This is a genomic window from Mycobacterium sp. MS1601 (genome assembly GCF_001984215.1).
In the GTDB taxonomy this organism is placed as follows: domain Bacteria; phylum Actinomycetota; class Actinomycetes; order Mycobacteriales; family Mycobacteriaceae; genus Mycobacterium.
Genome location: NZ_CP019420.1, coordinates 3,013,709 through 3,070,023 on the forward strand (window position 1 = coordinate 3,013,709; position 56,315 = coordinate 3,070,023).

Consider the following 56,315-nt stretch of genomic DNA (forward strand, 5'->3'; position numbering starts at 1 on the left):
ATCTGCGCACTGTTCGGCTTCATCTGGGACGTCGGCCTGCACATCGGCAAGGGGCGAGACGATGGACCGCTGGCCAACCCCGCCCACTACTTCATCCTGGTGGGGCTGTTCATGCTGTTCATCGCCGGGGCGTTGGCCTGCACACTGCCCTACGACAAACCGGGGACGGCCGCGGTTCGTATCACCCGGCACTGGTACGCCCCAGTGGGTGGTGTGTTGATGACCGTCTGCGGGCTCTACGCGCTGATCGGCTTTCCGCTCGACGACGTCTGGCACCGCATCTTCGGCCAGGACGTCACGTTGTGGGGGCCCACCCACCTGATGCTGATCGGCGGGGCCGGACTGTCGCTGATCGCGGTGCTGTTCCTGGAATACGAGGGCCGAAAAGCCATGGGGCCGGACGCGCCGCGCGACGGCTACGCCATCAAGTCGCTGCGCTATCTGTCCTTCGGCGGGCTGGTGATCGGACTGTCGGTCTTCCAGATCGAATACGACTTCGGCGTCGAACAGTTCCGGCTTGTGTTGCAGCCCATGATGATCGCCGGTGCCGCGGCTCTGGCGCTGGTGGCCGCACGGCTGGTGCTGGGGCCGGGCGCAGCCATCGCCGCAGCGCTGCTGGCGATCGTGCTGCGCGGGGCCGTCGTCCTGGTGGTCGGCCCGGTGCTGGGCGCACCCATCAGTTGGTTCCCGCTTTACCTCGGGCCTGCGATCATGGTGGAACTGCTGGCCTTGACGCCATTGCTCAAGCGGCCCTTGTTGTTCGGCGCGGTGGGGGGAGCGTTGGTGGCCACCGCCGGGCTGTGGCTCGAGTCGTTCTGGATCGCCGCCGTCTATCACTATCCTTGGCCGACGAGTATGTGGGGCGAAGCGCTGCTGATGGCAGTGCCGGTCGCGGTGTTCCTGGGCCTGTGTGGGGCGATGGTGGGCATGGTGCTCACCGGACAGCGCCTACCGCGCCCCGCGGTGGGCGTCTCCATCGTGGTGCTGACGGTCCTGGTACTCGGCGGGGCGGTCACCTTGGGTCTACAGGCAAAGGTTCCCGAGAATGCCACGGCCACCATCGCTTTGACGGACGCACCGAATGTCGGTGATCAGCGGATGGTGACCGCCGATGTCCGCATCAACCCGCCCGACCTGGTGAGCGAGCACCCCGAATGGGTCTCGATCCTGGCCTGGCAGGGTGGGCTGGCCAACGAACGCGGCCTGATCATCGACCGCCTGGAGAAGGTGGGCACTGGACACTACCGCTCCACACGCGCCGTTCCGGTGTCCGGAACGTGGAAGACTCTGTTGCGTGTGCAAGACGGGTCGATGATGGCCGGAGTCCCGATCTACCTGCCCGCCGATCCGGGTATCGGTGCGGAGGGGTTGCCGGCCGAGGCCAGCGTGACAAGGGATTTCGTCCCCGAGATCACCATTCTGCAGCGGGAACGCAACTTCGACCATCCGAGCTGGTTGTTCACCGCGGCATCGTTGGTGGTGCTGGTGTGCACGCTGGCCCTCATCGCCGCACTGACCTGGGGCGGTGGTCGGATCAATCGGGCGGACCCGCAGTCGGTGACGCAGGACGATCCGGAGCCGAGGGTGCAGCCGACCCGCTGATGGGCGTCACCTACCTGGCCGACCACACACTGCTGTTGGCCCTACCTGCCCTGCTGCCCGCGGTGATCGTCGCGGGTGTGGTGGTCTTCATCGCCGTCCGAGATCGCAGGCAAGGGCCTGACGAGCACGCCGACAACACCGAAAGTGACTGATGTACCGACTCTGTGGTGTGTTCTTCGCCCTCCTCGCGCTCGCGGGATGTTCCTCGGCACCGACTGTTCCGCAGGCCCCGCAGTCCGTCTCGACCACAGCCGCTGCGGCCGAACTCGGCCCCGTCCTGGACATCACCATCGCCGGCGCAACCGTGACACCCACCAACGCCGAACTCGAGGCCCGGGTGGGAATGCCGATCACCCTGAACGTCACCAGCGACGTGGCCGATGAGCTGCATGTACACGCGGTTCCCGAGCGCACCTTTGCCGTGGAACCCGCTGCGGGCCAGAGTTTTCAGTTCACCGTCGACGTGCCGGGCCGCGTCGATGTCGAGCTGCACGAGGCGCACCGCACCGTGGTGAGCATCCAGGTCCGGCCATGACCGAGGCCACCGTGCTCGCCCATGGGCTCGGTGGCTCGACGGATCTGCCGATCCCGCCCACCTTCGCCCTGATCGGTGCGGCGTGGGCGCTGACACTGACCTTCGTTGTGGTGGCGTTCGCTTGGCGCACAGCACGTTTCGACACGGCTGCTGCCGGCCGGGAAATGCCGAGGCTGACGGCGCTGATCGACAGCGTGGTGCTCCGCCGGATCGCGGGCGGAGTGGCGCTGGTGTTGGCAGTCTGGGTTGTGGTGCTGGCGCTGACGTCCGAAGCCGACAATCCGCTGCCCGGGGTGTTCTATGTGCTGCTCTGGGTGGGTCTGCCGGTGCTCTCGGCCATGACCGGCCCGCTGTGGCGGGTGCTCTCGCCGGTGCGTACGCTCTGGCCGGCGGGACGCGCAGCACGCCGGTATCCCGAGAGCTGGGGCTATCTGCCTGCCGCCGCGGGGCTTTTCGCCTTCGTCTGGCTGGAGCTGGCCAGTCCGGATCCCGGCGCCTCGTCGGTGATCCTGCTGTGGTTGGGCTGTTACGCCGTGGTGATGGTGGTGGGCGGGGCCGTGTTCGGGCCCCGTTGGTTCGCCCGAGCCGATCCCTTCGATGTGTACAGCGTCACGGCGTCGCGGCTTTCGCCGTTTCGGCGGAGCTCCGACTCGATCGTGGTGTTCGGCAGCCCATTCCACCACCTGCCCTCGCTGCCGGTACGCCGCGGCACGGTCACTGTGCTGGCGGTGTTGCTGGGTTCCACTGCCTTCGACAGCTTTTCGGCCATGCCGGTGTGGCGGGCTTTCGTCGACGACCTGGGCGGCGGCGCCTGGGTCGGTACCGCCGTCGCCACCGTGGGCCTGGCGGTGTTCATCATCGTGGTGGGGGTGAGTTTCTGGGGCGCCGCGCGCGCCACGGGAGGGCTGGACGCCCCACGGCGACGCCTGCTACCAGGTCAGCTGGCGCACTCACTGATTCCCATTGTCATGGGATATGTACTGGCGCACTATCTTTCGTATCTGGTGGAGCGTGGACAGCAGACGCTGATCCTGCTGCTGAAACCCATGGGTCTGAGCTGGGACGTGGCGTACGTACTCTCCGAGCATCCCGGTGTGTTGGCCACCGTGAAGGTCGGCGCTGTGGTGCTGGGGCACATGGCCGGTGTGGTGGCCGCCCACGACGCAGCCTTGCGTCTGCTCCCGAAAGGACATCAGCTCACCGGGCAGTTGGCCATGATGCTGGTGATGGTGGCCTACACGTTCACCGGGTTGTACCTGCTGTTCGGCGGGTGAGCCCGGGGCCGGCCGCCAGCACCGTGAGCGCGTCGGCTCTTTGGGCGCAGAACTCGTGGGATCCCACCTGACTGCGGGTCATCACCCCCGGGGTACCGGCCAGCAGCCTCTGGGACAATCGCTCGGTGTCATCGACCGAACGTGCGGGGTTTCCGCTCGGGATGGCGTTGCTGGTGGCCGGTGCGCTCTTCATGGAGATCCTCGACGCCACCATCATCACCCCGGCCATCCCGCTGATCGCCGATTCTCTGGGCGTAGAACCGGTCGACGTCAACGTCGCGATCTCCGCCTATCTGGTGACGGTGGCGGTGCTGATTCCGGCCACTGGGTGGCTGACCGACAGATTCGGGATCCGGCGGGTGTTCCTCGGCGCCATCGTGGTGTTCACCGTCGCCTCGATCGGCTGCGCGTTCAGTGTCTCGTTGCCGATGCTGGTCGGGATGCGGGTGCTGCAGGGTGTCGGCGGCGCGATGATGGTGCCCGTCGGGCGGTTGGCGGTGCTGCGCTACAGCGACAAACTGGACCGGGTGCGGGCCATCGCGCTGCTCACCTGGCCGGCGTTGGCCGCGCCCGTGGTGGCCCCGGTTCTGGGGGGTGCCATCGCCACGCTGGGATCGTGGCGATGGATCTTCCTGGTCAACATTCCGATCGGCATCGTCGGATTCGTCCTGGCGCTGCGGTTGATACGTGGTGGCCCCGCCGAGACTTCCCGACCGCTGGACTGGCGCGGACTGCTGACCCTGAGCTCCGGTATCGCGGCGGCGCTGATCGCCTTGGAGAGCATCCGGGTGTCGGGCACGGACTGGCTGCTGGTGCTCGTCGGCGGGGTGGCGGCCGTGGTGCTGCTGGGGCTGGCGGCCGGGCATCTGCACCGGGCTGCGGAGCCGCTGGTGAGGTTCGGCGTGCTGAAGTTCCGCTCGCTGCGCATCACGGTCTCGGCGGGAGGGCTGTACCGGATGGTGATCACAGCGGTGCCTTTCCTGCTGCCGCTGCAGTTCCAACTGGTGTTCGGATGGTCGCCGTTCATGGCCGGTGCCATGGTGGCGGCGCTGTTCGCCGGCAACCTCACGATCAAACCGATCACCACCCCGCTGCTGCGCAGATTCGGCTTCAAGTGGGTGCTGCTGGTCAACGGAGTGCTGTCGGTCGGGTGGTTCGGGGTGCTGGCGACACTGTCGCCCACCATGCCGACGTGGATGATCGCGGTGATCCTCTATGTCAGCGGCGCGCTGCGCTCCATCGGCTTCACCGCCTACAACACGCTGGCATTCGCCGACGTCGAAGGCGACGATCTGACCCACGCCAACACCCTCAACGCCTCGGTGCAGGAGCTGGCCTCAGGCGTGGGCATCGCGCTGGCGGCCTTGCTGCTGAGCCAGCTGACCCCGGTTGTCGGCGGCGACCTCGGGGCGGCCTACCAGTGGACGTATCTGGTGCTGGCGGCGCTGCTGGCGCTCACCCTGATGGAGACCATCCGGTTGCCGCGCGCCGCCGGCGCCGAGGTCAGCGGCACCCGCATCAGACGCTGACCAGGTTGCTTCACCGCGCACTACGCTGGATCAGGTGCCTCGTACCTATGCCACCGCTGAACACGTGGAACTCGCCGCTCTACTGGAGTTCGTGACCCCACGGCATCGCATGGTGCTGACCACCTTCCGCGCCGACGGCAGCCCGCAGAGCTCGCCGGTGACGGGCGGGGTGTACGACGGCACGTTGGTGATCTCGACCTACCCGCAACGTGCCAAGGCGGCCAACATACGTCGCACCGGCACCGCCAGCGTCGTGGTGCTCTCCGACGAGTTCAACGGACCCTACGTGCAGATCGACGGTGACGCCGAGGTGGTGGATCTGCCCGACGCCGTGGAGGCCTTGGTGGACTACTACCGCGCCGTGGCCGGCGAGCATCCCGACTGGGAAGAATACCGTCAGGCCATGCGTGAGCAGGGCAAATGCCTGATCCGGGTGACGCCGAGGCGGTGGGGACCGGTAGCCACAGGCGGATTCCCGCCGGAAAAGGCGTAGTCAGCCGCGCAGTTCGTCGAGCCGCTCGCGCAGCTCGGTGATGCGCGCGTCGGCGTCGAGCCCTGCCACCTCGGCCTCGCTGTAGGCGCGTTCGGCGTCCTGCAGCGCACTCTCGGCTGCGCGCAACCGACGCTGAGCTTCGTCGTGGGCGGTCCGTGCGGCGGCGAGCTCGGTGTGTCTACGCCGCAACACCTCATCGGTGTCCTTCTTGGTCCGGCGGGCCTGCGCCATCTCTGTGCGGGCCTGCTCGCGTTCCTGGCCGCGCGCGTCCGTCGCGGGCTTGTCGGCCGGCCTCGTCGGCGGCTTCCCGGCTTTCTTGGGCGGCGGTGCTTTGGCGGTGGAGACACCAAAACCGAAGCCCGACCACTGCTCGGCTTTGACCAGCGTGCCCAGTCGGGCGGCGACCTCGGGGTCAGCGATGGCGGCCTGCAGTGTGGCCGTAACGTCATCGCGCAGTGCGGCGGGCGGGTTGTCGACATCTGCGGCGCGCAACGCTTCCGTGGTCAGTCCGGTGACCAGTTTGCGCTGCTGCGCCGACAGCGCCCGGATGCGTTCACCGTCCATCTGGGCGTGGGCGTCACGAAGCTGATCGGCCAGTTCTTGCAGCCGGTCACGCGCGTCGGGATCGTGATGCACCAGCGTGTTGACCACCCATGCCGCGGTGGTCGGTTTGCGCGCGGCCTTGAGCGCGGCGGCGGCGTCGGTATCGCCGCGGCTTTTCGCCTCGGCCGCCAATCTGGTGCGTAGTGCGGTGAACTCCTCGGGCCGGGCCCGGTACAGCTCGTCCAGCATGTCCACCATCATGGGCGCTGAGTTCGAAGGACGGGCTTAACCTGGCAGGTGATGGCGCTCGATTTCACCAAACTGAAGCTCAGGCAGCGCGACGGCGTGACGTGCGGACCCAGTACCGCGATCGTCGCCGCGGCGATGTTGGATGACTCCTACGCCGCCCACCTGGAGCAGGCGGGGTGGTTCGAGGCCGAGCAGCAGACGCTGCATCGTCAACTCAACACGGTGTGGCCGCGCGCGCTGGGCACCACCCCGTTCGCCATGGTTACCGCACTCAACCGGCACAGCGGCGACGTGCGTTACCGGTGGACGTCGCGTTTTGACGGCGTGCCCGCGGCGGTGCGGCAGGGTTGGCCGGTGCCGATGCTGCTCGGCAGGGGCATCCCGCGGCATTGGGTGCTGTTGGTCGGAGTCGAGGGCGGCCGCTACCGCATCTACGACCCGGGTCACGGTGATGTGCTGTTGGCGACGGCCGCGGAACTGCGTGGTGGGCTGGGTTTCCCGCAGGTGTTCGGCTATGTGGTGCCCGCAGTTTCTGCACCTGGGTCGTGATCGGGTGCGACTCGGCGACCCTGATGCAGAAGTCAGCTCTGGACCAGCGAGTTCGCGATGGTGTCGAAGGCCGCCAGCGTCGGGAAGAACTTGGTGGCGTCCTGCGGCAGCGGCCAACTCGACAGCTTGGCCGCCACCATGTTGACCGCACGGTTGATGTAGATCATCTGGCCGTGGATGCCCAGGCACAGCGCCACGTGGTTGCCGGGGTAGGGGAACCACACCTGGTTGCGGTACATCCCGCCGGGCATCCGGTTGTCGTCCGGGCTGGCGGCGAAGGCCTCGCGGGAATCGGGGCCGCCGGCCAGGGTGTCGGCGATCCACGCCGGTGGCACCACCTGCGCTCCGGTCAGTGACACCCCGTCGTTCAGGAACAGTGAGCCGAACCGCGCCAGATCGGCCAGGCAGGCGTTGATGCCGCCGTCGAACATGCCGGTGCCCACCGGGTCGACACCGATGGTGGCGTCGTGCTCGGCACCCAGGTTGGCCCACAGCAGCCGTGACATCAGCTCCGGCATGCGTTCCCCGGCGGCGGCCTCACACACCCAGCCCAGTACGTCGGTCTCACACGAGCGGTAGCGGAACGGCCCCCCGTGCGGAGCGTCGGCACGCAGCGTCGCCAGGTAGTCGTACATGGTGGACGGCAGGTCGGCCACGGTGCGCGGAGCCCAGCCAATGGCCTGTTCGAGCAGGCGCACCTCGGCCGTCGGATCCAGATAGTCCTCGGAAAACGAGATGCCGGAACGCATATCGAGCAGATTGCGCACGGTCGCTCCGTCGTACCCGGACGTCGACAGCGCGGGCACGAAAGCGGTGACCGGTGTGTCGACGTCGATTTCCAGCGCGCCCAGCACCGTGGACACCAGGGTCTTGCTCACCGACATCAACAGGTGCGGGCTGGCCGCCGTCATGCCGGCGTAGTACTGCTCGGTGAGCACCGTGCCGTTGTGTACGACGATCCAGCCGTCGGTGGCGGTGGCCGCCATGACGTCGCCGACGGTGGTCTGCCGGGCGTGGGTGGCGTCGAAGAACGGCAGTTCGGCAAGAGCTGATGGTGTCGCGGGCAGTTCGGCCACCGGGCCGGCGCCGCGGGAGATGGTGGCGACGGGCAGGAAGTCGGCGATGTGCTGAAAGGTCCAGTGCAGCTGCTCAGCTGATTGCCAGTTGTCCAGCGTCAGGTTCGACGGAACACGGCCAGACTTGCCGCCGATCACGTGGGTTCTCCTCTGTAGTTCTCGACGACATTAACCGACTCACTTGACGCTGGGTGGGGTGGGCGGAGCCGGTTCCGTCAGAGGAGTACCCGCATATTCGGTACGTATCGAGTCGATGAGGTGTCGGGCCCGGATGGTCAGCGCCGAGGTGCCCGCGGATTCGGTCTGCAGCCGGCCCTTGGTGACCAGTACCCCGAGATCGGCACCTTTCCAGCGGTAGTCGCCGGGGCCGTAGATCCGCAGGAAAAACGCCTCGGACTCGTTCTGCAGCTGGTGCCAGTCCAAGGCGGCGCGCCGGAACACCAGGGCGCCGCTGCCGTCGAGGGCGTACTGGCCGGTGCGCGGGGTGGCGGTGAGCTGCTGGACGATGTCGTCGGTCTCCTTGAGGATCATCTGGCTCCATACGTCCTCGGAGGCCAGTTCCTCCCAGCGCTCGTTGATCTCGTCGACGTCGAGATCGAAGTCCACACCCATGAACTCGAGGATGTGGAACAGGAACAGTGGCACGTCGGCGTAGGCGCCGGCGGTGACGTTGGTGATGGATGAGGCGCCGCTGATGCGCGGGTTGAGCTCGCCGAGGTAGACCTCGCCGGTGTCGGTGTCCACCAGGACGTCGACCTCGAAGAATCCGCGGTAGCCTTCCCTGGCCAGTCGGTCACCGAGTCGCCGCACCAATTGTCGTGCAGTGCTTCTACTTTCGCCGGTCAGTACCTCGGGGAACATCTCGTTGCCGCACCAGCCCCCGCGCGCCGGGGTCAGCTTGGGGTAGCCGATCAGTTCCGACATGAACGGGCCGACGATGGTGCCGCACCGCGTCAGGACGGCCTCCACCGCCACTGGGCGGTTGTTGATGCGGCGCATGACCTTGATGTCCTGGCCGACGATATCGGCGCTGTGCTTGCGCCAGTCGACTTCCGAGGAGATGAAGAAGGTGGTCTTGCCCGAGTCGCCGTAGGGGGTCTGGACCACGAGTTCGTCTCCCAAACCGGCCTTTTCGGCCGCCTCCTGCAGACCGGCCCAGTCGTCGACCTTGGTCAGCACGTTCGGGACGCTGGGGGCACCCGCCTCGTTGCCCAGTTGGGTGGTGACGATCTTGGAATCCAGGTGCTGGCGCAGGCTCGCTGGCGGCAGGATCAGGTCGTAGCCCAGTTCGCGGCAGATGTCCTCGGTTTCGGCGTCGAAGAACACCATCGCGACCTTGGGGCGCACACCGCGGGGGGTGTCGGCGTCGATGAACGCCCGGACCTCGGGATTGGTGAGCAGCCAGTTGTTGATCTCCTCGCCGCTCTCGAATTCCTTGTACGGCTTGTGTGCCGGAGTGAACACCCGGGGGTGCGCGCCGTCCCAGGCGTCGTAATAGGCGATGTAGGAGAAATTGCGCACCCAGCGGTCCAGGCCGAGCAGGTTGAACGGTGTGGCGCCCACAAAGTAGATGGGGATGTCGTTGGTGCGGAAGAAATGCCGCACCTCCGAGATGTTCTTCAGACGCCGCCGTGGGGTGCCCGAACCCGGCGCGAATGCGGCGTCGGTGGCGACGCTGACCTCGGATGCAGTGGCTTTGGTGGCACGGGTGGTGCGGACCGGGCGCTCGCTCATGCGCACAGTCTCCACCCGCGGCGCCGAATGCGCTTTCTGATCGGATGATTCGGTAGTTCCGGCTGCGGAGTGCCTAGGCGGGATGGGCGCGGCTGAGCAGCGCCGCGCAGGCGGTCACGGCGGTGTCGGTGATCGACCGGATCTCCTCGCCGCGCTCCATGGTGTCGGCGGTCAGCTCACGAAGTCCGCCGAAGAGGATCAGTGACAGCGGCCGCGTCACCGGCTCGAAGTCGGCGCGCAGAAAGCCGGGATTGGTGGTGAGCTCCATGAGCATGCTGGTGAGCCGTTCCATCGTGCGACGTTGCACGGGTCGGGCACGATCACCCAGGGCGGGGAACTCCCGGATCCAGGCCAGCCAGATCGCCGGCCGGGATTCGATGGTGTTGACGTAGGACTCGACGGCCTGTTCCACCTGCTGGTACCAGTGCCCTTCGGGATCGATGGTGGCCAGGATGTCGGTGATCATCCTGGCGTTCTCGATCTCGAGGAGTTCCAGCAGGCAGTCGTCCTTGTTGCCGAACTGGTCATAGAAGGTGCGTTTGGAGGTGCGGGCGTGCCGGACGATGTCTGCGACGGTGGTCTCGCGGTAGCCCCGTTGCTCGATGGAGGTGGCCAGGCCGTCGAGCAGACGGTCGCGGAACGGGTCGTTGCCGTCGGCGGGAGTGTTGATCGTGTCGACGGCGGCCACCTGTCCATACTCCCGCATTCCCGCTCCGGATTCGCCGATTGATGTTGCCTTTACTGGTACTACCCAGTACCGTCGGTAACACGACGCGGTACGCAGCGGTACCGCGGCAAGCGAGGGGAGTGACCCCGATGACGGTGCACACCGATCACACCACCGACGCCCGGCTGCCCGTTCCGCCGGTGGCGCGCGCACCCAAGGTGCTCCAAGGCATCGGGTACGCGTTGTTCCGCAGACAGACCATCGGCATGCTGACTGACCGGCACGGCAGCGTGTTCACCATTCGCATCCCGGTCTTCGGAAACATGGTGGTGGTCACCGATCCGGCACTGGCGAAGCAGGTGTTCACCGCCGGCACCGAGGACCTGGGCAACATCCAGCCCAACTTGAGCCGCATCTTCGGTCCCGGGTCGGTGTTCGCCCTGGAGGGTGCCGAACACCGTCGGCGCCGCAAGCTGCTCACCCCGCCGTTCCACGGCAAGGCGATGAAGAACTACGAGCAGATCGTCGAAGAGGAGACCCTGCGCGAAGCCGCCACCTGGCCTGACGGGCAGGAGTTCGAAACGCTGGAACCGATGATGCGCATCACGCTGAACATCATCCTGCGGGCGATCTTCGGCGCAGACGGTGCCAACCTGGAGGCGTTGCGCCGCATCATCCCGCCGTGGGTGACCCTCGGCTCCCGGTTGGCTGTGGTCCCGACGCCCACGAGGAACCTCGGCAAGTGGACACCCTGGGGCAGGCTGGCCGCCTACCGAAGTCAATACAACACCGTGGTGGACCAACTGATCGACCGGGCCCGACACGATCCTGGGCTCGACAGTCGCACCGATATCCTGGCGTTGCTGCTGCGCAGCACCTACGAAGACGGTACGCCCATGTCGCGCAGCGAGATCGGCGACGAACTGCTGACCTTGCTGGCAGCCGGCCACGAGACCACCGCCTCCACGCTGGCGTGGAGCTTCGAGCGGATCTCCCGTCATCCGGCGGTTCTGCGGCAGTTGGCCGCCGAGGCCCAAGGGGGTGGTAACGAGTACCGCCAGGCCGTCATCCTCGAGGTGCAGCGCAACCGCACCGTCATCGACTTCGCTGGCAGGCACGTCCTTTCCCCGGATTTTCAGCTCGGGGACTTCCATGTCCCACAGGGGTATTCGGTGTCCGTGGCGATCGGTCAGGTGCACGGCGACCACGGCGAGTTCCCCGATCCGGAGCGCTTCGACCCGGAGCGCTTCCTGGGCAAGCGGCCCAACACATTCGCGTGGGTGCCGTTCGGCGGCGGCACCCGCCGCTGCGTGGGGGCGGCCTTCGCCACCATGGAGATGGATGTCGTGCTCCGAACGGTGTTGCGCGAATTCACCATCGAGACCACCACGCAACCCGGCGAGAAGTGGCATTCCCGGGGAGTGGCCTTTACCCCGAAGAAGGGGGGCCGGGTCACTCTGCGGCGCGGGCGCTGACGCTCTACAGGCGTGTCGGGAAGGCCTGTCTGGCGGCCATGCTCAGACCGAGTGAAGCGGTGATCAGAGCCACCGCCACCCACGGCAACCACGACGGGCCGATCGTCGGCAGCAGAGCCGCGCCGAGCGCGGAGCCGCCGGCGATGCCGAAGTTGGCGGTCGAATTGACCCAGGCGCCCGCCATTTCCGGTGCCACCGCGTGCGTGCGTACCGAACACGCCTGATAGATCAGGGGAGCTCCGCCGAAGGCGCCGTTCCACACCGCCGCGGCGATCACCACAGGAATCAGGGCCGGGTATCCCGCACCGAACGCGATCAGTGCGATCACCACGCCCCCCAATGAGAGCAGGGTTGCGCGGCGTGGTGCGCGGTCCAGTGCCCGCCCGGTGAGCCAGAGTCCGACGAGTCCACAAGCGCCGCACGCCAACAGGATCGGGCCCACCAGTGTCGGTGACGCACCCGCCCCGAGCAGCAGCACGCTGATGAAGGTGTACACCGTGAACTGGCCCAGATAGGTCATCGTGTTGGCGGCCGCGACCGCGGTCAGGTCACGACGACTGCCGGTGCTGTCCGCCGGCCGCTCCGGAGTACCCGAGCCGACGGCGGGCAGCAGGCGGGCCACCAGCACGAGTGTCACCGCAGCCAGGACGGTCAACAGGCCGAACGACAGTCGCCAGCCCACCGCGGTGCCCAACGAAGTCGAAATGGGCACGCCCAGAACAAAACCCGCCGAGGCACCGCCGGTGGCGATGGACAGCGCCCGGCCCACGTGCGAGCGGTTCACCAGCCGTGGGACATAGCCGATGCACAACGAGAAGAACAGCGCGTGGGTGATGCCACCGATCACCCGACCCGCAGCCAGCACCGCGAACGTGGGCGCCAGGGCCACCACCAGATTGCTCAGCAGGTAGCAGAACAACGTGGACAGCAGCAGGGGCTTGCGGCGGAGGCCGGCGGTGAGTTGTGTCAGGGGGACGGCCAGGGTGGCGACCATGACGGCATACAGGCTGACCAGTAGTCCGGTGGTGGCATCGGAAGTGTCGAAGGTGGCACTGATGGCGGGCAGCAGGCCGATGGGCAGCATCTCGGTGGTGACGGCCAGGCAGGACGCCAGCGCCAGTGACAGCAGGCCGGGCAGCTGGGTGCGCAGGTCAGGGGCGTCGGTGTGGGAGTCCCCGAGAGCGGTCACCGCAGTGAATATACTCAGCTGCTGAGTTTAATCAACATGATTGAGTGGTCCATCGATGGAACAACGTCCAGTCGAACAGGTGCGCTGGTTGCGGGCCGCTCAGCTGCTGGCGCTGCTGCGCTCCGAACCGGGTATCACCCGGGCCGAGGCGGCCACCCGGCTGGGGATCGGCAGCGGTGGCGCCACCGATCTGGTGGCCCGCTTGCGCCGTGTGGAACTGCTCGACGAAACGCCCGCGCCCGCGCAGGGCCGCGGCCGTCCCACCACGGTGCTGACGCCGCACTCGGACGGTCCACTGGTACTGGCGGTCGAGGTGGGGCCGGCCCACTGGCGACTGGCCGTGGCAGGCCTGGATGCGCAGTACGACGTGGTGGATGAGGGCGAGCATGTCGGCAAGCAGTTGCCGCGGCTGCTGGTCGAACTGCGCGACGCCGTGGCCAGCGTGCACCGCCGATCGTCGAAGCGCATCGCCGCGGTGTCGGTGTCGATGGCCGGCACCGTCAGCGGCACCCGGCTGGTGCAGTTCACCACCAAGGGCTGGAACGACGTCGATTTGTCGGTGCTCACCGCAGACCTGTCGGTGCCCTTGCTGATCGGCAACGACGCCACCCTGGCCGGGCTGGCCGAGGCCTGCACCGGTGCCGCCCGCACGGCGCGCACGGCGCTGCACCTGATCGTGGCGGTGGGACTGGGCGGGACGCTGGTGCTCGACGGTGTGCCCGCCGCGGGGGCGCACGGAGCGGCCGGCGAATACGGGCACATCCCCTTCGGCGACCCGCGCCGAGTCTGCCCGTGCGGGGCCCGGGGGTGCTGGGACATGGATGTCGACGGCCGCGCACTGGCGCGTCATCTCCGCGAACCGGAACCCGACGACCCGGTGGCCTACGCCCGCCGACTACTGGACGTCGGGCCCACTACCACGACCAGGAAGGCGTTCACCCAGGTGGCCTCCGCGCTGGGTGCAGGCATCGCCGGCCTGGTCAATCTGCACGACCCGGAAGTGGTGACGCTCGGAGGGCTGGCTGTTGGCCTGCGGGCCGCCGCGCCCGAGCAGTTCAGGCAGGCCTACCTCGAGGGGCTGATGGCCTTCCGCAAAGCAGACCCACCGCAGGTGCGGGACGGCATCCACGGCGACGACGCCCCGTTGCGGGGCGCCGTCCTACGCGGACTGGACCACATCACCACCGAAGCCGCACTCGCGGAGTGGGCCCGGTAGTACGAGTCAGGCGTCCTGCGTCGCTCGCTTGGGCAACTTCCATCCCGCACGCGGGAAGTGGCAGGTGTAGCCGTTGGGATAGTGCACCAGGTAGTCCTGGTGCTCAGGCTCGGCCTCCCAGAAGTCGCCGGCCGGCGTGACCTCGGTGACCACCTTGCCCGGCCACAATCCGGAGGCGTCCACGTCGGCGATCGTGTCCTCGGCGACCTGCTTCTGCTCGTCGTCGAGATAGAAGATCGCCGATCGGTAGCTGGAGCCGACGTCGTTGCCCTGGCGGTCCTTGGTGCTCGGATCATGGATCTGGAAGAAGAACTCCAGCAGCGCCCGGAAGTCGGTGACCGCCGGGTCGAATTCGATCTCGATGGCCTCGGCATGCCCGGGGTGGTTGCGGTACGTCGGGTGGTCGTTGCGCCCACCGGTGTAGCCGACGCGCGTGGAGACGACGCCGGGCTGCTTGCGGATCAGGTCCTGCATGCCCCAGAAGCAGCCACCTGCAAGAATCGCGGTCTTGTTCGTCGTCCTGCTTGAAGTCACTGTGCGTCCTCCTTGAACAGACTGATGTACTGGCCGTAGCCCTGTGCCTCGAGCTCGTCGAGGTGGATGAACTTCAGCGAAGCCGAGTTGATGCAGTAGCGCAACCCGCCCTGGTCTTTCGGGCCGTCGGGGAACAGGTGACCCAGATGGCTGTCGCCGCCGGCCGAACGCACTTCGGTGCGGATCATGAAGTGGCTCAGGTCGCGCTTCTCGACGACGTTCTGCGCGTCGATGGGCTTGGTGAAACTGGGCCAGCCGCTACCGCTCTCGAACTTGTCCACCGACGCGAAGAGCGGCTCCCCGCTGACCACGTCGACGTAGATGCCGGGCTCGTGGTTGTCCCAGTACTCACCGGTGAACGGGCGCTCAGTGCCGTTCTCCTGCGTGACGTGGTACTGCTCCGGCGACAGTGCGCTGAGCGCCTGCGGGTTCTTGTTGTAGGTCTGTGCCACGGAAACCTCCTTGAATTGGCACTTGTATAACCTGAACTGCGCTTCAGTTAGTTCCCGTTTCGAACCGTGTCTACCGGTGTCGCGATGTCGCCGGCGGCAGCATGCGGGTCTGCGGCATCCCGTTGTGGGAGGTGCACCGCTGAACACAACTGGTCGACAACTACGGGTAGAACGTGTTCTAGTTCTGGATGTGACGGCAGCAGGCATTTTCACCCGCGATGAGCTCAGTGCCGCGTTCGCGACGTTCGAACAGACAGTGGATCGCGCGGCACGCACCCAGGACTGGGACGCCTGGGTGGCGCACTACACCGACGACGTCACCTACGTCGAGCACGCGGCGGGCACCATGCGCGGACGCGAGCAGGTACGCAGCTGGATCTACCGCACCATGACGGTGTTTCCCGGTAGCTACATGACGGCGTTCCCGTCGCTGTGGACCGTCTACGACGAACCGACTGGCCGGGTGATCTGCGAACTGGACAACCCGATGCGCGATCCCGGTGACGGCACCATCATCAGCGCCACCAACATCTCGATCGTCACCTACGCAGGTGATGGCAAGTGGCGGCGACAGGAAGACATCTACAACCCGCTGCGCTTTGTGCAGGCCAGTCTGAAGTGGTGCCGCAAAGCCAAGGAGCTGGGGACTCTCGACGCTGAAGCGGCGGCGTGGTTCGACAAGTACGGGAGCAGACAGTGACCTCACTTGTCATAGGAGCCAACGGTTTTCTCGGCTCGCACGTCACCCGCCAACTCGTCACCGCGGACGAAGACGTCCGGGTGATGGTCCGCGCTGGGGCCAACACCGTCAGCATCGACGATCTGGACGTCACCCGGTTCGTCGGCGACATCTTCGACCTCGACACCGTGCGCGCCGCGATGGACGGCGCCGACGTCGTCTACTACTGCGTCGTCGACACCCGGGCGTGGCTGCGTGATCCTGCGCCGCTGTTTCGCACCAACGTCGAGGGGCTGCGCGGGGTGCTGGACGTGGCCCTGGCCAGTGAACTGTCGAAGTTCGTCTTCACCAGCAGTTACTCCACAGTGGGCCGCAAACACGGACGGGTGGCCACCGAGGACGATCCGATCGACCGCAACGGGCTGACCGCGTACGTGCGGTCCCGGGTCCAGGCCGAGGACCTGGTGCTCGAGTACGCCCGTGAGCGCGGACTGCCCGCGGTGGCGATGTGTGTGGCCAGCACCTACGGACGCGGTGACTACGGCATGACCCCGCACGGCGCCCTGATCGCCGGGACGGTCTTCGGCAAGATGCCGTTTGTCCTGGACAAGATCTCGCTGGAGGCCGTCGGCGTCGAGGACGCAGCCGACGCGATGCTCAAGGCCGCCGAATACGGCGTGAATGGTCACCGGTATCTGATCTCCGAGCGGATGATCACCAACGCCGAGGTGGTGCGCATCGCGGCCGAGGAGGTGGGCGTCGCGCCGCCGCGGCGCACCCTGCCACTGCCGCTGCTGTGGGTGATGGCTGCGGCCGGAACCCTCAAGGCCCGGCTTCGCGGCACGGACGAGCGGCTGACGCTGGAGTCCGTGCGGCTGATGCGTGCCGAGGCGCCGGTGGACTGCTCCAAGGCCCGCCGTGAGCTGCACTGGCAGCCGCGGCCGGTGCAGGAGTCGGTACGCGAAGCGGCCCGCTTCTGGGCGGACATGCGTGCAGAACGCAAGAAGGCGCGCGCGTCGGACTAGGTTGGGGCGCATGGGCATTCACATTGATCTGACTCCGTCGAGCGCATCGACGACGACTGGTCACTGACCACCATCACCCCCGGCACCGCCGCCTCGGTAGCCATCCGCAGCCTGCTGGTGCCTGCGTTGTGGGGGATGCAGACCTTCCAACGCTGCGCATTCGGTGGCGTTTGAGAGAATGCAACGATGATCTCGACGATCAACGGTCACGTCTCCCACTGGTTCAGTAGTCTGCCGGGGTCCCGCCCCGCCTTGCCTGGCGATCGCGACGCCGACGTGTGCATCGTCGGCGCCGGATACACCGGACTCTGGACGGCCTACTACCTGAACAAACTCGATCCCAGCCTGCGCATCGTGGTCCTCGAAGCCCGGTTCGCCGGCTTCGGCGCCTCCGGCCGCAACGGCGGCTGGCTGTCGGGGCTGGCGCCCGGGCACCGTCACTTGCTGGCCAAGCAGTACGGCAGGCAGTCGGTGATCGAATGGCAGCGCGCGCTGCTCGGCGCGGTGGACGAGGTAATCGACGTGGCCGCCGCGGAGGGTATCGAGGCGGGCATCGTCAAGGGCGGCACGCTGGAGATAGCCCGCAATCCCGCGCAGGCCGCCCGACTGCGGGCCGAGTTCGACGAGGAACGAGAGTGGGGGATCGACGGCCTCACCATTTTATCGAAAGAGCAAGCCGCACAACGTATCCGATTCGACAACCTGCAGCTGGCCTATCACACTCCGCATTGCGCGCGGATTCAGCCGGCGCAACTCGCCCAAGGGCTGGCCGATGTCGTCGAACGTTCCGGGGTGAGGGTGTACGAGCAGACGGAGGTCACCGAGATCCGGCCCGGTGCTGCCGTCACCGCCCACGGCACCGTCCGCGCGCCGGTGGTGTTGCGTGCCACCGAGGGGTTCACCACCCGACTGCCCGGACTGAAGCGACGCTGGCTGCCGATGAACAGCGCGATGATCGCCACCGAACCGCTGAGCCCGGCGGTGTGGGACGCCATTGGCTGGGAGGGCCGCGAGACCGTCGGCGACACCGCGCACGGCTTCTTTTACGCCCAGCGCACCCCGGACGACCGGATCGCCATCGGCGGTCGCGCCGTGCCCTACCGCTTCGGGTCGCGGATCGACCGCGACGGCGCCGTCAGCCCCGGGACCGTGCGCTACCTCACCGCCGTACTGCACAAGTTGTTGCCGCAGACCCGCAGCGCAGCCATCAGCCACGGCTGGTGCGGGGTGCTGGCCGTGCCGCGGGACTGGTCGGCCGGCGTGGCATTGGATCGGTCGACAGGCCTGGGCTGGGCCGGGGGGTACGTCGGACACGGCGTGACGGCCACCAACCTGGCCGGGCAGACGCTGGCCGATCTGGTGTTGCGCCGCGACACCGACCTGGTGCGGATGCCGTGGGTGGGGCACGTCTCGAAGACCTGGGAACCCGAACCGCTGCGCTTTCTCGGTGTGCGCGGGATGTACCTGGCCTACAAGGCGGCCGACCGGCACGAAGACCGCGGGCGGGCGACCACGTCACCGATTGCGGTGGTGGCGGACAAGATCGCGCGGCGCCCCTAGCGCTCGGGCGAATCAGTTGAACGCAACTGGGTGAAAACCCTGCCCGCCCAGTTGGTGTCGACGGTGCCGCTGCGGGCGAACTCGGTGATGTAACTGCCGACGATCATGTCGACGACGGTGTCGCCGTCGAGGGTGTCGGCATCCAATGCGGCGACGGCAGGCGCGCGGTAACTGTCGAGGATGCCGCGGAAGGCGTCACTGAACTCGGGATCCTCGTTGGTGAGCAGAGCCGCGAACCCGCCGACGCCGATGCCGTTGACGATCACGTCGACCGACTGCCGGATGGCCCACTCGAGCCGCTGATCCGGCGTGGCCGCGGGATCGACACGTGGTTGCTGTGCCAGCTTGGTCAACGAGGCGGTCAGAAGCGCTCGCCGGTCGCGGTGTCTGCGGTAGATCGTGGTCTTCGCGATACCGGTGGCTTCCGTCACCGCCTGCATGGTGACGGCCCGGGGTCCGGCGGACCTGAGCAACTCCAGTGCGGCGTCGACTATGCGCGCACCCGTCGGATCGGTGCCGTCGCCGCCGGGAGTCATGGGAATAACCTACCGACCTCAAGCGCTACGATACGTGTAGCGTAGCGATCGAGGAGGAGTCATGAAGTCGTTGATGCAGAAAATTCCATTCCCGTACCTGGGCTATCTGTTCGTCCTGGTCCGCTTCGTCAGCCTCGGCCTGTTCGTCGCCACTCTGGCGCACGGCATGCCGGTGGCCTGGTATCTGGGTGTCGGTACCGTCGCCGCGTACGCAGCGGGTGCGGGCTGCTTTCGGTACCGCGCGCGGCAGATGCGCCAGAGTGATCCCACCGCCAACCGGGTGCTGCATGTCGATCCGATGGTGCCGGACAACGATCGGCGTGACGAAGCGCGATACCTGCGAAACTATCGCGGGATCGCCATGGACGATTCCCGCCAGCGCCCTGGTCTGTGGGGTGAACCGGTGCCTGGCGCAGGCGCCGGGCAGGTCATTTCTCGGCGCGTTCCTTGAGTCGCTGCAGCGTCAGCTTGATGTGCTCGCCGTTGGCCGTGGTCCGATCGCGGACCCCGGTGGCCAGGCCGGCGATCCCGCTGAACCAGCCGGGCCGGCGATCCCAGGTGCTCTCGGTGACTCGGCAACCGCCGTCGACCTCGACGATCTCGTAACGCCAGTGCGCCACCGGGATGACGCTGCTCTTCACGTCGAACCCGAACACCCGACCCGGTGTGGCGGCCGTGACCGTGCAGGTGGTGGTCCAGGTCCGGCCGCCGTTGCGGTTCTTGCCGGTGAACACCGCACCCGCTGTGGCCGACGCGCCCTTGCGCCATCGCATCTCAGTGGGCTCGACGGCCAGGCTGGTCAGCACATCGAGGTCGGTGATCAGCGCATACACCCGCTCGGCGGGCGCGTCGATCTGGACGGTGGCGGTGGCGCTGGGCGGGCCGGTCTCCATCTCGGGAATGCTAGCGGCCCGCCGGCGTTGAAGGGTCTAACCTGAACTCGGAGGTGACAGCATGGGGCAGCACAAAATCCTGCAACCCAGCGCCGACCACCCGATCACCGTCGAGCCCACCGCGGGCCACGTGGTGGTGCGGATGAACGGTGAGGTGGTGGCCGACACCCGCTCGGCGCTCACTCTGCGCGAGTCCACTTACCCTGCGGTGCAGTATATTCCGATGGGGGATGTGGTACAGCACGGGCTTTCGTGCACCACCACCACGACCTACTGCCCATACAAGGGCATTGCCACGTACTACAGCGTCACCGCCGGTGATTCCACTGTGGACGATGCCATCTGGGCCTACGAGAGTCCGCACTCGGCTGTCGCTGAGATAGCCGGCCACGTGGCCTTCTACCCGGACAAGGCCGACGTCAGCGTCACCGACGATTGACCCCCCTGGAACGCACCGTCACCTTCGACGGGCCCACCAGTCTGGGTGCCACGTTGTTCCCACTGCGCCGCGGTCCGGGTGATCCCACATTCCAGATCGGTGCTGACGGCGCGATGTGGCGGACGTCGCTGCTGGAAAGCGGTGCGGTGACCGCGCGCCTGCAACGCACCGGCCCCGATACGGTGCACGCACAGATCTGGGGCGCGGGTGCTGCCGAGTTTGCCGAAGCACTGCCCGCCTTCGTGGGCGCGGACGACGACGCCCGCGATCTGATTCCCACCCATCCCACCGTCGCGGCCGCCCTCCAGAAGGCGCCGCACCTGCGCCTGGGGCGCACCGGCAGGGTGCTCGAAGCGCTCATCCCAGCGGTGATCGAACAGCGTGTTCCCGGCGCCGATGCGTTCCGGTCGTGGCGACTGCTGGTGACCAAGTACGGGGCGCCGGCGCCGGGCCCGGCGCCGGCACGGATGCGGGTGTTCCCGGAAGCCGAAGTGTGGCGGCGCATTCCGTCATGGGAATTCCACCGTGCCAACGTCGACCCCGGACGGGCACAGACCGTGATCGGCTGCGCAACGCGGGCCGCCTCGTTGGAGAGACTGGCCGGGCGTCCCGCCGAGGAGGCCCGCACGGCCATGACGTCACTGCCCGGTGTCGGGATCTGGACTGCCGCGGAGACGGCCCAACGAGCGTTCGGCGACGCCGACGCGCTGTCGGTGGGCGACTACCACGTGGCGAAGATGATCGGCTGGACATTCCTGGGTCATCCGATCGACGACGACGCGATGGTCGAACTGCTGGAACCCATGCGCCCGCATCGGCATCGCGTGGTGCGGCTGCTGTATGTCAGCGGGCTCGCCCGAGAACCTCGGCGCGGGCCTCGGCTGCCTGTCCAGGACATCAGCGCTCTCTGAGCTGGGCCTGTTTTCGTGTCCGGACTGCGGGTACACCACCTCACGATCGACTAACACGTCAGGCCAAGGAGGTTCACTGTGCCTACTTTCACCATCCCCGGAATGTCGGACACCACTGCCCGCAAGGTCACCGACCTGCTGCAAAAGCAGCTCAGCACCTACAACGACCTGCACTTGACGCTCAAGCATGTGCACTGGAACGTGGTGGGGCCCAACTTCATCGGCGTCCACGAGATGATCGACCCGCAGGTGGAGCTGGTCCGTGGCTACGCCGACGAGACCGCGGAACGCATCGCCGCGCTGGGCGTATCGCCGCAGGGCACTCCCGGGGCCATCCTCAAGGACCGCACCTGGGACGACTACTCCGTGGGACGCGACAACGTGCTGGCCCACCTGGCCGCGGTCAACCTCGTCTACGACGGCGTGATCGAGGACACCCGCAAAGCCATCCAAACCCTCGACGATCTGGATCTGGTGTCGCAAGACATGTTGATCGGCCACTCGGCTGAACTGGAGAAGTTCCAGTGGTTTGTGCGCGCCCACCTGGAGAACTCCGGCGGTGAGCTGGTCACCTCGGGTGAGACCACCGAGAAGGGTGCCGCCAGCAAGGCCAAGGAGAAGGCGAAGAAGTAGTCGGTGCAACAGATTCGGGCCCGCGTTCGCTGACGCGGGCCCGAATCATGCCGGCAGAATCTGGTGTTCGACGGTGCCGATCCCGTCCAGCTCCAACCGCAGGGTGTCGCCGGGGCGCAGCCAGTTGCCGGTCTCCATCCCGGACCCGCCCGCCAGCGTCCCGAGGCCGATCAGCTCGCCGGGCAGCAGCTGTTCGTCGCGCGAGAAGTGCACCAGCGTGTCCTCGGCTGACCACTGCAGACCCGCATAGTCGACGCGGCTCACGGTGCGGCCGTTGATCACCACGGAGCCGGTGAGCTGGTCGATGCGGGGAAGTATTTCGTCGGCAGTCACCGCGGTCTCCGACAGTGAACTCCGGAAGTGCTTGGCCTTCTGCGGCCCCAGACCGCTGTTCATCTCGTCACGCTGAATGTCGCGGGCACTGAAGTCGTTCAACAGCACGAACGCGCCGATGGCCTCGCGTGCTTGCGCCGCGGTGGCGTTGAGCAGCGGCCTGGTGAGCACAAAGCCGACCTCGAGTTCGAAGTCCAGCGCCGTGCTGTAACTCGGGAATGCCACCGGGGTGCCGCTGGGCACGATGGTCAACGCGTTGGACATGTAGTAGATCGGCTGGCGGTAGAACAGTTTCTTCGGCAGGAAGCCGGGAAATGTTCTGCGGGTGAGTTTTTCGAATGTGTTGGTGATGCGCGCCGTGGCCGGGTAGAACGTGTTGATCATGCCGCGGGCGGCGCTGACGTTGTGCTGCTCGGACAGTAGGGAGTCGCGAAACGACAGCGGCGAGAACGGCAGTAGCGCATCCGTCTGCTGTAGGTGGCGCAGGGCGGTGGCCAGTTCCCACTCGGCGCCAAATGGTGATGGGCCCAGTGGGGACGGGGCGTCCTGCCACTGTCCGTCGACGAACTGCTGGGTGGTCACCGCGTCGCCGGCCAGCACTCTGCGAATCTTCACGCCCCACCCTAACTGTGCCGAGCAGACACAAACTCGAGCGATTTTCGGCGCTCGGAGCTCGATTATGTGTCTGTTCGGCGAAAAAATACTTGGACTAGATACCCCTAGGGGGTATATGGTGGCGACGTGAGCGACGTCGAGCACATGCACATGGATCACGCGCAGGGTCACGGGGGCCACGGCGGGCATCACGGCCACGCCGACCACGTGGCGCACTATCGCAGGCTGTTCTGGATCATGCTGGTGCTGGCCGTGCCGACCGTTTCGCTCTCGGCGATGTTCGCCGTGATCATCGGCTACAGGATCCCGGATATCCCTGGTGCGCAATGGATCTCGCCCGTGCTGGGCACCGTCATGTACGTCTGGGGCGGCCGGCCCTTCCTGCGCGGCGCGATCGACGAGCTCCGCTCCCGCGCGCCCGGCATGATGCTGCTCATCGGCCTGGCCATCACCGTCGCATTCCTGTCGTCGCTGGGTGCCAGCCTGGGCTTGCTCGACCATCAGTTGGACTTCTGGTGGGAGTTGGCTCTGCTGATCGTCATCATGCTGCTGGGGCACTGGATCGAGATGCGTTCACTGGCGCAGACCGCCTCTGCGCTGGACTCGCTGGCGGCGTTGCTGCCCGACGAGGCTGAACGTGTAGACGGCGACGCGGTGGTGATCGTGGCGCCGGCACAGCTGAGAGTCGGCGACGTGGTGCTGGTGCGCCCCGGGGCCAGCGTGCCCGCCGACGGCCGTGTGGTCGACGGAGCCGCCGACATGGACGAGTCCATGGTCACCGGTGAGTCGCGAACAGTCCGGCGTGGCATGGGGGACAACGTGGTGGCGGGCACTGTCGCCACCGACTCAGGGCTGCGGGTCCAGGTGACCGCCGTGGGTGATGACACCGCACTTGCCGGCATCCAGCGGATGGTGACCGACGCGCAGAACTCCTCGTCGCGGGCCCAGCGCCTCGCCGACCGCGCCGCCGGTTGGCTGTTCTGGTTCGCACTCGGTGCCGCGGCGCTGACCGCGGTGGTATGGGGTGTGCTCGGTCAGCCCGACCAGGCGGTGATCCGCGTGATCACCGTCCTGGTGATCGCCTGCCCGCACGCACTGGGCCTGGCAATCCCGCTGGTGGTGTCGATCGCCACCGAAAGGGCAGCCCGCGCAGGAATTCTCGTCAAGGACAGGCTGTCTTTGGAACGCATGCGGGTGGTGGACGCCGTGCTCTTCGACAAGACCGGCACCCTCACCAGGGGACAGCCTGCCGTGGTGGGCATCCAGGCCGCTGACGAGGAGGAACTGCTGGCGTTGGCTGCAGCGGCCGAGGCCGATTCCGAGCATCCGTTGGCGCGCGCCATTGTCGAGGCCGCTCGTCAGCGGGGCGTGGACGTGCCTGGTGCAACGGATTTCGCGTCTTCACCCGCACTCGGGGTCAGTGCCACGGTGCTCGGGCGCCGTATCCAGGTCGGAGGTCCGCGGCTGCTGCAGCAGGCCGGGGTCACCGGTACCCGGCAGTGGGCACCGTCGGGAGCCACGGTGCTGCATGTCCTGGCAGACGGCCACGTGCTCGGAGCGCTGGCCCTGGCCGACGAGATCCGGCCCGAATCCCGGGCGGCCGTCGCCGAACTGCACCGCCGCGGTGTCCAGGTTGTCATGATCACCGGTGACGCCGAGTCCGTCGCGCAGGCGGTGGCCGCCGACCTCGGGATCGACCGGGTGTTCGCTGAGGTCCGCCCCGAGGACAAGGCTGCCACGGTCGCCGCGCTACAGCAGGAGGGCCGCACTGTCGCGATGGTGGGCGACGGCGTCAACGACGCACCCGCCCTGGCGCAGGCGGACGTCGGCGTGGCGATCGGTGCGGGTACCGATGTGGCGATCGCGTCGGCCGGGGTGATCCTGGCCAGTTCCGATCCGCGGGCGGTGGTCTCGGCCATCGACCTGTCAGCCGCGTCCTACCGCAAGATGACGCAGAACCTGTGGTGGGCGGCCGGCTACAACCTGGTGTCGGTGCCGTTGGCCGCCGGGGTGCTGGCACCCGTCGGCTTCGTGATGCCGATGTCGGTGGGCGCACTGCTGATGTCGGCGTCGACGGTGATCGTCGCGTTGAATGCCCAACTGCTGCGCCGCCTGGACCTGCGTCGATCGTAGACTTCGCTATGCTCGATCTCCACTGTCAACCATCGAGCATGAGGGAGTGATGAGGCGCTTGCCCGCCGAACCCCGAAGACCCGTCCCACCTCCGACTGACGCCGCGACGAGATGCAGGCCGGAGGTGGGGACATGCTGACAGCCCTCGCCGGTATCGCACTCGGCATTGTCGTGGTGCTCCTGATCACCGCGCTGACCGGTTACTTCGTCGCACAGGAATTCGCCTACATGGCCGTCGACCGGTCGCGCCTCAAAGCGCGCGCCGAGTCCGGTGACAGCGCTGCCCAACGCGCGCTGAACGTCACCAAACGGACGTCGTTCATGCTCTCGGGCGCACAACTGGGCATCACCGTCACCGGCCTGCTGGTCGGTTACGTGGCCGAACCACTCATCGGTAAGGGCGTCGGCGTGTTGCTGGGCGGGGTGAGTGTGCCCACGGGCATCGGTATCGCCGCCGGTGCAGTGGCGGCCATCGTGTTCTCGACGGTTGTGCAGATGCTCTTCGGAGAGCTGTTCCCGAAGAACCTGGCCATCGCGCGCCCCGAACCCGTCGCACGGGCTCTGGCGTTGTCGACCACCTGGTATCTCCGGCTGTTCGGTTGGCTCATCTGGCTGTTCGACCAGAGCAGCAACCTGCTGCTGCGGGCCCTGCGAATCGAACCCGTCCACGACGTCGAACACTCGGCCACCCCGAAGGACCTGGAGCACATCGTGGCCGCGTCCCGCGATGCCGGCGAGCTGCCGCGGGATCTGTCCACACTGCTGGATCGCACCCTGGATTTTCCCACCCGCTCCGCCGAGCACGCCATGATCCCCCGATCACGGGTGGACGTCCTGTCCGCTGATCTTCCCGCTGACGAGGTGTTGGCGTTGATGGCCCAGGGGCACACCCGTTATCCGGTGGTGGGTGAGGATGTTGATGATCTGCGCGGCGTGGTGCACATGCTCGACCTGCTCGATCCGTTGGCATCGGGCGGCACGGCGGGCTCGCGCTGCCGGAAGGCCGTCATCGTGCCCACCGCAATGCCGTTGCCGTCGGTACTGCAGGCACTGCGGGCCACCGACGACGAAATGGCACTGGTGATCGACGAATACGGTGGTTTTGCCGGTGTGGTCACCGTCGAGGACATGGCCGAAGAGCTGGTCGGTGAGATCGATGACGAGCATGACCATGAGGCCGACGACGACGCGGTGGCCGAGGGCGACGGATGGGTGATGCCCGGCGACACTCCGCTCGACGAAGTGCACCGGCTGCTGGATCGTCCTTTGCCCGAAGGGGATTACGAGACCATCGCGGGTCTGGCCATCGCCGAGTCCGGCGGCCTGCCCGCTGTGGGCGACACAGTGGCGGTGGCGTTGCAGCCCGAAGCTGAAGACCTGGTGGCAGACGAGCCGCAGCCGCAGGATCTGCTCACCATCGAGATCCGTGCCGTCGACAAACATGTCCCGTCGACGGTGTTTGTCGCCGTGCGTGCCGAGGAGGTCCAGCGATGAACAGCCCCTGGGTGATCGCACTGATCACCGTTGTTCTGATCGCGTCCAGCGCGTTCTTCGTGGCGGTGGAGTTCGCCCTGATCGCGGCCCGCAGGCACCGCATCGAGGAGGCCGCTTCCAGCAGCCGTTCGGCGCGGGCGGCCCTGCGCAGCTCCGGTGAGCTGTCGGTGTTGCTGGCCGGCTCGCAGCTCGGTATCACCGTGTGCACGCTGGCCCTGGGTGCCATCACCAAACCCGCTGTGCACCACTGGCTCACGCCGGTGTTCAGCGCGTGGGGCGCGCCCGGCTGGGCGGCCGACGTGGCCGGGTTCGTGCTGGCGTTGGTGATCGTCACCTTCCTGCACCTGGTGGTGGGGGAGATGGCGCCCAAGTCCTGGGCCATCGCCCATCCGGAGCGGTCGGCGATCATGCTGGCGCTGCCCATGCGTGCGTTCATGGCGGTGTTCCGGCCGGTGCTGGTCGCGCTGAACCGCGCCGCCAACTGGATGTTGCGCAAGGTCGGTGTCACCCCGGTGGACGAGCTGGCCGCGGGTCAGGACCCGGACACGTTGCGGCACCTGGTGGAACACTCGGCCACCGTCGGCACGCTCGACGAGCGTTACAGCGCCAACTTGATGAGCGCACTGGAACTGCAAGCGCTCACGGTCGGTGATCTGGTGACCGGGCAGCCCCCGAGCGGTGTGGCGGCCACGGCTGATCCGGCGGCCATTCAGGCGCGCTCCCGCGCCACCGGCCATCTGCGGTTGCTGGTGCTCGACGGCAATGACGTCCGCGGCGTGGTGCATGTGCGCGACAGTCTTTCCGCCGCAGCGGGTTCCACGGCGGCGGAGCTGATGCGGCCCGCCCTGACTCTGCAGGCCACGATTCCGGTGTACGAGGCGCTGCGAACCATGCGGGAGACCCGCGAGCATCTGGCGGTGGTGGTCGACGCGGACAGCGCGCCGGTGGGTCTGGTGACCCTGACCGATGTGCTGGACCGACTGATGCCGACCAGGGACGTCGCCGCCTAGCGATCAGCGGGTGCTGAGAATGGACACGGAGTCACCGTAGGGCGGGAAAGTACTGATGTTTCCGCCCTACGGTGACCGGTGGTCGGTTTCTGGGTGCGCTGCGGTTCGAGTGCCGTGGGATCAGGCGTCGAGGTCCTGCTGGACCAGTGCGGCGATCTCGTTGACCGTCGCCTCGTCCTCCGAGGCGACGGTCACCTGAGCGCCGTTGCCGGCGCCCAGGGTCATGATCATCAGCGCGGAACCGGCATCCACCGGTTCACCACCGTCGACCGAGAGGGTCACGGGGACACCGGCCTTGACGGCAGCCTCGGAGATGACAGCGGCCGGGCGGGCGTGCAAACCGATGGACGAGCCGACGATGACGGTCTTGGTGTGCATGGTTCTCCTTAGAGGTGGTTTGGGCCCGATGGATCAGACTGTAGGCCCTGATCTCCTTCGGCTGGCTCGTGCCTCGCCAGCCTCGGAATCAGGCCGTGACGAGGGCGGGGTCCTCGACTTTGGGCTTGGCGCCCAGGAACTGCTTGGCGGCGGTCACCGCGGCTGCGGCCACCAGCGTGCCCGCCACTAGCGAGATGAGGAAGCCGAGCTTGTTGTCGATGGCGAACAGGACGAAGATGCCACCGTGGGGAGCGCGGCACTGCACGTCCAGCGCCATGCTCAGGGCGCCGGTCACGGCGCCGCCCAACATCATCGACGGGATCACCCGCAGCGGGTCGGCGGCGGCGAACGGAATGGCGCCCTCGGAGATGAACGATGCACCCAGAAGCCAAGCGGCGCGGCCGTTCTCACGTTCGGGCTCGGTGAACAGGCCGGGCCGCACCGCCGAAGCCAGTGCCATCGCCAGCGGCGGCACCATACCGGCTGCCATCACCGCGGCCATGATGGTGAACGACGCGGTGGTGGCGGCGGCCAGTCCGGCGGTGGCGAACGCGTATGCCGCCTTGTTCACCGGGCCGCCGAGGTCGAAGCACATCATCAGGCCCAGGATCACGCCCAGCACCACGGCGGAGGTACCCGACATGCTGCTCAGCCATTCGGTGAGGCTGGTGTTGACCCAGGCCAACGGACGACCGACCAGGAAGAACATCAGCAGACCCATGATCAGCGACGCGAACAGCGGGATGATCACCACCGGCATCAGGCCGCGGAACCACTTGGGCACGTTGATCCGACTGATCCACAGCGCCGCGAAACCGGCCATCACACCGGCGACGATGCCGCCGATGAAGCCGCCGCCCACGAACACTGCGACCGCGCCTGCGGTGAAACCCGGTGCGATACCGGGCCGGTCCGCGATCGCGAAGGCGATGTAGCCGGCCAGGGCGGGCACCAGGAAGCCGAAGGCCAGGCCGCCGAGGGTGAACAGCACCGCGCCGATGTACTGCGTCAGCCCGCCAGGTGGCAGGTTGGTCAGGGAGTTCTGCAGCGCGTACATGTTGCCGAACGACTGGCTGCCACCCTCGGGGGTGTTGGCGATCTCGTAACCGGCGAACAGGAAGCCCAGCGCGATCAGCAGACCGCCGGCGGCGACGAACGGGATCATGTAGCTGACGCCCGTGAGCAGGATCTGGCGGGTCCTGGTGCCCCAGCCCACCGAGCCACTGGAGCCCGAAGACGCCGATGTGGTTGCGGCAGCTGACCCTTCGACCCGGGCTGCCTTGGGATCGTCGGCCGCGGCCAGGGCGTCGGCGATCATGGCGTCCGGTTCGTTGATGGCACGTTTGACACCGGAGGCGATGACGGGTTTACCGGCAAACCGTTGCCGGTCTTTGACACCGACGTCGGTGGCGAAGATGACAGCATCGGCGGCGGCGATGGTGGCCGCCGACATCGGGGTGCTGCCTGAGGAGCCCTGCGTCTCGACGGTGAAGTTCACCCCGGCGCGGGAGGCTGCCGCCGCCAGCGAGTCGGCAGCCATGTACGTGTGGGCGATACCGGTGGGGCAGGCGGTGATGGCGACGATCGACCTCGAGGCCGTGGCTTCGGGCTCGGGTACCGGCGGAACCACCGGTGCGGGAGCGGGATTCACCACGTCCTCGACCAGTGCCACCACCTCGTCGGCGGAGGAGGCGCTGCGCAGTGAGGCGACGAAATCGGGGCGTACCAGCGCCCGGGCCAGGCTGGAGAGCAGCTTCATGTGCTCGGAGCCGCCGGATTCGGGGCCGCGATGAGGAACACCAGATCGGCGGGGCCGTCCGGGGCGCCGAAGTCCACTTTCGGTGCGAGGCGGGCGAATGCGATGGTGGCGGTGTCGACGTGCGGGGACCGGCAGTGCGGGATGGCGATGCCGCCGGGTAGACCGGTTGCCGACTGTGCCTCGCGGGCCATGGCGGCGTCACGGAGTCCGTCGGGGTCGTGGGAGCGTCCTGCCGCGGCCACCTGCGCGGCCAGCCGGGAGATCACGGCCTCTTTGTCGGCTCCTGCGTTGACGTCGAGCAGGACCAGCTCGCTCTCGGTGATCGAAGCAGGGTGAATGGAGTGGGTCATGTCGGGCACCTTTGTCGGGGTTGTTGAGCGCGTCAGATCAAGTTCGGGGTCTTCGGCGTCTTCGGGATCATCGAGACGACGCGGACCCTGTCCAGATCGAGGTCGGTGGGACGGGGCAGGGCAGAGCCCGGCAAGGCAGCGGCGGCACTGCCGTAGGCGACCGCCATCTGTAGGCGCCGGGGAGCTTCGTCCCCGGCGGCATCGGCGCGCACGTATCCGGCCAGAGCGGAGTCACCGGCGCCGACGGTGCTCCGGACAGTAATGGGTGGTGGTGTCGCGAGCCAGGCGCCGGCGGCGTTGACCAGCACCGCGCCCGCGGAACCCAACGTCGCCAGTACGGCACCAACGCCGCGCTCGATCAGTGTTCCCGCGGCCGCGACCACAGCGTCCGGGTCGTCTTCGAGTTCGGCGGCCGAGCGGCCGGCCAGGCTGGCCAACTCGTCGCTGTTGGGCTTGATCAGATCGGGAGCTGCTTCGGCGAACCGGGCTGCCAGCGCGAGCAGCGGAGCATCGGAGGTGTCCACGGCCACGCGGCAGGGCAGGTCACACAAGGCGGCCACGATGTCGGCGTACCAGCCGTCCGGAGCGCCGGGCGGAAGTGAGCCTGACAGCACCACCCATTCGGCGGACGCGGCGCGTTGCACCACGGTGTCGGTGAGCGCAGTCAGGGAGGCGGCATCCAGGGCGGCGCCGCGTTCGTTGAGTTTGGTTGTGGTGCCGTCGCTTTCGGTGATGGCGAGGTTGGTGCGCACGGCGCTGGACACCGGGACCGTCGCGAACGGGACGCCGGTGGCCGACAGTGCGGTGACGAAGGGATCACTGAGGGCGGCAGGCAGCACGGCCAGTGCGTCCAGCCCTGCGAGGGTGAGAGCACGGGCGACGTTGACGCCCTTGCCGCCCGGTTCGGAGGACACCGCGGTGATGCGGTGCACCGCGCCACGGGTCAACGGGGAGGGCAGGGTGACGGTGCGGTCGACGCTGGGGTTGGGGGTGACGGTGACGATCATGCGACCACCACCTCGATGCCCAGTTCGGTGAGCGCCGCCTTGGCGTCGTCGGTGATCTCGTCATCGGTGACCAGGGCGTCCACCTCGCTGATGGCGGCGAAGCTGACGAACTCCTCCCGGCCGATCTTCGATGAATCACTGACCACCACAACGTAATTGGCGCAGCGCACCATGGCTCGCTTGACGGCGGCCTCCTCGCTGTCCGGGGTGGACAGCCCGTGGGCGGCGCTGATGCCGTTGGTGCCGATGAAGGCGATGTCGACTCGCAGAGTGTCCAGCACCCGCAGTACCTGCTCGCCCACCGCTGCCTGGGTGAGGCCGCGGACCCGTCCGCCCAGCAGTTGCAGGGACACCGAGGCGGACCCGGCCACCCGCGCGGCGATCGGCACGGAGTTGGTGACGACGGTCAGCTCTTGATCGGTGGGCAGCAGCGCAGCCACGCGAGCGGTGGTGGTGCCCGCGTCGAACAGGACGCTGGCACCGCTGGTGGGGAAGAAGTCGGTGGCAGCGTGGGCGATGGTGTCCTTGTGGCCGGTTCTGGTGCTTTCCCGTTCGGCCACGCCGGATTCCACGACGTGCAGGGCGCGCGTGGGGACCGCTCCGCCGTGCACGCGGCGCAGCAGGCCGGCGCGGTCCAAGACGGCGAGGTCGCGGCGCACTGTTTCGGTGGTGACCGCGTACACCTCGGCCAACTCGGCGACCGAAGCGCGGCCCCGGGTCATCACCAGCGAGGCGATGGCTTGTTGACGTTCTTCGGGGTACACAGTGCTCCCTAGATGTGGGAATGACTTGGATTTGTTGTTGATATGTGTTGTTTTACGCTTGACTGTGTTGACTTGTCAAGAGAAAGTTGTAATCTAGTTCACATGACCCGTTCATCTGCCCCTGTGTCACTCAGCCGGGAAGTGACCGTCCTGCAGGGTGTTCCGGTGGTGCCCGGTGTCCGGTACGCGCCCGTCATCCGGCCTGGCCGGGCGGTTCGTGTCGACACGTCGCCCGCCGGCCCGGAGCTGGCCGAGGCCGATCGTCAGGCCGAAGTCGGCCGGTTCGGTGCCGCGGCAGCGGCCGTTGCGCAACGGTTGAAGGACCGCGCGGCGCGCGCCACCGGCGCGGCGTCGGAGGTGCTGGCGGCCACCGCCATGTTGGCCCAGGACCGGGCCTGGCTGGGAGCGGCCGAGAAGCGGATCAATCAGGGCATGCCCGCGGTGCGGGCCACTGTCGAGGCTGCCGCTCAGTTCACCGATCTGTTCACCCAGATGGGCGGGCTGATGGCCGAACGGGTCACCGATCTGCGCGACATCCGCGACCGGGTGGTTGCCGAGCTGAGCGGTTTGGCCGAACCGGGAGTCCCGGTGCCGGATGTCCCGTCCATCCTGTGTGCTGAGGACCTCGCGCCCGCCGACACAGCCGGGCTGGATCCGGACCTCATCATCGGACTGGCCACCACTCTGGGCGGGCCCACCAGCCACACCGCGATCATCGCCCGGCAGCTCGGCATTCCGTGTGTGGTGGCGGTCGCCGGCCTGGACGACGTCGACACCGGCTCCGCCGTCCTGATCGACGGCACCCGCGGCACCGTGGTGATCGACCCCGACCCCGATGACGCCCGTGCTCAGGTGCAACGGGCGGCGGCTGCGGCGGCAGCCACTGCCGGCTGGGTCGGACCCGGTGCCACCAGCGACGGGCACCCGGTGGCCGTGCTGGCCAACGTGCAGGACGGCGCCGCGGCGCGGGCCGCCACCGAGGTACCCGCCGAGGGAATCGGGCTGTTCCGCACCGAACTGTGCTTCCTGAACCGGGACACCGAGCCGACGGTGGAGGAGCAGGCCCGGATCTACGCCGAAGTGCTGGAGGCGTTCCCCGGGCGCAAGGTGGTGATCCGCACGCTCGACGCGGGTTCGGACAAGCCACTGCGCTTCGCCGGCCATGCCGACGAGGCCAACCCCGCGTTGGGCGTACGCGGCATCCGCATCGCGGCGGGCAATCCCGAGCTGTTGGAGAACCAACTCGAGGCCATCGCCGTGGCGGCGGGCCGCACCGGCAGCTCCCCGTGGGTGATGGCTCCCATGATCGCCACCCCGGAAGAGGCCAGGACGTTCGCCGAGCGGGTCAGGGCTCACGGCCTGACGCCGGGGGTGATGATCGAAGTGCCTGCGGCGGCGTTGCTGGCCGATCGCATCCTGGCTCATGTCGACTTCCTGTCGATCGGCACCAACGACCTGGCGCAGTACACGATGGCCGCCGACCGGATGTCCGCCGAATTGGCCACGCTCACCGACCCCTGGCAGCCCGGCGTCCTGACGTTGGTTGCGATGGCCGCGAAAGCCGGTGCAGCCGTGGGTAAGCCGGTCGGGGTGTGCGGAGAGGCCGCGGCCGACCCGCTGCTGGCGTGTGTGCTGACCGGAATGGGTGTCACCTCGTTGTCCGCGGCGTCGGCAGCGGTCCGGGCGGTGGGCGCCAAGCTCTCGACCGTGACGCTGGCGCAGTGCGCCGAGGCCGCCGCGGCGGTGCTGTGTACAGCCAGTGCGGCCCAGGCCCGGGTGGCCGCCCTCGACATGTTGGGCTGACCCGGGGAATAATCGGACCTTGGTCCGGTTGTAGTGGGCATCGCAATCGAACCCAAGTGAGGTGCTCAGATGCCAGCTATCACCGTTGACACACCCACCATGCTGACCCTGCCCCGGATCGGGGCGGCGGCGGCCAACGAGACCGAACGACCGGTCCGCTCACTCACCACCGGTCCCCGCGGCTACGAAGGTGAGGGCTTTCCCGTCGTACGGGCTTTCGCCGGTGCCCGGGCCGTGGACCTGGACCCGTTTGTCCACATGGACCAGATGGGGGAGGTTGAATACCAGCCGGGTGAACCGCGCGGTACCGACTGGCACCCGCACCGCGGGTTCGAGACGGTCACCTACATGATCGACGGCCGCTTCGCCCACCAGGACTCCCACGGCGGCGGCGGACTCATTGCCGACGGCGCCACCCAGTGGATGACAGCGGGTTCCGGCATCCTGCACATCGAGACCCCGCCCGCCGAGCTCGTCGAGAGCGGCGGGGTGTTCCACGGAATCCAGCTCTGGGTGAACCTGCCGAAGAAGGACAAGTTCGCCGCTCCCAAATACCAGTCCATCGAAGGTGCCGAAGCCGCGCTGCTGTCGTCGGCCGACGGTGGCGCGCTGGTCCGGATCATCGCCGGTTCGATCGACGGGCACTCCGGTCCTGGTTCGACGCACACGCCGATCACGCTGGCGCACGCCACCATCGAGCCCGGCGCCGAGTTGAACCTGCCGTGGAACCGCGACTTCAACGCACTGGTCTACATCCTGAGCGGGCGCGGGACCGTCGGCCCCGTCCGCAATCCGATCCAGCAGGGCCAACTGGCCGTGCTGGGCCCTGGTGATCGCATCAGCGTCGCCGCCGATGCCGGGCAGGACGCCAATCGACCGGCACTGGAGGTGCTGCTGCTCGGCGGCAAGCCCATCCGGGAGCCGGTCTTCCAGTACGGCCCTTTCGTGATGAACTCCAAGGCCGAGCTGATCCAGGCGCTGGAGGACTACAACGCAGGTAGGTTCGGCGTCATCCCGCCGAATGCTCTGATGCCGCACCGGGTTTAGCGCCCATCATCTCTTCACGCGACACCGGGTAGAGCAACTCCAGCTCGCCGAGATTGGCGGCTACGGTCACCAGCGGCAGGGCGTCGGCGACGGGATGGCGTTCGGCGGGTGCTTCGGCGCGCAGCGCCAGGACGAAGTCGGCGGTCAGGGGCTCGGCGGCGATGGCCCGATCGGTGCGACCGGACATCCGGTCGCACACCACCGCGGTGTGCCGGTCGAGCACTGCCCTGGCGCGGGGGTAGGCCCCGGCCTCGGGCAGCGTGGGAATGTCGGCGATGAGGTCGGCGGCGATGCGCAACCTGATCGCCCGGTTGGCCCGGCGCACCACCGGGCCCCGAGTGTCGGTGGGTCCGCCGCTTTCCGAAAGATACTGGCGCACGCCGTCATCGACGGTTCTGGCGGCGGTCAGAGCCTGGTAGGACAGCTCGGTCACGGCCGTGCTGGACGTCCCGTGGGTGATCCGCGAGACCGCGGCCTGCAGATAACGGGTGCCGACCAGAAACGCCGAGTCACACGCAGCGGTGACCGCCTTGCCGGAACCTCGCGGCCACAGCAGGATCGACACCACGAAGCCGACTGCGCCGCCCACCAAGATGTCCTCGATGCGCACCAGCCCGACCGCCCAGCCGCTGGGCGCGATCAGGTTGAACACGATCAGCACCAGCATCGTGAAGGCCGCCTGCCCGGCCGCGAACGAGGCCACCTCCGGCACGTAGGCGGCCACGAAGGCGACCAGGGGTAGCACTGGCCACAGCACCCAGGGGTCGACGCCGATCAGCTCGATGAGCACCGCACCCAGCACAAATCCCAGCACGGTGCCCGCGACCGCGCGGAATACCCTGGTGCCGGTGGTCAAAGCGCTGCTGCGCAGCACCGACATGGCGGCCAGCACCACCCAGAAACCGTGTTCCACGGGGAAGACGTGGGTGGTGGCCACCGCCAACGCCAGGCCCAGGCCGGTGCGCAGGCTGTTGCGGACGACGACGGCCCGGGTGGCGACGTACCCCGAAGGGATCGTCGCGACGGCCTGGGCCTCCGAGAGCACCCGGGCGGAGGCTCCCGTGTCCGGGAGCTGGCGGCCCAGCACGCGCATCAACACCGGTCGGGCATCGGCGGCCGCGGCCGCGGCGATCACCCGGCCGGTGGCGCCCACGGTGGCCCCGAACGTGCGCCGGGTCAGCAGTCGTCGGCCGATCTCGACGGCTTCGGCGTCGTCTGCCCCGTCGAGCAGCTCGGCGATGTCCTCGCGGTAACGACCCTGCGCCACTTCGCGCAGGTCGGCCAGGGCCTCGTCGAGTTCGGCGCGGGCCGGGGCCCGGTCGGCGACCCGGGCGATGCGCAGCAGCCGCGCCGAGGCCCGCAGTACCCGCACCGCGGGCTCGGTCATCACCCCCAGGCTGGCGGCGGTCTCGTCGTGCACCCGGTCGCAGAGCCATTCGAGGTCGTCGATCACGCGCACCAGTGCTCTGCTGCCCGCGGTCAGGCCGACGGGCCGGAAATCGCTGCCGACGTAGTTGGCCCACAACGCGTTCATCGCGCGGTTCACCGCGCGGCTGTCCTCATGCCCTTCGAGGTGATGCGCCAGCGCGCCGCACACCCGGGCGGCGTGCCGCCGGAGTTCGTCGTGGTGGCGAGGTGGCAGCAGGAACAGCGCGGCGGGCACGCACACCGCCAATGCGATGCACCAGCCGAGCAGTCGCTCGCCCACCGCACCCGCCGGTGTGCAGGCGGGCAGTACGAAAGTCAGTAGGGTGGCGCGTTGACCTGCGGCAATGGACGTGCTGAGCACGCCGGCGAACGTGACCGCAACGCCAAGGATGAACATGGTGGCCACCGCCAACCACGGATTCGGTGCCACCAGAGTGCCGAGCGTGATCAGCACGACACCGAGGCCGGCCAGGCCGGCGTAGGAGACGGCTCGACCCGCCCGGTTGCCGGGGAAATCCACCACGATCAGCAGCGCGATGGAGCCGAAAATCGCGAACAACGGCGTCTGGCCGTCGCCGAAGGCGAAGCCCAGCCCGGCTGAGACCGGGATGACCATGGCAGCGCGGGCGGCCCGCCGGAACGCGTCCAGTTCGGGGTCGCGATTCTCGATCCGGTCGAGCCCCCGGCGCAACAGCATGCCGGGCGTCACCATGGTTCTAACCGTAGAGGCTCAGTCCGAGGCGACCGCGAGGCCACCTCGGAGCAGGGCACGACGGAACTGGTGTTCGGTCAGCAAGGTGAAGGCGTCGCGATCCCGGGGCAGGTAGCGCTGCTCGTCACCCGACGAGCAGCCGGTTGCCGACATCGGGGTGGGCGAGGCCGCCATATCCCAGATCGTCGAGCACCTCGGCACCCAATTTGAATATATTATTTTCTGGTTACAGCCGTCGCCATAAATCCCCGCCGTCAAAATACCCTTAGTCGCGATTTGCCCGCCAGTTCACAGCCGCCAAATCTTCTGGCAAATTCAATAGTCCGGCTTGGCAGTTGGCTGCGATTTTCGTTGCCAAGGCGGGTTTCGGCGAACGATTGCGCAGTACACGTTATTTACGGATCTGTAGACTCCGTCTCAGCAAAAATATGACGTTTCGATGACGGCGTGCCGCGGACCACGGTCCTGTTGGCAGCGGTCAGCAGCCGATGACACAATCGGCTGGTCGGGGCGGAGGATGAAACCGCAAGGGGTAATCATTGACGATCAAGATCGGCGCGCCGGCATGCTTGCGCCATTTTCAAAAAAGTCAAGCCGTGACTTGTGGCACAATTTGACCGTGCCGCATACAGCAAGTAGGGGTCCGGGTCGTCCGCCGGCAGCGAAGGCTGCTGAAACCCGGGAGCGAATTCTGCAAGCGGCGCGGCAAGTGTTCAGCGAACTCGGTTATGACGCCGCCACCTTTCAGGCGATTGCCATCCGGGCCGACCTCACCAGGCCCGCGATCAATCATTACTTCGCCAGCAAGCGCGTGCTGTACCAGGAATTGGTGGAGCAGACCAACAGCATGGTCGTGACCGCCGGTGCCGACCGCGCGCAAGCGGCCGGCTCACTGGTGGACCGACTGGTGGCGTTCGTCGAAGCCGCCATCCGGGCCGACGACAAGGACCGCTCCGCGGCCGCCTTCCTGGTCACCGCGGTGTTGGAGTCACAGCGCCATCCCGAACTGAACCAGGCCAAGAACGACTCGCTGGAGACCTCGCGGCAGTTCGTGCGGTGGGCGGTCAACGAATCCATCAAGTCCGGGGAACTGCGCACCGACACCGATGTGCCGTCACTGGTGGAGATGCTGGTCGCGGTGCTGTGGGGCATGGGGTTCTACGCCGGATTCGTCGGTGATCACGACGGTTTGGAGCGCATCACCGATCAGCTGAAACTGCTTCTGCGACATCAGCTATGGGAGCTGCAAGCCTGAGCTGCCGAGCACAGGCAGCCAACAGCTAGGCCGCCTAAGTTGTCTGGGTAGGATGGCGGCCGAACGTCGGCAGTCGGCCGGCCGGTGATCGAGGACCTCCCCGATGAGCGCATTGCGCAGTGACGATGACACCTGGGACATCGCGACCAGCGTGGGTAGCACCGCTGTCATGGTGGCCGCCGCCCGTGCCTTCGAGACCGACCAGCCGGACCCGCTGATCCGCGACCCGTATGCGCGCATCCTGGTGGCCGGTGCCGGCACCGGCATCTGGGAGGGCGTCCTGGACAGTGAACTGACTGCCAAGCTGGCCGATGTCGACGCCGAGATGGCGGCGATGTTCACCAGCATGCGGCACTACCAGGCTGTGCGGACGCACTTCTTCGACGCGTTTTTCGCCGACGCAGCGGCGGCCGGCATCCGCCAGTTCGTCATCCTGGCTTCGGGTCTGGACTCGCGCGCCTACCGCCTGGACTGGCCCGAAGGCAGTCGGGTCTTCGAGATCGACCAGCCGTTGGTGCTGCAGTACAAGGCCGAGACGCTGGCTCAGCACGGGGTCGCCGCGGCCGCCGACCGGTATGAGGTGGCGGTGGACCTGCGCCGGGACTGGCCGACCGCCTTGAAGGCAGCCGGCTTCGATCCTGCCGTTCCCACGGCCTGGCTGGCCGAGGGCCTGCTGATGTATCTGCCCGCCGAGGCGCAGGATCGGTTGTTCGAGAACATCGGTGCACTCAGCGCCGCGGGCAGCCGTATCGCCGCTGAGACCATGCGCACGCAGACCGCTGACCGTCGTGAAGAGATGCGCGAGCGGTTCGCCAGGGTGGCCAGCAAGATCGGGATGCCCGAGATGCCCGACCTTGCAGACCTCACCTACGACGAACCCGATCGCGCCGATCTGGCGGACTGGCTGAACGCACACGGGTGGCGCGCCACCTCCGTCGAATCGCAGGACGAGATGAAGCGGCTGGACCGCTGGGTCGACGTGCCGTTGCGCGAGGACACCGATTCCTTCTCCAAGTTCGTCACCGCCGAACGCGCCTGACGACCCTGCGCCGCCCCCTGTCGCCCAACCAGATGGTTGGTTAACATGAGGCTTTCGTCGCGCCAGGGAGGGCAACCATGACCACAGATTCCGTAGCGCCACCCACCGCCGCCGCGGACGTCGCTGCGGCGGTTGCGGGCGTCCGTTCGGTGTTCGCCTCCGGACGCACCAGGTCCGTGGAATGGCGACGCACCCAGCTCACCGCCATCGAGAAGCTGATGACCGAGAACGAGGGCCGGATCGCCGAGGCCCTGGCCGCCGACCTTGATCGTTCACCTTTCGAGTCGTGGCTGGCCGACGTCGCCAGCACCGCCAGTGAAGCCGCCAACGCCGCCAAGAACGTCGGCAAGTGGACCAGACGCAAACACCGTCTGCTCGAGTTTGCACAGCTGCCCGGCCGCGGCTGGGTGGAGTACGAGCCCTACGGCACAGTGCTCGTCATCGGTGCCTGGAACTTCCCGTTCGCCCTGACCCTGGGCCCGGCCATCGGTGCCATCGCCGCGGGCAACGCCGTGGTGCTCAAACCGTCGGAAGTGGCCCCGGCGTCGTCGGCCCTGATGGCCGAACTCGTACCCAGATACCTGGACAACGAAGCCGTCGTCGTCATCGAAGGGGACGGTGCGGTCAGTCAGGAACTGATAGCCCAGGGCTTCGACAAACTGTGCTTCACCGGGGCACCGAGATCGGCCGCCGCGTCTACGAAGGCGCAGCGCCACATCTCACCCCGGTCACGCTGGAACTGGGCGGTAAGAGTCCGGTGATCGTGGCCGCTGACGCCGATATCGACGTCGCCGCCAAGCGGATCGCCTGGACCAAGCTGATCAATTCCGGACAGATCTGCATCGCTCCGGACTACATCCTGGCCGAGGCCTCCATCCGCGACCGGCTGGTGGACAAGCTGGGCGAGGCGGTCGCCGAATTCGAGGCCGAGAACTCCACGGGCGGCAAGCGGATCGTCAACCAGCGCCACTTCGACCGGCTGGCCACGGCGCTGGCGGCCACCAAAGGCGTTGTTGCCGTGGGCGGCGGCACCGACGCCGGATCGCTGCGTATCCAGCCCACGGTGGTGGTGGACCCCGATCTGGATGAACCGCTCATGCGCGACGAGATCTTCGGCCCGATCCTGCCGGTGGTCACCGTCGAATCCGTGGATGAGGCAATCACTTTCGTGAACTCGCGACCCAAGCCGCTGGCCACCTATCTGTTCACCGGGTCGAAGTCCATCCGTGAAGCCGTGATCACCCAGGTGTCTTCGGGCGGCATGCTGGTCAACCACCTCATCTTCCAATTTGCAACCGCCAAGCTGCCATTCGGCGGCGTCGGCCCGTCCGGTATGGGCGCCTACCACGGCAAGTTCGGCTTCGATGAGTTCAGCCACCGTAAGGCGGTGCTGACCAAGCCGACCCGACCCGACGTATCGGCGCTGATCTACCCCCCGTATACAGAGAAGGCGTGGAAGTTGGCTCGCAAGATCTTCTGAGTCGGTCTTAGGAAGGAAACACATGCCCGGAGTTGCAGATCGTGTTGTCGTCGTCACCGGTGCCGGTGGAGGTCTGGGGCGCGAGTACGCGCTGACGCTGGCCCGCGAAGGCGCCTCGGTGGTGGTCAATGACCTCGGCGGTGCGCGTGACGGCACCGGCTCCGGGTCGGCGATGGCCGACCAGGTGGTCGACGAGATCAAGGCGGCCGGTGGCCGCGCCGTGGCCAACTATGACTCCGTGGCCGAGCCCGAGGGCGCCGAGAACATCATCAAGACCGCCCTCGACGCGTTCGGAAAGATCGACGGTGTGGTGAGCAACGCGGGCATCCTGCGTGACGGCACCTTCCACAAGATGACTTACGAGAACTGGGATTCCGTTCTCAAGGTGCATCTGTACGGCGGTTACAACGTGATCCGCGCAGCCTGGCCGCACTTCCGTGAGCAGAGCTTCGGTCGCGTGGTCGTGGCCACCTCCACCAGCGGGCTGTTCGGCAACTTCGGCCAGGCCAATTACGGTGCCGCCAAACTGGGTTTGGTCGGGTTGATCAACACGCTGGCCCAAGAGGGCGCCAAGTACAACATCAAGACCAACGCCGTTGCACCCATTGCCGCCACCCGGATGACGGAGGACATCCTGCCGCCCGAGGTGCTCAAGAACCTCACCCCCGAGTTCGTCGCACCGGTGGTGGCCTACCTGTGCACCGAGGAACTGCCCGACACGGATTCGGTGTTCATCGTGGGCGGCGGAAAGGTGCAGCGCACCGCGCTGTTCCAGAACGAGGGCGTCACCTTCTCCGCGCCGCCGTCGGTCGACGACATCGCGGCCAAGTGGTCAGAGATCACCGATCTGTCGGCCGCCAAGGCCGCTGCCTTCAACCTCCGGTGAAAGCCGTTGTAGTCAGCGAGCTCACCGGCCCATCGGGCATGTCCTTCACGGACGTGCCCGACGCCGTCGGTGGGCCCGGGAACGTGGTGATCGACGTCCGTGCCGCCGGCGTGTGCTTCCCGGATCTACTTCTCGCCCGAGGTGAGTACCAGCTCAAGCTGCCTCCACCGTTCACTCCAGGCATGGAAGTGGCCGGTGTGGTGCGCGCGGCCCCTGCGGAGTCTGATTTTGTTGTCGGGCAGCGAGTTTCAGCATTCACCATGTTGGGCGGCTACGCCGAGCAGGTGGCTGTGCCCGCACAGAAGGTAGTGCCCACCGCCGACGGCGTCGATGATGCCGAGGCCGCCGCCCTGCTGGGCAACTACTACACCATGTACTTTGCCCTGACCCGCCGAGGCGGACTGCGGGTGGGCGAGACGGTGCTGGTGCTCGGCTCGGCAGGCGGAGTGGGCACGGCCGCAGTGCAATTGGCCAAGGCGTTGGGCGCCAGGGTGATTGCGATGGTGCACCGCCCGCATGCCGCCGAGTTCGTGTCGTCGTTGGGGGCCGACGTGGTGCTGCCCCTCGCGCAGGGGTGGAAGGACGCCGTGCTCGAGGCGACCGGCGGCCGGGGTGTCGACCTGGTGGTGGACCCGGTGGGTGGCGAGGTCTTCGATGACGCCATCCGGGTGATCGCCACCGAGGGCAGGCTGCTGGTGATCGGTTTCGCCGCGGGCGGTATCCCGACGATCAAGGTGAACCGGCTGCTGCTGCGCAACGTCGGGGTGCTGGGCGTCGGGTGGGGCGAGTTCGTCAACAAGACGCCGGGCGCGCAGGCCGAAGTGGGCGCCGGGATCGCCAACCTGGTGGCCGCCGGTTTGCGTCCGCCCGCGCCGCAACGCTTCCCACTGTCCGAAGCGCCCACGGCGCTGCAGGCCTTGGCTGACGGGGGAGTGCTGGGCAAGCTCGTTCTGGAGCCCTGACGGGTACGTTTGCCGGCGTGGGTACGTCAGGCATCGTCCTCGTCGCGTTGGCCATCGCCGTCGGCCTGGCCGGCATCATCGTGCCGATCCTGCCCGGCGGACTGCTGGTCTTCGGTGCCATCGCCGTCTGGGCGTGGGTCGAGGGCACCACGGCGGCCTGGGTGACACTCGGCATCGTCGCCGCGCTGTTCGTCACCGCCGAGGTGATCAAGTACGTCTGGCCCGTCAAACGCATGAAGCAGGCCGACGTCCGGACCTGGAGCCTGGTCCTGGGCGCGGTGCTGGGCGTCATCGGGTTCTTCGTGGTCCCCGTGCTGGGCCTGGTACTCGGGTTCATCCTGGGGGTGTTTCTCGCCGAGCTGGGCGTGCGCCGCGACGCCACCCGCGCCTGGGTGTCGACGGTGCACGCGCTCAAGGGGGTGGCGCTGTCGGTCGGCGTCGAACTCGTCGGCGCCCTGGCGTCCACCGTCGTGTGGATCGTTGCCGTGATGTGGGCGTGATTCCGGTCGCTCACCGACCGGAATCACGCCCACATCACGGCTCTCTCCCCCTCGTTCCTCGGGCTCGTCGACCGGGCGGGATCACGCCCGAATCGCAGCTCTCAGCTTGTCGAGGTGTTCGGCCGTCACGCCGGAGGCCGTCAGGAACCCGTCCAGTGAACCGAACTCGTCGTCGACGGTCCTCAGCGCGGCGTCGAGATACTCCTCGTGCACCCCGAGGACGTCATCGGAGAGCCGCGCCTCGGTCAACTCCGCCATCTCGGCCGGGATCTCGCCGTCGAAGCGGCTGCGGATCCGGCTGACGATCTGCTCCCGCAGCGTGCCGGCGGCGGCGTTACTGGCCAGGTAATCGGTCATCACCGCATCGCGGTCGACGCCCGCGGCCTGCAACACCACCCCGACGGTGAACCCGGTGCGGTCCTTGCCTGCGAAACAGTGCGCCAGCACCGGCCGCTGATCGCCGAGCAGCGTTATCACCCGGTGCACCGCGCGGCGGGCGCCGGCCGCCTTGGCGAAACCGCGGTACTCCTCGGCCATGTAACGCTTGGCGGCGGCGTTGGTGGACTCGTCGGACGGCTTCTCGGTCATCAGCCGCGCAAACGCATGCTCGTGCGGCGCCTCACCGTCGCTGACCACGGTCTCGACGAACGGCAGCAGATGGATCTGCACGCCGTCGGGCACCAGGCCGGGGCCGTGCTTGCCCACCTCGATCGCCGACCGTAGATCGGCCACGTCACCGATGGCCAACGCCTGCAACTGTTTCCGGCCCTCGTCGTCGAGCGCGCTGAGCTCACCGGAGCGGAACAGCAGACCGGGACGGATGCCGGTGGACTCGGTGACGTCGCGGAAGTTCCATGCACCACTGAGAGTCACTTGGTCACCGCCGTCGCCAGCGCGCCCTTCTCCCGGCCCAGTTCGGCCCGGGCAATTGCCCGCAGGTGTACCTCGTCGGGGCCGTCGAACAGTCGCATGGCACGATGCCAGCCGTACAGCCTGGCCAGCACGGTGTCGTCGCTGACCCCGGCAGCCCCGTGCACCTGGATGGCGCGATCGAGCACATTGCACGCCATCTGCGGTGCGACGGCCTTGATCTGGGCGACCTGAGTGCGGGCTTCCTTGTTGCCGTGCTTGTCGATGGTCCACGCAGCCTTCTCGCACAGCAGGCGCGCCTGGTCGATCTCGTTGCGGGAGAACGCGATCTGCTGCTGTACCACACCCTGATCGGCCAGCGGTTTGCCGAACGCGATGCGGGTGTTGGCCCGGTCCACCATCAAGGCCAGCGCCCGCTCGGCCACCCCGATGGCCCGCATGCAGTGGTGGATGCGGCCCGGCCCCAGCCGCGCCTGGGCGATGGCGAAGCCGGAACCTTCCTCACCCAACAGGTTCGAGGCCGGCACCCGCACGTTGTCGTAGATGATCTCGGCGTGTCCATGCTGATCTTGCCAGCCGAAAACGCTTGTGGAGCGCAGGATCTGGACACCTGGCGTATCGATGGGTACCAGGATCATCGACTGCTGTTGGTGACTGGGCGCATCGGGGTTGGTGCGGCCCATGACGATCAGGATCTTGCAGCGCGGATCGTTGGCGCCCGAGGTCCACCACTTGCGCCCGTTGATGACGTAATCGTCGCCGTCGCGGACGATCGAGGTCTGGATATTGCGCGCGTCGCTGGAGGCCACCGCCGGTTCGGTCATGGAGAACCCGCTGCGGATCTCGCCGGCCAACAACGGCTCCAGCCACTGCTTGCTCTGCTCGGGAGTAGCGAACAAGTGCAGCGTTTCCATGTTGCCGGTGTCCGGTGCCGCGCAGTTGATCGCTTCGGGGCCGATCTCCATGCTCCAGCCGGACAGTTCGGCCAGCGGCGCGTACTCCAGGTTGGTCAGTCCCGAGACCGACGGCAGGAACAGATTCCACAGCCCCTGCTCACGGGCGAGCTTCTTGAGCTCCTCGACCACCGGCGGGACGGTGAAGTCCTTGGGCCCGGCTTCCTGGCGGTAGGCGTCATAGGACGCCTCGGCCGGGATCACGTGTTCGGTCATGAATGCGGTGAGTCGCCGGTGGTAGTCCTGCGCCTTGGCCGACATCGCGAAGTCCATGACGGCCACGATATGACACGCGTCGACGGCGGCTCAGAGCGCTCCGGCCGTCGCCGCCCTCCCCGCGGTGAACGGCAGTCACCGGGTGGCGGGATCCGGGCTTCATCTGCGCCGCCAGGTGACGCCCGTTCACTTCGGTGGGCTTCGAGCCGCCCGGGAGGCGAAAAACCCTCACGCCCCGGCGCGAGGGGGGTGCGCCGGGGCGTGAAGAGAATACGGAGAAGGAGCGATGTCTACTACGTATCGGTACCTGCCTTTCGTCGGGATTCGAAGGTGATTCAAGTTCTGGTGGCCACCGTGGGCTGGGGGGACGGTGGCCACCTGCCGCCGCGGCAGGTGAGTCGTGAGCCGTCGACTCACCGCGCAGGGCAACCGCACCGCCGGGGTCAGGCCGGCGTGAGATGTGTGCGGTTCTTACATCAGGCGGCGTCGTTGCCGAAAACTGATGCGCTGGAGATGGTTTGGCTGGTGCCGGGGTCGCCGGTCAGGGGATTGGTGAAGTCACCGACACCCAGCGCGGTTCCGCCGAGGATGCTCAGCCCGATCATCGGTGCGGCGACGTAGCGGGCGACCTTCTGATTGGTGAAAAGCTTCATGTCCGTTCTCCTGTCCGTTGCGATCTCGGTGTTTCTCCGATGCGACAACTCTCTCGCGTTGCGGCCGCTGTGTATGTCCGCTCACCGGTGGAAGCAGGGGATGAATCGGCTGTCCACCGATCGGGGGACAAGGCTGATGTGGAAAGCTGCCTCAGCATGGCGGCGGCGAAGGTCCGGGTGGTGGTGGGTGATGACCACCCCCTGTTCCGCGACGGTCTGGTCCGTGCGCTGAACAGCAGCGATGCCATCGAGGTGGTGGCCGAGGCACCTGACGGCCCGGCCGCCCTGGCCGCGATCAACGAGCACGGCCCCGATGTGGCGCTGCTGGATCACCAGATGCCGGGACTCAACGGGGCCGAGGTGGCGGCTGCGGTGGTCCGCGATGGTTTGGCCACCCGGGTGCTGCTGGTGTCGGCGCACGACGACCCGGCGATCGTCTATCACGCGCTGCAGCAGGGTGCGGCCGGCTATCTGCCGAAGGAGTCGACGCGCGCCGAGATCGTCGCGGCGGTGCTGGACTGCGCCAAGGGTCGCGACATCGTGGCTCCGCGGCTGGCGTCGGGCCTGGCGGTGGAGATCCGGCGTCGTGCCGAACCGGCCGGACCCGCCCTGAGCGCACGTGAACGCGAGGTGCTGGGCCTCATCGCCGCGGGCCGTAGCATTCCGGCGATCGCCGAGCAGCTGTTCCTGGCGCCGTCGACGGTCAAGACCCACGTGCAACGGCTCTACGAGAAACTCGGTGTCGGAGACCGTGCCGCCGCGGTGGCCGAGGCGATGCGCCGCGGGCTGCTGGAGTAGTGGTGTTACGCCCGCCCGATCTGCTGTCCACCGATCCGGTGCGGGTGGCCGCGGTGCTGCGGCTGCCGCTCATCGTGCTGATCGCGCTGCTGGTCTATGTCCAGGACGTCGAACACTGGCTGCCGGTCGCCTACGCCGCGGTGCTGGTGCTCTACACCGTGGCGGCGACGGCCTGGCTGGCTCGGGTGCTGACCCGGCCGGTCCCGAGCTGGGCCGGTTGGGTGTCCACCGGCATGGATGTGCTGGCGGTTTTGGCGTTGTGCCTGGTGTCCGGCGGAGCGACGACATGGCTGCTGCCGGTGTTCTTCATGGTGCCGATCTCGGTGGCGTTCCTCGACCGACCGTGGTTGACCGCAGGCCTCGGTGTCGGGAGCGCGGTCGGCTACCTGGTGGCCTGGATCGTGTACTCGGTGCGCGACGACCAGGTGGGCCTGACGGACGTGGTTTACGTCCAGTTCGGATGCCTGCTGTGGCTGGCGGCGGCAACGACGGCGTTGTGCGTGGTGCTCAGCCGCCGCGCGGCTCGGGTGCGCCGCCTCATGGATGTGCGCCGACGGCTGGTGGCCGAGTCGATGCTCGCCGACGAACGGCAGAGCCGCGCGTTGGCCGAGCAACTGCACGACGGGCCGTTGCAGAATCTGCTCGCGGTGAAGCTGGACCTCGAGGATCTGCGGGAACAACACTCCGACGAGGTGCTCGACCGCATCGAATCGGCTTTGCGTGACACCGTGACCCAGCTGCGCAGTACGGTCGGCACCCTGCACCCCACGGTGTTGGCACAGGTGGGCCTCACCGCGGCGCTGCGCGAACTGGCGGGCAGCCATGAACAGCGCACCGGGGTGGCCGTCGACGTCGACCTCGACGAGGTGGGCAAGCCGCCGGCCCAGGATCTGCTCTATCGGGCGGCGCGCGAGCTACTGGCCAATGCGCACAAACACTCCGGGGCAACCCGGCTGACGGTGCAGCTGCGTGGCGGGACCATGCTGATGCTGCGAGTGACCGACAACGGCAAGGGATTCGACCCCGCTGTGCTGGCTGATTCGGTGGCGGCAGGTCACATCGGGCTGGCGTCGTTGGTGGTGGCCGTGGAATCGACCGGCGGGACGCTGGAGATGGGTGCGGTACCCGGTGGCGGTGCCACCACCACCATCACCGTTCCCGCGAGCTAGACAAGACAAGTGCGGCCATCACCAGGCTGATACCGGCGACTTCGGCCACGCTCGGTCGTTGGGCCAGCACCACCGCACCCACCACTGCCGCGGTGGCGGGCAGCAGCGCCAGCAGCAGTGCGAAGCGGGTCCGGCCGATGGTGGTCAGCACTCGCTGGTCCAGTGCGTACGGGATGACGCTGGACAGCACGCCCACCCCGGCGCCCAGCAGCCATACCCGGGCATCGGTGAACACCGAGGCGTCGGACTGCCACTGCAGTGCCACCATCGCCGGCGCCGCCACCGTTGCCGCGACGGCCATTCCCAGTGCCAGTGAATCCAGTCCGTCCCCGGTGTCGGCGACCTTCTTGCCGAACAGGATGTAGCCGGCCCACAGCGCCGCCGCGATGGCTGCGAAACCCACACCCGCCAGGTCGGCGCCGCCCTGCACGCCGGCCAGCAGCACCACTCCCACTGCCACCAGAGCCACCGCGAGCAGATCCCGGATGCGCCGAGAACCCAAGGCCGCCACCGCAACCGGTCCGGCGAACTCGATCGCGACAGCGGTGCCCAGCGGGATCCGGGCGATCGCCTCGTAGAACGCCACGTTCATCCCCAGCGTCACCAACCCGAAACCCGCCGTGGTGAGCGCCGTCCGTCGTGTCCAGCGGGTGCGCCAGGGGCGGCGCCAGAGCATCAGAACCACTGACGCGGCCGCGGCACGTAGCCAGGCCACCGTGGCCGGTTCGGTGGTGTCGAACAGGAACACGCCCACGGCCGCACCCAGGTACTGCGACAGCGCGCCGACGATGAAGAACAGCGGCACGGACCATCCGGGCAGTGGGCGGGGTGCGGCGGTCAGCGATCCGAGACCATTCGGCCGCCGATTGCCCAGTCGTCGGGCGCCACATCGTTGAACACCACCCACACGTGGTCGGCGGACGCGCCACCCGCCTCGGCGATGGCGGCGGTGATGCGGGCGGCCACTTCGCGCTTCTGCTCGGGTGTGCGTCCGGCCATCCAGTCGACCGTGACCATGGGCATGGCGATGTCCTCTCTGACGAGTCCGATCAGCCTAGCGGCCCGTCCGATGGGCCGGAGCTCCGTCGACTGCTCGTTCGCCCCCTCGCTTCGCCGGGTAACCCCCCACGTAGCCTCGGACTCCGGCCGTCAGCCCGTGAGCCCCCGCGCGATCACCAGCCGCTGAATCTGGTTGGTGCCCTCGAAGATCTGGGTGATCTTGGCTTCGCGCATGAACCGCTCCACCCGGTAGTCGCGGGTGTAGCCGGCTCCGCCGAACACCTGCACGGCGTCCGTCGTCACCTTCATGGCGGCGTCGGTCGCCACCAGCTTCGCGACGCTGGCCTGTTGTCCGTAGGGCAGCCCGAGATCACGGCGGCGGGCGGCGTCCAGGTAGGTGGCTCGCGCGCTGACGGTTGCGGCGGCCATGTCGGCGAGTAGGAACCCGAGCCCTTGGTGGTCGATGATCTTGCGGCCGAACGTGGTTCGCTCGTTGGCGTAGCGAGTGGCCTCGTCCAACGCGGCCTGGGCCAGTCCGACGGCTACCGCCGCGATGCCGAGTCGCCCAGAATCCAAGGCGGAGAACGCAATCGACAGACCTTGGCCCTCGCTGCCGATCAGCCGGTCGGCGTCGATGCGCGCATTGTCGTAGAACGCCGAGGTGGTGGGCACGGCGTGCAGGCCCATCTTCTCCTCGGGCTTGCCGAAACCGAGCCCCGGCAGATCGGCGGGCACCAGGAAACACGAAATCCCCTTGGACCCTTCGCCGGTGCGGGCGAACAACGTGTAGAAGTCCGCTCGTCCGCCGTGGGTGATCCAGGACTTCGCGCCGTTGAGGACGTAGCCGTCGCCGTCCTTGCGCGCAGCGCATGTCAGTGCGGCGGCATCGGAACCGGCCTGGGGTTCGGACAGGCTGTACGCGCCGATCTGGTTTCCGGAGAGCATGCCGGGCAGCCAGCGCTGCTTCTGCTGATCGGTCCCGAACGTCAGCAGTGGATGCGACGACAGACTGTGCACGCTGACTGCGACGGCGACAGCTGCCCACCGTGCGGCGATCTCTTCGAGCACCTGGAGATACACCTCGAACGGCTGGCCGCCGCCACCCCACTCCTCGGGCTGCGGCAGGCTCAGCAGCCCTGCCGCGCCGAGTTGGGCGAACACGCCGTCGGGGTAGGTCTCGTCCTTCTCGTGTCGGTCGACCTGTGGGTCGAGCACTTTGTCTGCGATATCGCGGGTCAGGGCGATCAGTTCATGCGCTTCATCGGTGGGGAGCAGACGGTCGACCGGCACGGGCACCTCTCCAGAACAGTACTGAAAGTCGGCTTGCAGTATCACTGTCAGACAGTACTGGAAAGAAGCCCGCAGTACTATCGCGGGATGGAATCCGGTGCTTTCGCGACACGTCGGCGGACGGCGCTGTTCGATGAACTACTGGCGCTGTTCCTGGCAGAGGGATTCAGCCACCTCACCCTCGACGAGCTCGCGTCGAGGCTGCGCTGTTCCAAGTCCACGCTGTACACCCTGGCCGCGAGCAAGGATGAGCTCGTCCGGCGGGTGACCGTGCACTTCTTCAAACGCGCCACCATCGCCGTGGAAGAGAAGGTGGCCAACACCCGTAGTGAGCGGGTGACCGCGTACCTCACCGCCGTGGGCGACGAGCTGGCCGTCGCCTCGGACGTCTTCATGGCGGACCTGAACGCCGACACCGGTGCCCGCGCGGTCTACGAGGCCAACACGCGGTCAGCCGCCGCCCGCGTTCGTCAACTCATCGAAGAAGGCGTCGCCGACGGTACCTACCGCGACGTCCACGCCTCCTTCGCCGGCGACCTGATCGCGACGATGATGGTGCGTATCCAGCAACGCGGTGTCCGCACCTCGACGGGGCTCAGCGATGCCGAGGCCTACGCCGAACTCGCGACCCTGCTGACCTACGGGTTGCTCACTTAGCCCGGTCGCCGAGGCCGGGCTATCAGAATCACAGCGCGGCGTTGATGGCGTCCACGCGGTCCTTGGCATCGCCGAAGAGCATCTGGGTGTTCTCGCGGAAGAACAGGGGATTCTGCACGCCGGCGTAGCCGGAGGCCATGGACCGCTTGAAGACGATCACGTTGTCGGCGTCCCACACGGTCAACACCGGCATACCGGCGATCGGCGACCCCGGGTCCTCGGATGCCGCCGGGTTCACGGTGTCGTTGGCGCCGATGACGAGGACGACGGTGGTGCCGTCGAAGTCGTCGTTGATCTCGTCCATCTCGAGCACGATGTCGTAGGGCACCTTGGCCTCGGCAAGGAGGACGTTCATGTGTCCGGGCAGCCGGCCCGCGACCGGATGGATGCCGAAGCGGACATTGACCCCGCGCTCACGCAGCTTGCGGGTCAGATCGGCAACGCCGTACTGCGCCTGCGCTACGGCCATGCCGTAGCCCGGCGTGATGATCACCGACGACGCCGAGTTCAGCAGTTCGGCGGCCGCCTCGGCGGTGATCTCGCGGTGCTCGCCGTAGTCCTTGTCTTCCGCGGGTCCGGCTTCGATGCCGAAACCGCCTGCGATGACGGAGATGAACGACCGGTTCATCGCCTTGCACATGATGTAGGACAGGTAGGCACCCGAGGAACCCACGAGTGCGCCGGTGATGATCAGCAGGTCATTGCCCAGCAGGAAGCCGGATGCCGCGGCGGCCCAGCCGGAGTAGCTGTTGAGCATCGACACCACCACCGGCATGTCGCCGCCGCCGATCGAGGCCACCAGGTGCCAGCCCAACAGCAGCGCCAGCACGGTCACGACGATCAGCAGCCACAGTGCCGGTGAGATGACAAACCACACCGTCAGTGCGACGAACACCACGAGCGCGCCGACATTCAGGAAATTCTTGCCCGGCAACATCATCGGCGTGGACTTGATCTTCGCCGACAACTTGAGGTTGGCCACGATCGAACCGGTGAAGGTCACGGCACCGATGAAGACGCCGATGAACACCTCGGCGGAATGGATGCCGAGCATGCCTTCGGCGGCCATCGCCGCGGTGTCCGCGCCGGTGGGGTGCGCCTCGATGTGCAGGTAGCCGTTCCAGCCGACCAGCACCGCGGCCAGACCCACGAACGAGTGCAGCAGGGCGATGAGCTCGGGCATGCCGGTCATCTCGACGACCTTGGCGCGCCACAGACCGATCGCGGCGCCGATGACCATGGCGGCCAGCAGCAGGCCCAGGCCCAGCGGCTCGATACCGCGGCCGATGGCAAGCACCACGGTGGCGATCAGCGCCACCGCCATGCCGGCGATGCCGAAATTGTTGCCCGCCTTGGACGTTTCGTGTTTGGACAGGCCGGCCAACGCAAGGATGAACAGCAGCGCCGCGACCACATAAGCCGCGGTGGCCGTAGTTTCCAGAGAAAGCATGAAGGGATCCGTTCGCGGGAAGTGTGCCAGGAAAAGGGGGAGTCGGGGGGCGTCAGCTGCGCGAGAACATCGCGAGCATGCGGCGGGTCACGGCGAAGCCACCGAAGACGTTGATACTGGCCAACAGGATGGCCACGGTGGCCAGCACCGTGATGACCAGATCACCCGTGCCGACCTGCAGCAGTGCGCCGACGACGATGATTCCCGAGATGGCGTTGGTGACCGACATCAGCGGGGTGTGCAGCGCGTGGTGCACATGCCCGATGACGTAGTAGCCGATGACGATCGCGAGAGCGAAGACCACCAGGTGCACCTGCAGTGCCGCGGGGGACAGTGCGATCAGAACGAAGAGTACGGCGGCCGCGGCGAAGGTCAGGCCCAGGCGGCGCTGGGCGGACATGGGCGGCTTGGGGCGGGCTTCTCGACCGGCGCGGCGGTCTGGGTTGCCGCCGGGGCCGCCGAGACCTGCACAGGTGGTGGCGGCCAAGTGATCTCACCGTCGCGCACTACGGTCACCGACCGCTGCACCACGTCATCCCAATCGAGGACCAGCTGACCGTCCTTCCCGGGAGTCAACAACTTGAGCAGGTTCACCAGGTTGGTGCCGTACAGCTGGGAGGCGGTCGAGGGCAGACGCCCGGCCAGGTCGGTGTAACCGATGATGGTGACGCCGTTGTCGGTGACCACAGCCTGGTCCTTGACGGTGCCTTCGACATTGCCGCCGTTGGCCGCGGCCATGTCCACGATCACGCTGCCCGGCTTCATCGAGGCCACCATGTCGGCGGTGATGATGCGCGGGGCGGGCCGGCCGGGGATCAGCGCGGTGGTGATGATGATGTCGACGTCGCGGGCCAGTTCGGCATACAGCTGCGCCTCGCGGGCCTTGTAGTCCTCGCCCATCTCCTTGGCGTAACCGGTGGCCGACACCTCGCCCGCGTTGGGGTCGACGGAGACGTACTCGCCACCAAGGGACTTGACCTGATCGGCGACCTCGGGTCGCGGGTCGGTGGCCTGCACGATCGCGCCCATGCTGCCCGCTGCGCCGATGGCGGCCAGGCCGGCCACGCCGGCGCCGACCACCAGCACCTTCGCCGGCGGCACTTTGCCCGCCGCGGTGACCTGGCCGGTGAAGAAGCGGCCGAAGGCGTGTGATGCCTCCACGACCGCGCGGTAGCCGGCGATGTTGGCCATCGAGGACAGCACGTCGAGGGACTGTGCCCGCGAGATGCGCGGCACGGCGTCCATCGCCAGCACCGTGATGGGACGGGCCGAGAGTTTCTCGACGAGCTCCGGCTTCAGCGCCGGCGAGATCAGGCTGACCAGCGTCGCTCCGTCGCGCAGTTTGGCGATCTCGTCGACTTCGCCGTACGAGGGGGCGTTGACCTTCAGGACGATGTCGGCGTCCCAGGGTGAGCCGATACTGGCGCCAGCCTCCACGTAGGCGGCGTCGGCGAAACTCGAGGCGGCTCCGGCGCCGGATTCCACCACCACGCTGTAGCCGAGCTTGATGAGCTGCCCGACGGTCTGCGGTGTGGCCGCTGCGCGCGTCTCACCAGCAAGAGACTCCCGCGGTATCCCGATGATCACGATGTGTTCCGATCCGATCTGCTTGGCCCGTGTCGAGCAAAAACGTCAGTGTAGGAAACCGACTGTCCTCAGTCCGGCCCCCGTTACCTGGGTCACAGACTGTATCGGTGTAGTAGCGGGCCACAGGGCGTTCCGTCAGGTACGCACAGGGACAAGGTGAGCTCGGCGCTGCGTCCGGGTACGCCCGGAGCATGGTTCACACCAACTTCGATGCTCCGATTTCCGGGTGGCAGGACATCCCCGGGTGGTTTCAATGGCGTGGCCTCCAGGCCGAGGCGGTCGAGCACTTTCCCGACGGCAGTCGGTTCGTCGAGGTCGGCGTGTACCTCGGCAAGAGTCTCTGTTCGTTGGCCGAGGTGGTGGCCGGCAGCCAGAAGGACATCGCGGTACTGGGCGTCGACACCTGCCAGGGGAGCGGGCCGGAAGGCGTGAGTGGAATCGACGCCCACCGCCCCGCCGTCGAGCACGGTGCGGGAACAACGGCAGGGTTGTTGCACCGCAACGTGATTGCGTGCGGATTCGCTGACTCGGTGCAGATCCTGGTCTCGGACTCGCTTCGGGCTGCGGCGCTGTTTCCCGACGAGTCACTGAGCTGGGTGCACCTGGATGCCCGCCACGACTATGACAGTGTCGCCGCCGACATCACGGCCTGGCGTCCCAAAGTGGTGCCCGGCGGGTGGCTTTCCGGCGATGACTACGACGAGCACGCGTGGCCGGGCGTGGTGGCCGCTGTTCGGGAGGCACTGCCGATGGCGCAGCCGTGGCCGACCAATCAATGGCGGGTCTGCTTGTGAATTACTTGTAACGTTCATGTTTCCGATATGCTCGCCCGGTGCGGGACAAAGTGGTCTACGACGAGGTCAGCGCGCTGCGCGCGAAGAAGCGCAGTGAGCATGTATCGCCGGCTGCGCTCGCAATCCATGTTCGCGCCGTCGACCGCAGTGTGCGGACGGACTGCCCGGTATTCGTCTCCGACGCCATGCTCGACGACATCGATGCCGCTGACGTCACCACCCTGGCCGCACTCGAACTGACGCTGGCTGGACTGTGGGATCGCGCCGACGGCGGGTACGTCATCTCCGATCTGCAACTGATCGATCGGCTGGGTGCCAACCCGGTCCGTCGAACCATGATGGGTCTGTTGCGCCGCTGGTAGGTGACGTTGGGTGCGCCGGCCACCCTTTGATTCGCAGTGAGTCCTACCGTCGCCTGATCTGTCGCCGCCCTGTTTGATCGCACTGTGCCCGGGACATTGGTCGTCGACCGCTGCTGTCGCTGAAACGCGTTTCGCGTTCCCAGTCCCCACTCATCGTCAGCGCACAGAGAGTCGAACCGTGTCGGTATTCGTTGACATCACCCCTGACGAGGATGCCTCTGCTCCTGCGTCCAAGCCCCGCGGCGACGGCAAGTGGAGAGGCCGCCTGATCCGCGCGGCGTTGCCGCTGTTGTCCATCGTCGTGTTCCTCGTCGCCTGGCAACTGGCCGCCGCCAGTGGGCTCTGGAACCAGACCTTCGTGCCCTATCCGAGCACGGTATGGGACGCCTTCGTCACGGTGTCCAGCACCCACGACGGATTCCGCGGTTACGCCGGGTACCTGCTGTGGGAGCACCTCTACATGACGCTGCGGCGGGTACTGATCGGCGTCGTCGTCGGCGTGACCGTGGGCGTGGCACTGGGTCTGGTGATGGGCTCGATCAACTGGGTGCGCAGCGTCCTGGAACCGTGGCTGACCTTCCTGCGCGCCCTGCCGCCGCTGGCCTATTTCTTCCTGCTGGTCATCTGGCTCGGCATCGACGAGGCACCCAAGATCACGCTGCTGGCCCTGGCCGCGTTGCCACCCGCCGCCGTCGCCACCACCGCCGCTGTGGTGGCCGCACCGGTGGGTCTTCAAGAGGCGGCGCGTGCTCTGGGAGCCACTCGGGCCCAGGTGATCCGCGATGTCGTCGTGCCCTCCGCGCTGCCGGAGACCTTCACCGGTATCCGGCTGGCGGTGGGTATGGCCTACTCCTCGGTGGTGGCCGCTGAGCTGTTCAACGGAATCCCCGGTATCGGCGGTCTGGTGAAGGACGCCAGCAACTACAACAACACCCCTGTCGTGCTGGTCGGGATCTTCGCCATCGGGATCTCGGGTCTGGTGATCGACAGTCTGCTTCGCGCGCTGGAGCGGCGCGCTGTCCCATGGAGAGGGAAGATATGAAACTGAAGGCTTTGGTTGTCGCCCTTGTGGTCTCGACTCTGGGACTGGCTGGCTGTGCGGTGGACAACTCAGGACAGGACGCCGAGAAGCAAACCATCCGCATTGCCTACCAGACGTTTCCGAGCGGCGATCTGATTGTCAAGAACAACAAGTGGCTCGAGGAGGCGCTGCCGGACTACAACATCAAGTGGACCAAGTTCGACTCCGGTGCCGATGTCAACACCGCATTCATCGCCAAGGAACTCGACTTCGGCGCCCTCGGCTCCAGCCCTGTGGCGCGTGGGCTGTCCGAGCCGTTGAACATCCCCTACCAGGTGGCGTTCGTGCTCGACGTGGCCGGTGACAACGAGGCACTGGTGGCCCGAAACGACAGTGGTGTGAACACCATTGCCGATCTGCGGGGCAAGCGTGTCGCCACCCCGTTCGCATCCACCGCCCACTATTCGCTGCTGGCGGCGCTGGATCAGAACGGACTGACACCGGCTGACGTCCAGTTGGTGGATCTGCAACCGCAGGCCATTCTGGCGGCCTGGGAGCGCGGCGACATCGACGCCGCCTACACGTGGCTGCCGACACTGGATCAGCTGCGGACCACGGGCAAGGACCTGATCACCAGCCGCCAACTGGCCGCCGACGGCAAGCCCACGTTGGATCTGGGTGTCGTGTCCACCGAGTTCGCCGATGCCCACCCCGAAGTGGTGGACATCTGGCGTCAGCAGGAAGCCCG

General features: G+C 67.4%; 55 protein-coding genes and 3 pseudogenes (2 of these 58 running past the window's edge). 34 read left to right on the forward strand and 24 right to left on the reverse strand.

Translation table 11 applies throughout. From position 1 onward, the window contains the following. The 6 genes from BVC93_RS14715 to BVC93_RS14735 all read left to right on the forward strand — a co-directional run. Window positions 1-1,602 carry the 3' portion of a hypothetical protein gene (locus BVC93_RS14715; protein ID WP_192860327.1) on the forward strand. Its footprint begins 252 nt before the window's first position, so 1,602 of the gene's 1,854 nt are visible here — the last part of the coding sequence; its start codon lies off the left edge, out of view; it ends in the stop codon at window positions 1,600-1,602. Next, a complete protein-coding gene (locus BVC93_RS33590) occupies window positions 1,602-1,754 on the forward strand; it encodes a hypothetical protein (RefSeq protein ID WP_192860328.1) in 153 nt (50 codons plus the stop codon). The genes BVC93_RS14715 and BVC93_RS33590 overlap by 1 nt, the downstream gene beginning before the upstream one ends. Further along, on the forward strand, window positions 1,754-2,137 hold the full coding sequence (locus BVC93_RS14720; RefSeq protein WP_083738111.1) for a hypothetical protein: 384 nt from the start codon (window positions 1,754-1,756) through the stop codon (window positions 2,135-2,137). The genes BVC93_RS33590 and BVC93_RS14720 overlap by 1 nt, the downstream gene beginning before the upstream one ends. Then, complete coding sequence (locus BVC93_RS14725) at window positions 2,134-3,411, forward strand: hypothetical protein (RefSeq protein ID WP_083738112.1); 1,278 nt, start codon at window positions 2,134-2,136, stop codon at window positions 3,409-3,411. Before BVC93_RS14720 ends, BVC93_RS14725 begins: the two co-directional genes overlap by 4 nt. A 161-nt stretch (window positions 3,412-3,572) precedes the next feature. Further along, window positions 3,573-4,940: an MFS transporter gene (locus BVC93_RS14730; RefSeq protein ID WP_083738113.1), complete on the forward strand. Its 1,368-nt coding sequence runs from the start codon at window positions 3,573-3,575 to the stop codon at window positions 4,938-4,940. Window positions 4,941-4,974: 34 nt separating this feature from the next. Further along, window positions 4,975-5,433 (forward strand): PPOX class F420-dependent oxidoreductase, encoded by a 459-nt coding sequence (locus tag BVC93_RS14735; protein WP_083738114.1) that lies wholly within the window; start codon window positions 4,975-4,977, stop codon window positions 5,431-5,433. Here BVC93_RS14735 and BVC93_RS14740 read toward each other — a convergent pair whose 3' ends face one another. Further along, on the reverse strand, window positions 5,434-6,225 hold the full coding sequence (locus tag BVC93_RS14740; protein ID WP_236950367.1) for a hypothetical protein: 792 nt from the start codon (window positions 6,223-6,225) through the stop codon (window positions 5,434-5,436). Window positions 6,226-6,276: 51 nt separating this feature from the next. On the opposite strand from BVC93_RS14740, the gene BVC93_RS14745 reads away from it, so the two are divergent. Then, on the forward strand, window positions 6,277-6,774 hold the full coding sequence (locus BVC93_RS14745; RefSeq protein WP_083738116.1) for a hypothetical protein: 498 nt from the start codon (window positions 6,277-6,279) through the stop codon (window positions 6,772-6,774). Between the two features lie 32 nt (window positions 6,775-6,806). Here BVC93_RS14745 and BVC93_RS14750 read toward each other — a convergent pair whose 3' ends face one another. From BVC93_RS14750 to BVC93_RS14760, 3 genes are all read right to left on the reverse strand, one after another. After that, window positions 6,807-7,988: a serine hydrolase domain-containing protein gene (locus BVC93_RS14750; protein ID WP_083738117.1), complete on the reverse strand. Its 1,182-nt coding sequence runs from the start codon at window positions 7,986-7,988 to the stop codon at window positions 6,807-6,809. A 39-nt stretch (window positions 7,989-8,027) separates the two neighbouring features. Continuing rightward, window positions 8,028-9,584, reverse strand: a complete 1,557-nt coding sequence (locus BVC93_RS14755) for a biotin carboxylase (protein ID WP_083741063.1) — start codon at window positions 9,582-9,584, stop codon at window positions 8,028-8,030. Between the two features lie 73 nt (window positions 9,585-9,657). After that, window positions 9,658-10,290, reverse strand: a complete 633-nt coding sequence (locus tag BVC93_RS14760) for a TetR/AcrR family transcriptional regulator (protein WP_083738118.1) — start codon at window positions 10,288-10,290, stop codon at window positions 9,658-9,660. Window positions 10,291-10,400: 110 nt separating this feature from the next. Here BVC93_RS14760 and BVC93_RS14765 point away from each other — a divergent pair, with 110 nt between their 5' ends. Further along, window positions 10,401-11,726 (forward strand): cytochrome P450, encoded by a 1,326-nt coding sequence (locus BVC93_RS14765; protein WP_083738119.1) that lies wholly within the window; start codon window positions 10,401-10,403, stop codon window positions 11,724-11,726. Window positions 11,727-11,730: 4 nt separating this feature from the next. Here BVC93_RS14765 and BVC93_RS14770 read toward each other — a convergent pair whose 3' ends face one another. Beyond that, window positions 11,731-12,915 (reverse strand): MFS transporter, encoded by a 1,185-nt coding sequence (locus BVC93_RS14770; protein WP_083738120.1) that lies wholly within the window; start codon window positions 12,913-12,915, stop codon window positions 11,731-11,733. Window positions 12,916-12,970: 55 nt separating this feature from the next. Between BVC93_RS14770 and BVC93_RS14775 the strand changes: the two genes are divergently transcribed. After that, a complete protein-coding gene (locus BVC93_RS14775) occupies window positions 12,971-14,131 on the forward strand; it encodes an ROK family protein (RefSeq protein WP_157516927.1) in 1,161 nt (386 codons plus the stop codon). A gap of 6 nt (window positions 14,132-14,137) precedes the next feature. Here the strand turns inward: BVC93_RS14775 and msrA are convergent, their stop codons facing one another. Both msrA and msrB read right to left on the reverse strand, forming a co-directional pair. Continuing rightward, a complete protein-coding gene (gene msrA, locus BVC93_RS14780; RefSeq protein WP_236950447.1) occupies window positions 14,138-14,605 on the reverse strand; it encodes a peptide-methionine (S)-S-oxide reductase MsrA in 468 nt (155 codons plus the stop codon). A 56-nt stretch (window positions 14,606-14,661) separates the two neighbouring features. Beyond that, window positions 14,662-15,117 (reverse strand): peptide-methionine (R)-S-oxide reductase MsrB, encoded by a 456-nt coding sequence (gene msrB / locus BVC93_RS14785; protein WP_083738122.1) that lies wholly within the window; start codon window positions 15,115-15,117, stop codon window positions 14,662-14,664. Window positions 15,118-15,307: 190 nt separating this feature from the next. Between msrB and BVC93_RS14790 the strand changes: the two genes are divergently transcribed. The 3 genes from BVC93_RS14790 (at window position 15,308) to BVC93_RS14800 (ending at window position 18,381) form a co-directional block, all read left to right on the forward strand. Further along, complete coding sequence (locus BVC93_RS14790; protein ID WP_083738123.1) at window positions 15,308-15,817, forward strand: nuclear transport factor 2 family protein; 510 nt, start codon at window positions 15,308-15,310, stop codon at window positions 15,815-15,817. Then, window positions 15,814-16,821: an NAD-dependent epimerase/dehydratase family protein gene (locus BVC93_RS14795; protein ID WP_083738124.1), complete on the forward strand. Its 1,008-nt coding sequence runs from the start codon at window positions 15,814-15,816 to the stop codon at window positions 16,819-16,821. Before BVC93_RS14790 ends, BVC93_RS14795 begins: the two co-directional genes overlap by 4 nt. A gap of 186 nt (window positions 16,822-17,007) precedes the next feature. Continuing rightward, window positions 17,008-18,381 carry an FAD-dependent oxidoreductase gene (locus BVC93_RS14800; protein WP_157516928.1) on the forward strand — a complete coding sequence of 458 codons (1,374 nt, stop codon included), beginning with the start codon at window positions 17,008-17,010 and terminating at the stop codon, window positions 18,379-18,381. On the opposite strand, the gene BVC93_RS14805 is transcribed toward BVC93_RS14800, so the two are convergent. Beyond that, window positions 18,378-18,917 (reverse strand): TetR/AcrR family transcriptional regulator, encoded by a 540-nt coding sequence (locus tag BVC93_RS14805; protein ID WP_083738125.1) that lies wholly within the window; start codon window positions 18,915-18,917, stop codon window positions 18,378-18,380. The genes BVC93_RS14800 and BVC93_RS14805 overlap by 4 nt on opposite strands. Before the next feature lie 61 nt (window positions 18,918-18,978). Here BVC93_RS14805 and BVC93_RS14810 point away from each other — a divergent pair, with 61 nt between their 5' ends. After that, window positions 18,979-19,368: a hypothetical protein gene (locus BVC93_RS14810; RefSeq protein ID WP_083738126.1), complete on the forward strand. Its 390-nt coding sequence runs from the start codon at window positions 18,979-18,981 to the stop codon at window positions 19,366-19,368. Here BVC93_RS14810 and BVC93_RS14815 read toward each other — a convergent pair. Continuing rightward, entirely contained in the window at window positions 19,346-19,810 is a 465-nt protein-coding gene (locus tag BVC93_RS14815) for an SRPBCC family protein (RefSeq protein WP_083738127.1), read from the reverse strand. The genes BVC93_RS14810 and BVC93_RS14815 overlap by 23 nt on opposite strands. A 61-nt stretch (window positions 19,811-19,871) precedes the next feature. On the opposite strand from BVC93_RS14815, the gene BVC93_RS14820 reads away from it, so the two are divergent. The 3 genes from BVC93_RS14820 to BVC93_RS14830 all read left to right on the forward strand — a co-directional run bounded on the left by BVC93_RS14820 (window position 19,872) and on the right by BVC93_RS14830 (window position 21,793). Continuing rightward, entirely contained in the window at window positions 19,872-20,249 is a 378-nt protein-coding gene (locus tag BVC93_RS14820; protein WP_083738128.1) for a DUF427 domain-containing protein, read from the forward strand. Further along, entirely contained in the window at window positions 20,246-21,160 is a 915-nt protein-coding gene (locus tag BVC93_RS14825; protein WP_192860329.1) for a DNA-3-methyladenine glycosylase family protein, read from the forward strand. The genes BVC93_RS14820 and BVC93_RS14825 overlap by 4 nt, the downstream gene beginning before the upstream one ends. Window positions 21,161-21,238: 78 nt before the next feature. Further along, window positions 21,239-21,793, forward strand: a complete 555-nt coding sequence (locus BVC93_RS14830) for a Dps family protein (protein ID WP_157516929.1) — start codon at window positions 21,239-21,241, stop codon at window positions 21,791-21,793. Between the two features lie 45 nt (window positions 21,794-21,838). Here the strand turns inward: BVC93_RS14830 and BVC93_RS14835 are convergent, their stop codons facing one another. Next, on the reverse strand, window positions 21,839-22,741 hold the full coding sequence (locus BVC93_RS14835) for a fumarylacetoacetate hydrolase family protein (protein ID WP_083738129.1): 903 nt from the start codon (window positions 22,739-22,741) through the stop codon (window positions 21,839-21,841). Between the two features lie 144 nt (window positions 22,742-22,885). On the opposite strand from BVC93_RS14835, the gene BVC93_RS14840 reads away from it, so the two are divergent. The 3 genes from BVC93_RS14840 (at window position 22,886) to BVC93_RS14850 (ending at window position 27,378) form a co-directional block, all read left to right on the forward strand. Next, entirely contained in the window at window positions 22,886-24,874 is a 1,989-nt protein-coding gene (locus BVC93_RS14840; protein ID WP_442929087.1) for a copper-translocating P-type ATPase, read from the forward strand. Window positions 24,875-25,006: 132 nt separating this feature from the next. After that, entirely contained in the window at window positions 25,007-26,368 is a 1,362-nt protein-coding gene (locus BVC93_RS14845) for a hemolysin family protein (RefSeq protein WP_083741069.1), read from the forward strand. Next, window positions 26,365-27,378: a hemolysin family protein gene (locus BVC93_RS14850; RefSeq protein ID WP_083738130.1), complete on the forward strand. Its 1,014-nt coding sequence runs from the start codon at window positions 26,365-26,367 to the stop codon at window positions 27,376-27,378. Before BVC93_RS14845 ends, BVC93_RS14850 begins: the two co-directional genes overlap by 4 nt. A 120-nt stretch (window positions 27,379-27,498) precedes the next feature. Here the strand turns inward: BVC93_RS14850 and BVC93_RS14855 are convergent, their stop codons facing one another. From BVC93_RS14855 to BVC93_RS14870, 4 genes and pseudogenes are all read right to left on the reverse strand, one after another. Further along, a complete protein-coding gene (locus tag BVC93_RS14855) occupies window positions 27,499-27,756 on the reverse strand; it encodes an HPr family phosphocarrier protein (protein ID WP_083738131.1) in 258 nt (85 codons plus the stop codon). 88 nt (window positions 27,757-27,844) lie between these two features. Beyond that, window positions 27,845-29,865: pseudogene (locus tag BVC93_RS14860) on the reverse strand (PTS fructose transporter subunit IIABC). Between the two features lie 32 nt (window positions 29,866-29,897). Then, window positions 29,898-30,872 (reverse strand): 1-phosphofructokinase family hexose kinase, encoded by a 975-nt coding sequence (locus BVC93_RS14865; RefSeq protein WP_083738132.1) that lies wholly within the window; start codon window positions 30,870-30,872, stop codon window positions 29,898-29,900. Next, window positions 30,869-31,636, reverse strand: coding sequence for a DeoR/GlpR family DNA-binding transcription regulator (locus BVC93_RS14870; RefSeq protein WP_083738133.1), 768 nt, complete (start codon window positions 31,634-31,636; stop codon window positions 30,869-30,871). Before BVC93_RS14870 ends, BVC93_RS14865 begins: the two co-directional genes overlap by 4 nt. A 102-nt stretch (window positions 31,637-31,738) precedes the next feature. Here BVC93_RS14870 and BVC93_RS14875 point away from each other — a divergent pair, with 102 nt between their 5' ends. Both BVC93_RS14875 and BVC93_RS14880 read left to right on the forward strand, forming a co-directional pair. Further along, window positions 31,739-33,439, forward strand: coding sequence for a phosphoenolpyruvate--protein phosphotransferase (locus BVC93_RS14875; RefSeq protein WP_442929054.1), 1,701 nt, complete (start codon window positions 31,739-31,741; stop codon window positions 33,437-33,439). A gap of 69 nt (window positions 33,440-33,508) precedes the next feature. After that, window positions 33,509-34,486 (forward strand): pirin family protein, encoded by a 978-nt coding sequence (locus BVC93_RS14880; protein WP_083738135.1) that lies wholly within the window; start codon window positions 33,509-33,511, stop codon window positions 34,484-34,486. Here BVC93_RS14880 and BVC93_RS14885 read toward each other — a convergent pair. Further along, window positions 34,449-36,626 carry an FUSC family protein gene (locus BVC93_RS14885; protein ID WP_083738136.1) on the reverse strand — a complete coding sequence of 726 codons (2,178 nt, stop codon included), beginning with the start codon at window positions 36,624-36,626 and terminating at the stop codon, window positions 34,449-34,451. The genes BVC93_RS14880 and BVC93_RS14885 overlap by 38 nt on opposite strands. Window positions 36,627-36,644: 18 nt before the next feature. Then, the gene (locus BVC93_RS33115) at window positions 36,645-36,800 is read right to left on the reverse strand and encodes a hypothetical protein (protein ID WP_157516931.1); all 156 of its coding nucleotides are present in this window, start codon (window positions 36,798-36,800) and stop codon (window positions 36,645-36,647) included. A 445-nt stretch (window positions 36,801-37,245) separates the two neighbouring features. Between BVC93_RS33115 and BVC93_RS14890 the strand changes: the two genes are divergently transcribed. The 6 genes and pseudogenes from BVC93_RS14890 to BVC93_RS14915 all read left to right on the forward strand — a co-directional run bounded on the left by BVC93_RS14890 (window position 37,246) and on the right by BVC93_RS14915 (window position 42,748). Next, window positions 37,246-37,881, forward strand: a complete 636-nt coding sequence (locus tag BVC93_RS14890) for a TetR/AcrR family transcriptional regulator (RefSeq protein ID WP_083738137.1) — start codon at window positions 37,246-37,248, stop codon at window positions 37,879-37,881. 103 nt (window positions 37,882-37,984) lie between these two features. Continuing rightward, entirely contained in the window at window positions 37,985-38,920 is a 936-nt protein-coding gene (locus BVC93_RS14895; protein ID WP_083738138.1) for an SAM-dependent methyltransferase, read from the forward strand. A 77-nt stretch (window positions 38,921-38,997) separates the two neighbouring features. After that, window positions 38,998-40,400, forward strand: a pseudogene (locus tag BVC93_RS14900) (aldehyde dehydrogenase family protein). 22 nt (window positions 40,401-40,422) lie between these two features. Then, window positions 40,423-41,286, forward strand: coding sequence for an SDR family oxidoreductase (locus BVC93_RS14905; RefSeq protein WP_083738139.1), 864 nt, complete (start codon window positions 40,423-40,425; stop codon window positions 41,284-41,286). After that, window positions 41,283-42,248: an NADPH:quinone oxidoreductase family protein gene (locus tag BVC93_RS14910; RefSeq protein WP_083738140.1), complete on the forward strand. Its 966-nt coding sequence runs from the start codon at window positions 41,283-41,285 to the stop codon at window positions 42,246-42,248. Before BVC93_RS14905 ends, BVC93_RS14910 begins: the two co-directional genes overlap by 4 nt. Before the next feature lie 17 nt (window positions 42,249-42,265). Continuing rightward, a complete protein-coding gene (locus BVC93_RS14915) occupies window positions 42,266-42,748 on the forward strand; it encodes a DUF456 domain-containing protein (protein WP_083738141.1) in 483 nt (160 codons plus the stop codon). Window positions 42,749-42,829: 81 nt separating this feature from the next. On the opposite strand, the gene BVC93_RS14920 is transcribed toward BVC93_RS14915, so the two are convergent. The 3 genes from BVC93_RS14920 to BVC93_RS33120 all read right to left on the reverse strand — a co-directional run bounded on the left by BVC93_RS14920 (window position 42,830) and on the right by BVC93_RS33120 (window position 45,440). Beyond that, a complete protein-coding gene (locus tag BVC93_RS14920) occupies window positions 42,830-43,621 on the reverse strand; it encodes a tyrosine-protein phosphatase (protein WP_083738142.1) in 792 nt (263 codons plus the stop codon). Then, on the reverse strand, window positions 43,618-44,832 hold the full coding sequence (locus BVC93_RS14925) for an acyl-CoA dehydrogenase family protein (protein WP_192860386.1): 1,215 nt from the start codon (window positions 44,830-44,832) through the stop codon (window positions 43,618-43,620). Before BVC93_RS14925 ends, BVC93_RS14920 begins: the two co-directional genes overlap by 4 nt. Window positions 44,833-45,263: 431 nt before the next feature. Continuing rightward, entirely contained in the window at window positions 45,264-45,440 is a 177-nt protein-coding gene (locus BVC93_RS33120) for a hypothetical protein (RefSeq protein ID WP_157516932.1), read from the reverse strand. Window positions 45,441-45,596: 156 nt separating this feature from the next. Between BVC93_RS33120 and BVC93_RS14930 the strand changes: the two genes are divergently transcribed. Then, window positions 45,597-46,238 (forward strand): response regulator, encoded by a 642-nt coding sequence (locus tag BVC93_RS14930; RefSeq protein WP_083738143.1) that lies wholly within the window; start codon window positions 45,597-45,599, stop codon window positions 46,236-46,238. After that, window positions 46,238-47,407, forward strand: a complete 1,170-nt coding sequence (locus BVC93_RS14935) for an ATP-binding protein (RefSeq protein ID WP_083738144.1) — start codon at window positions 46,238-46,240, stop codon at window positions 47,405-47,407. The genes BVC93_RS14930 and BVC93_RS14935 overlap by 1 nt, the downstream gene beginning before the upstream one ends. Here BVC93_RS14935 and BVC93_RS14940 read toward each other — a convergent pair. From BVC93_RS14940 to BVC93_RS14950, 3 genes are all read right to left on the reverse strand, one after another. Beyond that, the gene (locus tag BVC93_RS14940) at window positions 47,388-48,212 is read right to left on the reverse strand and encodes an EamA family transporter (RefSeq protein ID WP_083738145.1); all 825 of its coding nucleotides are present in this window, start codon (window positions 48,210-48,212) and stop codon (window positions 47,388-47,390) included. The genes BVC93_RS14935 and BVC93_RS14940 overlap by 20 nt on opposite strands. A 32-nt stretch (window positions 48,213-48,244) precedes the next feature. Next, window positions 48,245-48,430 (reverse strand): 2-hydroxymuconate tautomerase, encoded by a 186-nt coding sequence (locus BVC93_RS14945; RefSeq protein ID WP_157516933.1) that lies wholly within the window; start codon window positions 48,428-48,430, stop codon window positions 48,245-48,247. Window positions 48,431-48,556: 126 nt separating this feature from the next. Beyond that, a complete protein-coding gene (locus BVC93_RS14950; protein WP_083741072.1) occupies window positions 48,557-49,696 on the reverse strand; it encodes an acyl-CoA dehydrogenase family protein in 1,140 nt (379 codons plus the stop codon). An 87-nt stretch (window positions 49,697-49,783) separates the two neighbouring features. Between BVC93_RS14950 and BVC93_RS14955 the strand changes: the two genes are divergently transcribed. Further along, window positions 49,784-50,353 (forward strand): TetR/AcrR family transcriptional regulator, encoded by a 570-nt coding sequence (locus BVC93_RS14955; protein WP_083738146.1) that lies wholly within the window; start codon window positions 49,784-49,786, stop codon window positions 50,351-50,353. Between the two features lie 28 nt (window positions 50,354-50,381). On the opposite strand, the gene pntB is transcribed toward BVC93_RS14955, so the two are convergent. Beyond that, the gene (pntB, locus tag BVC93_RS14960) at window positions 50,382-51,803 is read right to left on the reverse strand and encodes a Re/Si-specific NAD(P)(+) transhydrogenase subunit beta (RefSeq protein ID WP_083738147.1); all 1,422 of its coding nucleotides are present in this window, start codon (window positions 51,801-51,803) and stop codon (window positions 50,382-50,384) included. Window positions 51,804-51,855: 52 nt separating this feature from the next. Then, a pseudogene (locus tag BVC93_RS14965) lies at window positions 51,856-53,390 on the reverse strand (Re/Si-specific NAD(P)(+) transhydrogenase subunit alpha). 191 nt (window positions 53,391-53,581) lie between these two features. Between BVC93_RS14965 and BVC93_RS14970 the strand changes: the two are divergent. From BVC93_RS14970 to BVC93_RS14985, 4 genes are all read left to right on the forward strand, one after another. Then, window positions 53,582-54,184, forward strand: coding sequence for a class I SAM-dependent methyltransferase (locus BVC93_RS14970; RefSeq protein ID WP_083738148.1), 603 nt, complete (start codon window positions 53,582-53,584; stop codon window positions 54,182-54,184). Between the two features lie 38 nt (window positions 54,185-54,222). Continuing rightward, entirely contained in the window at window positions 54,223-54,546 is a 324-nt protein-coding gene (locus BVC93_RS14975) for a hypothetical protein (RefSeq protein ID WP_083738149.1), read from the forward strand. A 178-nt stretch (window positions 54,547-54,724) separates the two neighbouring features. Then, window positions 54,725-55,588 carry an ABC transporter permease gene (locus tag BVC93_RS14980; RefSeq protein ID WP_083738150.1) on the forward strand — a complete coding sequence of 288 codons (864 nt, stop codon included), beginning with the start codon at window positions 54,725-54,727 and terminating at the stop codon, window positions 55,586-55,588. Further along, window positions 55,585-56,315, forward strand: partial view of a taurine ABC transporter substrate-binding protein gene (locus BVC93_RS14985; RefSeq protein ID WP_083738151.1) — the 5' portion only. Its footprint extends 298 nt past the window's final position; 731 of the gene's 1,029 nt are visible here — the first part of the coding sequence; it begins with the start codon at window positions 55,585-55,587; its stop codon lies beyond the right edge, outside the window. The genes BVC93_RS14980 and BVC93_RS14985 overlap by 4 nt, the downstream gene beginning before the upstream one ends.

Coding starts and splice junctions, on each gene's coding strand:
- BVC93_RS33590 (WP_192860328.1), top strand. CDS start 1,602: ATGGGCGTCACCTACCTGGCCGACCACACACTGCTGTTGGCCCTACCT.
- BVC93_RS14720 (WP_083738111.1), top strand. CDS start 1,754: ATGTACCGACTCTGTGGTGTGTTCTTCGCCCTCCTCGCGCTCGCGGGA.
- BVC93_RS14725 (WP_083738112.1), top strand. CDS start 2,134: ATGACCGAGGCCACCGTGCTCGCCCATGGGCTCGGTGGCTCGACGGAT.
- BVC93_RS14730 (WP_083738113.1), top strand. CDS start 3,573: ATGGCGTTGCTGGTGGCCGGTGCGCTCTTCATGGAGATCCTCGACGCC.
- BVC93_RS14740 (WP_236950367.1), bottom strand. CDS start 6,225: ATGCTGGACGAGCTGTACCGGGCCCGGCCCGAGGAGTTCACCGCACTA.
- BVC93_RS14745 (WP_083738116.1), top strand. CDS start 6,277: ATGGCGCTCGATTTCACCAAACTGAAGCTCAGGCAGCGCGACGGCGTG.
- BVC93_RS14755 (WP_083741063.1), bottom strand. CDS start 9,584: ATGAGCGAGCGCCCGGTCCGCACCACCCGTGCCACCAAAGCCACTGCA.
- BVC93_RS14760 (WP_083738118.1), bottom strand. CDS start 10,290: ATGCGGGAGTATGGACAGGTGGCCGCCGTCGACACGATCAACACTCCC.
- BVC93_RS14765 (WP_083738119.1), top strand. CDS start 10,401: ATGACGGTGCACACCGATCACACCACCGACGCCCGGCTGCCCGTTCCG.
- BVC93_RS14775 (WP_157516927.1), top strand. CDS start 12,971: ATGGAACAACGTCCAGTCGAACAGGTGCGCTGGTTGCGGGCCGCTCAG.
- msrA (WP_236950447.1), bottom strand. CDS start 14,605: ATGCAGGACCTGATCCGCAAGCAGCCCGGCGTCGTCTCCACGCGCGTC.
- BVC93_RS14800 (WP_157516928.1), top strand. CDS start 17,008: ATGATCTCGACGATCAACGGTCACGTCTCCCACTGGTTCAGTAGTCTG.
- BVC93_RS14805 (WP_083738125.1), bottom strand. CDS start 18,917: ATGACTCCCGGCGGCGACGGCACCGATCCGACGGGTGCGCGCATAGTC.
- BVC93_RS14810 (WP_083738126.1), top strand. CDS start 18,979: ATGAAGTCGTTGATGCAGAAAATTCCATTCCCGTACCTGGGCTATCTG.
- BVC93_RS14815 (WP_083738127.1), bottom strand. CDS start 19,810: ATGGAGACCGGCCCGCCCAGCGCCACCGCCACCGTCCAGATCGACGCG.
- BVC93_RS14820 (WP_083738128.1), top strand. CDS start 19,872: ATGGGGCAGCACAAAATCCTGCAACCCAGCGCCGACCACCCGATCACC.
- BVC93_RS14840 (WP_442929087.1), top strand. CDS start 22,886: ATGCACATGGATCACGCGCAGGGTCACGGGGGCCACGGCGGGCATCAC.
- BVC93_RS14845 (WP_083741069.1), top strand. CDS start 25,007: ATGCTGACAGCCCTCGCCGGTATCGCACTCGGCATTGTCGTGGTGCTC.
- BVC93_RS14850 (WP_083738130.1), top strand. CDS start 26,365: ATGAACAGCCCCTGGGTGATCGCACTGATCACCGTTGTTCTGATCGCG.
- BVC93_RS14855 (WP_083738131.1), bottom strand. CDS start 27,756: ATGCACACCAAGACCGTCATCGTCGGCTCGTCCATCGGTTTGCACGCC.
- BVC93_RS14865 (WP_083738132.1), bottom strand. CDS start 30,872: ATGATCGTCACCGTCACCCCCAACCCCAGCGTCGACCGCACCGTCACC.
- BVC93_RS14875 (WP_442929054.1), top strand. CDS start 31,739: ATGACCCGTTCATCTGCCCCTGTGTCACTCAGCCGGGAAGTGACCGTC.
- BVC93_RS14880 (WP_083738135.1), top strand. CDS start 33,509: ATGCCAGCTATCACCGTTGACACACCCACCATGCTGACCCTGCCCCGG.
- BVC93_RS14885 (WP_083738136.1), bottom strand. CDS start 36,626: ATGGTGACGCCCGGCATGCTGTTGCGCCGGGGGCTCGACCGGATCGAG.
- BVC93_RS33115 (WP_157516931.1), bottom strand. CDS start 36,800: ATGGCGGCCTCGCCCACCCCGATGTCGGCAACCGGCTGCTCGTCGGGT.
- BVC93_RS14895 (WP_083738138.1), top strand. CDS start 37,985: ATGAGCGCATTGCGCAGTGACGATGACACCTGGGACATCGCGACCAGC.
- BVC93_RS14905 (WP_083738139.1), top strand. CDS start 40,423: ATGCCCGGAGTTGCAGATCGTGTTGTCGTCGTCACCGGTGCCGGTGGA.
- BVC93_RS14925 (WP_192860386.1), bottom strand. CDS start 44,832: ATGTCGGCCAAGGCGCAGGACTACCACCGGCGACTCACCGCATTCATG.
- BVC93_RS33120 (WP_157516932.1), bottom strand. CDS start 45,440: ATGAAGCTTTTCACCAATCAGAAGGTCGCCCGCTACGTCGCCGCACCG.
- BVC93_RS14930 (WP_083738143.1), top strand. CDS start 45,597: ATGGCGGCGGCGAAGGTCCGGGTGGTGGTGGGTGATGACCACCCCCTG.
- BVC93_RS14945 (WP_157516933.1), bottom strand. CDS start 48,430: ATGCCCATGGTCACGGTCGACTGGATGGCCGGACGCACACCCGAGCAG.
- BVC93_RS14955 (WP_083738146.1), top strand. CDS start 49,784: ATGGAATCCGGTGCTTTCGCGACACGTCGGCGGACGGCGCTGTTCGAT.
- pntB (WP_083738147.1), bottom strand. CDS start 51,803: ATGCTTTCTCTGGAAACTACGGCCACCGCGGCTTATGTGGTCGCGGCG.
- BVC93_RS14970 (WP_083738148.1), top strand. CDS start 53,582: ATGGTTCACACCAACTTCGATGCTCCGATTTCCGGGTGGCAGGACATC.